At 37.4% G+C, this 57671-nt stretch carries 47 protein-coding genes (2 of these 47 running past the window's edge); 23 read left to right on the forward strand and 24 right to left on the reverse strand.

The features are described 5' to 3' along the window. On the reverse strand, positions 1–419 hold the beginning of the coding sequence (locus DHD80_RS06550; RefSeq protein WP_251740355.1) for a L,D-transpeptidase. It extends 499 nt beyond the left edge of the window; 419 of the gene's 918 nt are visible here — the first part of the coding sequence; it begins with the start codon at positions 417–419; its stop codon lies off the left edge, out of view. Positions 420–624: 205 nt separating this feature from the next. Between DHD80_RS06550 and DHD80_RS06555 the strand changes: the two genes are divergently transcribed. From DHD80_RS06555 to DHD80_RS06565, 3 genes are read left to right on the forward strand one after another with little or no spacing between them, the layout of a single operon-like run. Continuing rightward, positions 625–1707 carry a Gfo/Idh/MocA family oxidoreductase gene (locus DHD80_RS06555; protein WP_251740356.1) on the forward strand — a complete coding sequence of 361 codons (1083 nt, stop codon included), beginning with the start codon at positions 625–627 and terminating at the stop codon, positions 1705–1707. Positions 1708–1716: 9 nt separating this feature from the next. Continuing rightward, a complete protein-coding gene (locus tag DHD80_RS06560; protein WP_251740357.1) occupies positions 1717–2208 on the forward strand; it encodes a DUF892 family protein in 492 nt (163 codons plus the stop codon). A 6-nt stretch (positions 2209–2214) separates the two neighbouring features. Beyond that, a complete protein-coding gene (locus tag DHD80_RS06565; RefSeq protein ID WP_251740358.1) occupies positions 2215–3144 on the forward strand; it encodes an isoaspartyl peptidase/L-asparaginase in 930 nt (309 codons plus the stop codon). Here DHD80_RS06565 and DHD80_RS06570 read toward each other — a convergent pair. Further along, positions 3141–4007 (reverse strand): cyanophycinase, encoded by an 867-nt coding sequence (locus tag DHD80_RS06570; protein WP_251740359.1) that lies wholly within the window; start codon positions 4005–4007, stop codon positions 3141–3143. The two genes, DHD80_RS06565 and DHD80_RS06570, sit on opposite strands and share 4 nt — an antisense overlap. A 92-nt stretch (positions 4008–4099) precedes the next feature. On the opposite strand from DHD80_RS06570, the gene cphA reads away from it, so the two are divergent. Together cphA and DHD80_RS06580 are read left to right on the forward strand one after the other, a co-directional pair. Next, positions 4100–6754 (forward strand): cyanophycin synthetase, encoded by a 2655-nt coding sequence (gene cphA / locus DHD80_RS06575; protein ID WP_251740360.1) that lies wholly within the window; start codon positions 4100–4102, stop codon positions 6752–6754. Continuing rightward, positions 6751–7431 (forward strand): hypothetical protein, encoded by a 681-nt coding sequence (locus tag DHD80_RS06580; RefSeq protein ID WP_251740361.1) that lies wholly within the window; start codon positions 6751–6753, stop codon positions 7429–7431. Before cphA ends, DHD80_RS06580 begins: the two co-directional genes overlap by 4 nt. A gap of 6 nt (positions 7432–7437) precedes the next feature. Here DHD80_RS06580 and DHD80_RS06585 read toward each other — a convergent pair whose 3' ends face one another. The 7 genes from DHD80_RS06585 to DHD80_RS06615 all read right to left on the reverse strand — a co-directional run bounded on the left by DHD80_RS06585 (position 7438) and on the right by DHD80_RS06615 (position 18092). Further along, on the reverse strand, positions 7438–8079 hold the full coding sequence (locus DHD80_RS06585) for a hemolysin III family protein (RefSeq protein ID WP_347709960.1): 642 nt from the start codon (positions 8077–8079) through the stop codon (positions 7438–7440). A 73-nt stretch (positions 8080–8152) separates the two neighbouring features. Then, positions 8153–10123, reverse strand: a complete 1971-nt coding sequence (locus tag DHD80_RS06590) for a DUF3857 domain-containing protein (RefSeq protein WP_251740362.1) — start codon at positions 10121–10123, stop codon at positions 8153–8155. Positions 10124–10129: 6 nt separating this feature from the next. Then, on the reverse strand, positions 10130–12070 hold the full coding sequence (locus DHD80_RS06595) for a DUF3857 domain-containing protein (protein WP_251740363.1): 1941 nt from the start codon (positions 12068–12070) through the stop codon (positions 10130–10132). Next, entirely contained in the window at positions 12070–15357 is a 3288-nt protein-coding gene (locus DHD80_RS06600; protein WP_251740364.1) for a hypothetical protein, read from the reverse strand. Before DHD80_RS06600 ends, DHD80_RS06595 begins: the two co-directional genes overlap by 1 nt. A 155-nt stretch (positions 15358–15512) precedes the next feature. Then, the gene (locus DHD80_RS06605; protein WP_251740365.1) at positions 15513–16616 is read right to left on the reverse strand and encodes a histidine kinase; all 1104 of its coding nucleotides are present in this window, start codon (positions 16614–16616) and stop codon (positions 15513–15515) included. Then, the gene (locus DHD80_RS06610) at positions 16613–17380 is read right to left on the reverse strand and encodes a LytTR family DNA-binding domain-containing protein (RefSeq protein ID WP_251740366.1); all 768 of its coding nucleotides are present in this window, start codon (positions 17378–17380) and stop codon (positions 16613–16615) included. Before DHD80_RS06610 ends, DHD80_RS06605 begins: the two co-directional genes overlap by 4 nt. A 163-nt stretch (positions 17381–17543) precedes the next feature. Further along, on the reverse strand, positions 17544–18092 hold the full coding sequence (locus DHD80_RS06615; protein WP_251740367.1) for a hypothetical protein: 549 nt from the start codon (positions 18090–18092) through the stop codon (positions 17544–17546). Positions 18093–18215: 123 nt separating this feature from the next. On the opposite strand from DHD80_RS06615, the gene DHD80_RS06620 reads away from it, so the two are divergent. Next, positions 18216–18389, forward strand: a complete 174-nt coding sequence (locus DHD80_RS06620) for a hypothetical protein (RefSeq protein ID WP_251740368.1) — start codon at positions 18216–18218, stop codon at positions 18387–18389. A 34-nt stretch (positions 18390–18423) separates the two neighbouring features. On the opposite strand, the gene DHD80_RS06625 is transcribed toward DHD80_RS06620, so the two are convergent. The 7 genes from DHD80_RS06625 to DHD80_RS06655 all read right to left on the reverse strand — a co-directional run bounded on the left by DHD80_RS06625 (position 18424) and on the right by DHD80_RS06655 (position 27278). After that, positions 18424–18561 (reverse strand): hypothetical protein, encoded by a 138-nt coding sequence (locus DHD80_RS06625; protein ID WP_251740369.1) that lies wholly within the window; start codon positions 18559–18561, stop codon positions 18424–18426. Positions 18562–18776: 215 nt separating this feature from the next. After that, complete coding sequence (gene serA / locus DHD80_RS06630) at positions 18777–20669, reverse strand: phosphoglycerate dehydrogenase (RefSeq protein WP_251740370.1); 1893 nt, start codon at positions 20667–20669, stop codon at positions 18777–18779. A gap of 189 nt (positions 20670–20858) precedes the next feature. After that, positions 20859–22433: a Ppx/GppA phosphatase family protein gene (locus tag DHD80_RS06635; RefSeq protein ID WP_251740371.1), complete on the reverse strand. Its 1575-nt coding sequence runs from the start codon at positions 22431–22433 to the stop codon at positions 20859–20861. A 51-nt stretch (positions 22434–22484) separates the two neighbouring features. Next, positions 22485–23726 carry an FAD-dependent oxidoreductase gene (locus DHD80_RS06640; RefSeq protein WP_251740372.1) on the reverse strand — a complete coding sequence of 414 codons (1242 nt, stop codon included), beginning with the start codon at positions 23724–23726 and terminating at the stop codon, positions 22485–22487. A 10-nt stretch (positions 23727–23736) separates the two neighbouring features. Further along, positions 23737–24438 (reverse strand): gluconate 2-dehydrogenase subunit 3 family protein, encoded by a 702-nt coding sequence (locus tag DHD80_RS06645; protein ID WP_251740373.1) that lies wholly within the window; start codon positions 24436–24438, stop codon positions 23737–23739. 10 nt (positions 24439–24448) lie between these two features. Next, a complete protein-coding gene (locus tag DHD80_RS06650; protein WP_251740374.1) occupies positions 24449–26188 on the reverse strand; it encodes a GMC family oxidoreductase in 1740 nt (579 codons plus the stop codon). A 31-nt stretch (positions 26189–26219) separates the two neighbouring features. Continuing rightward, entirely contained in the window at positions 26220–27278 is a 1059-nt protein-coding gene (locus DHD80_RS06655; protein ID WP_251740375.1) for a Gfo/Idh/MocA family oxidoreductase, read from the reverse strand. A gap of 221 nt (positions 27279–27499) precedes the next feature. On the opposite strand from DHD80_RS06655, the gene DHD80_RS06660 reads away from it, so the two are divergent. Next, positions 27500–28354: a universal stress protein gene (locus DHD80_RS06660; RefSeq protein WP_251740376.1), complete on the forward strand. Its 855-nt coding sequence runs from the start codon at positions 27500–27502 to the stop codon at positions 28352–28354. Positions 28355–29118: 764 nt separating this feature from the next. Here the strand turns inward: DHD80_RS06660 and DHD80_RS06665 are convergent. Continuing rightward, the gene (locus tag DHD80_RS06665) at positions 29119–30810 is read right to left on the reverse strand and encodes a beta-N-acetylhexosaminidase (RefSeq protein WP_251740377.1); all 1692 of its coding nucleotides are present in this window, start codon (positions 30808–30810) and stop codon (positions 29119–29121) included. 158 nt (positions 30811–30968) lie between these two features. Between DHD80_RS06665 and DHD80_RS06670 the strand changes: the two genes are divergently transcribed. The 11 genes from DHD80_RS06670 (at position 30969) to DHD80_RS06720 (ending at position 41248) form a co-directional block, all read left to right on the forward strand. Beyond that, on the forward strand, positions 30969–31751 hold the full coding sequence (locus DHD80_RS06670) for a DUF1080 domain-containing protein (RefSeq protein WP_251740378.1): 783 nt from the start codon (positions 30969–30971) through the stop codon (positions 31749–31751). A gap of 32 nt (positions 31752–31783) precedes the next feature. After that, the gene (locus tag DHD80_RS06675; protein ID WP_251740379.1) at positions 31784–31951 is read left to right on the forward strand and encodes a hypothetical protein; all 168 of its coding nucleotides are present in this window, start codon (positions 31784–31786) and stop codon (positions 31949–31951) included. A gap of 10 nt (positions 31952–31961) precedes the next feature. After that, positions 31962–32171: a DinB family protein gene (locus DHD80_RS06680; protein WP_251740380.1), complete on the forward strand. Its 210-nt coding sequence runs from the start codon at positions 31962–31964 to the stop codon at positions 32169–32171. A gap of 136 nt (positions 32172–32307) precedes the next feature. After that, a complete protein-coding gene (locus DHD80_RS06685) occupies positions 32308–32898 on the forward strand; it encodes a DUF4126 domain-containing protein (RefSeq protein WP_251740381.1) in 591 nt (196 codons plus the stop codon). Between the two features lie 156 nt (positions 32899–33054). Then, a complete protein-coding gene (locus tag DHD80_RS06690; protein WP_251740382.1) occupies positions 33055–33732 on the forward strand; it encodes a DUF481 domain-containing protein in 678 nt (225 codons plus the stop codon). Positions 33733–33834: 102 nt separating this feature from the next. After that, positions 33835–34329 (forward strand): DUF2306 domain-containing protein, encoded by a 495-nt coding sequence (locus DHD80_RS06695; RefSeq protein ID WP_251740383.1) that lies wholly within the window; start codon positions 33835–33837, stop codon positions 34327–34329. A 430-nt stretch (positions 34330–34759) separates the two neighbouring features. After that, on the forward strand, positions 34760–35134 hold the full coding sequence (locus DHD80_RS06700) for a hypothetical protein (protein WP_251740384.1): 375 nt from the start codon (positions 34760–34762) through the stop codon (positions 35132–35134). Continuing rightward, positions 35127–37427 carry an FdhF/YdeP family oxidoreductase gene (locus DHD80_RS06705; protein WP_251740385.1) on the forward strand — a complete coding sequence of 767 codons (2301 nt, stop codon included), beginning with the start codon at positions 35127–35129 and terminating at the stop codon, positions 37425–37427. Before DHD80_RS06700 ends, DHD80_RS06705 begins: the two co-directional genes overlap by 8 nt. A gap of 385 nt (positions 37428–37812) precedes the next feature. Further along, on the forward strand, positions 37813–38490 hold the full coding sequence (locus DHD80_RS06710; protein ID WP_251740386.1) for a type 1 glutamine amidotransferase domain-containing protein: 678 nt from the start codon (positions 37813–37815) through the stop codon (positions 38488–38490). 607 nt (positions 38491–39097) lie between these two features. Continuing rightward, positions 39098–40183: a PAS domain-containing sensor histidine kinase gene (locus tag DHD80_RS06715; protein WP_251740387.1), complete on the forward strand. Its 1086-nt coding sequence runs from the start codon at positions 39098–39100 to the stop codon at positions 40181–40183. Between the two features lie 399 nt (positions 40184–40582). Continuing rightward, positions 40583–41248 carry a GDSL-type esterase/lipase family protein gene (locus DHD80_RS06720; RefSeq protein ID WP_251740388.1) on the forward strand — a complete coding sequence of 222 codons (666 nt, stop codon included), beginning with the start codon at positions 40583–40585 and terminating at the stop codon, positions 41246–41248. A 3-nt stretch (positions 41249–41251) separates the two neighbouring features. Here the strand turns inward: DHD80_RS06720 and DHD80_RS06725 are convergent, their stop codons facing one another. From DHD80_RS06725 to DHD80_RS06750, 6 genes are read right to left on the reverse strand one after another with little or no spacing between them, the layout of a single operon-like run. Continuing rightward, positions 41252–42187 carry a haloacid dehalogenase-like hydrolase gene (locus DHD80_RS06725; protein ID WP_251740389.1) on the reverse strand — a complete coding sequence of 312 codons (936 nt, stop codon included), beginning with the start codon at positions 42185–42187 and terminating at the stop codon, positions 41252–41254. After that, positions 42177–42956, reverse strand: a complete 780-nt coding sequence (locus DHD80_RS06730; RefSeq protein ID WP_251740390.1) for a glycerophosphodiester phosphodiesterase family protein — start codon at positions 42954–42956, stop codon at positions 42177–42179. Before DHD80_RS06730 ends, DHD80_RS06725 begins: the two co-directional genes overlap by 11 nt. A 27-nt stretch (positions 42957–42983) precedes the next feature. Further along, positions 42984–44948 (reverse strand): glycoside hydrolase family 97 protein, encoded by a 1965-nt coding sequence (locus DHD80_RS06735; protein WP_251740391.1) that lies wholly within the window; start codon positions 44946–44948, stop codon positions 42984–42986. A gap of 23 nt (positions 44949–44971) precedes the next feature. After that, on the reverse strand, positions 44972–46552 hold the full coding sequence (locus DHD80_RS06740; RefSeq protein ID WP_347709959.1) for a calcineurin-like phosphoesterase C-terminal domain-containing protein: 1581 nt from the start codon (positions 46550–46552) through the stop codon (positions 44972–44974). Further along, complete coding sequence (locus tag DHD80_RS06745; RefSeq protein ID WP_251740392.1) at positions 46545–47978, reverse strand: SusD/RagB family nutrient-binding outer membrane lipoprotein; 1434 nt, start codon at positions 47976–47978, stop codon at positions 46545–46547. Before DHD80_RS06745 ends, DHD80_RS06740 begins: the two co-directional genes overlap by 8 nt. A gap of 10 nt (positions 47979–47988) precedes the next feature. Then, positions 47989–51144: a SusC/RagA family TonB-linked outer membrane protein gene (locus DHD80_RS06750; RefSeq protein WP_251740393.1), complete on the reverse strand. Its 3156-nt coding sequence runs from the start codon at positions 51142–51144 to the stop codon at positions 47989–47991. 248 nt (positions 51145–51392) lie between these two features. Between DHD80_RS06750 and DHD80_RS06755 the strand changes: the two genes are divergently transcribed. The 3 genes from DHD80_RS06755 to DHD80_RS06765 are packed head-to-tail and all read left to right on the forward strand — an operon-like array spanning position 51393 to position 55266. After that, a complete protein-coding gene (locus DHD80_RS06755; protein WP_251740394.1) occupies positions 51393–53027 on the forward strand; it encodes a glycerol-3-phosphate dehydrogenase/oxidase in 1635 nt (544 codons plus the stop codon). A 10-nt stretch (positions 53028–53037) separates the two neighbouring features. Next, positions 53038–54525 carry a glycerol kinase GlpK gene (gene glpK / locus DHD80_RS06760; protein WP_251740395.1) on the forward strand — a complete coding sequence of 496 codons (1488 nt, stop codon included), beginning with the start codon at positions 53038–53040 and terminating at the stop codon, positions 54523–54525. A gap of 6 nt (positions 54526–54531) precedes the next feature. Beyond that, the gene (locus tag DHD80_RS06765) at positions 54532–55266 is read left to right on the forward strand and encodes an MIP/aquaporin family protein (protein ID WP_251740396.1); all 735 of its coding nucleotides are present in this window, start codon (positions 54532–54534) and stop codon (positions 55264–55266) included. On the opposite strand, the gene DHD80_RS06770 is transcribed toward DHD80_RS06765, so the two are convergent. After that, complete coding sequence (locus tag DHD80_RS06770) at positions 55263–56024, reverse strand: DeoR/GlpR family DNA-binding transcription regulator (RefSeq protein WP_251740397.1); 762 nt, start codon at positions 56022–56024, stop codon at positions 55263–55265. The genes DHD80_RS06765 and DHD80_RS06770 overlap by 4 nt on opposite strands. 643 nt (positions 56025–56667) lie before the next feature. Here DHD80_RS06770 and DHD80_RS06775 point away from each other — a divergent pair. Together DHD80_RS06775 and DHD80_RS06780 are read left to right on the forward strand one after the other, a co-directional pair. Then, positions 56668–57198, forward strand: coding sequence for a DUF488 domain-containing protein (locus DHD80_RS06775; RefSeq protein ID WP_251740398.1), 531 nt, complete (start codon positions 56668–56670; stop codon positions 57196–57198). Positions 57199–57399: 201 nt separating this feature from the next. After that, positions 57400–57671, forward strand: partial view of a universal stress protein gene (locus tag DHD80_RS06780; protein WP_251740399.1) — the 5' portion only. The gene runs 547 nt beyond the window's last position; the window shows 272 of its 819 coding nt (coding positions 1–272); the start codon lies at positions 57400–57402; its stop codon lies beyond the right edge, outside the window.

Raw genomic sequence — 57671 nt, forward strand, 5'->3', positions numbered from 1 at the left:
AATGCCTGGACTCTTTGAGAGATCAACACTGCTTTAGGCACACATTGAATAGTCGTTACCGTTTCGGGCAGCGGACTGTAGGCTAAAAATTCTTCTGAAGCACATTCTGGTACTATAATACTTTTTTGTCTGGACAATCTTTTTTCTTCAATCCTATTGAGGGCAAGAATATTCTTTAATTGATCTTCTGAATAGACACCTTTTAAACTATCAACTTTTCCGGCAGTTGTAAGGGAATCAATCCCATAAGAGATTTCAGTCTTGTAAATTTTAGCCTCTTTTTTAACTATAGGGCTTTTCATGACTACAACTGGTTTTTCGAATACTGATTCAGAAAGTTGTGGGTTGGAATTACAACTACTTAGAATTGCTATAGTAAAAAGCAGCACTGCCGACTTAATAAAATTGAGGGGTTTCATGTGTATTTGTATTTGTTCCCTATAAAAGTAGGAGCAAGACTCCTAAAGCCTTGCCAAATAAGAGTTAAGGCTTTGTTGAAAAATTAATTTTTAACGCTAATTATGAAAATTCAAGAGTATGTTAGCTTAAAGTTTTCAAAAATTTTAAGTAAGTATTTAGAAAGTGCCGCCGATTTAATTCCTACTTTATTCTGAAATTAATAATATGAGCAACAGAAGGACATTCTTAAAACATTCTGGATTAATGGTGGCCGCTTCCCTCCTGCCTTTCTCCTCGTGCCTGGGAAATAATCGGAAAGAGAAACTGGGGGTCGCTTTGGTAGGCCTGGGCTATTATAGTACAGATTTATTGGCTCCAGCCTTACAACAAACTGAAAATTGTGAATTACGAGGCATTGTAACCGGGAGTCCCGAAAAAATTCCTGTCTGGCAAAAGAGATATGGAATAAAAGATGCTAATGTCTATAATTATGAGAATATGGATCAAATTTCCAATAATCCGGACATTGATGTGATTTATATTGTCCTCCCCACCGGCCTTCATGCTGAATATGCTATCAAAGCTGCCCATACCGGAAAACACGTTTGGTGTGAAAAACCCATGGCCAGAACAGCTGAAGAATGCCAGGCTATTATAGACGCTTGCAACAAGAATAAGGTGAAACTTTCCATTGGTTATAGAATGCAGCATGAAACTAATACCCAGTTAATTTCCAAATGGGCGAAATCAAAACCTTATGGTGAAATTGAGCATGTTATTTCGGAAGCCGGGTATAATGGGGGAACTATTAATCCCTGGAAACTTGAAAAAGAAATGGGTGGCGGCGCGATTTATGACATGGGCGTTTACGCCATTAATGCGGCCAGGTATAGTACGGGCATGGAACCCATTGCAGTAACTGCGAATCGATCTACCAACAGGCCGGAAATTTTTACTGAAGTTGATGAAACCACATCTTTCATACTTGAATTTCCAGAAGGAGTACGAGTTGACGGTAAAACAAGTTTCGGCGAAAACCTGAATAATTTGCAAGTCACCTGTAAAGAAGGCTCCTATTACCTAAGGCCTATGCAGGCCTATTCCGGGGTTTCCGGAAGGACAAGCGATGGAAAAATTTTGGAACCTATGCGAAGAAATCAGCAGGCCAAACAAATGGATGATGATGCTTTGGCCATTTTAAATAATAGTAAGGTGCTCGTCCCCGGGATGGAAGGCCTTAAAGATATTGGCATTGTTGAAAAAATAAATGAATCGGCCTTGGCTGATGGAAAGAGAATCACGTTTTAAATAAAAAAAATGAAAAATTTAAATGACTTACTCGCAAGCGAGATCAAAGATATCTATGCTGCGGAAAAGCTACTTTTGGAAGCTATTCCTACAATCCAGGAAGCTGCCACGCATAAAAAACTTAAAAAACAACTTGCCAATCTTTTAAATAAAACTGAAAAACAATATTCCAGAATTCAGAAAATATGTACTACCCTTGAGATTAACCCGGGTAGTACTAAGTGCAAGCCCATAGAAGAAATGTTGAACGAATGTAATGCGGTACTTGATTCAAATTCTTCTGAAGAAATTCGTGATACTTTAATCGTTTCTTACGCTAGAAAAATAGAGCATTACTTAATTTCAGTTTATGAAACCTCGTATAGATATGCAAAAGAGCTTAAGCTGAAAAAAATCAAGAAAAAGTTAAAGAAGAGCCGAGATGAAAAAATACTATCAGAACAAAAATTCCTGAAAATTTTCAAAAAAAAGCTATTAGCTAAAGCAAACACTTCCAAATAGTAAGATATGCAGAAATATGCCATTGCCATTCACGGTGGCGCAGGAACACTCCTTCGCGGCCAAATGACCAGTGAAAAAGAAAAAAAATACATCAATGCCCTACGAGAAAGTTTAAGAAAAGGATTTCAGGTACTAGAAGAGGGTAAAAGTGCTGTGGACGCTGTAGAATTAGCCGTTAAAATATTAGAAGACTCACCATTATTCAATGCGGGAAAAGGAAGTGTTTTCACAGCAACCGGTGATCATGAAATGGATGCAGCCATCATGGATGGATCCAATTTAGAAGCCGGTGCTGTTTCTTTGATTAGCGGTATAAAAAATCCTGTAAGCCTCGCCCGGAAAGTGATGGAAGATAGTCCGCATGTGTTCCTTGCCGGGAGCGGCGCGATGAAATTTGCGAAAGAAAAGAATTTGGAACGTAAAGATGACACCTATTTTTTTGATCAATTTCGATATGATCAGTGGCAGGAAGTAAAAGGAACCACGAATGTTCAATTAGATCATACCACGTCAAAGAATTCAAAATTTGGAACCGTGGGCGCTGTTGCCTGTGACAAGAATGGAAATATAGCTGCGGCAACTTCCACCGGGGGAATGACCAATAAGAATTATGGCCGGATTGGAGATTCACCGCTTATAGGAATAGGGAATTATGCGAATAATAAAACCTGTGCAGTAAGTTGTACGGGGAACGGTGAGTTCTTTATCCGTAGTGTGACGGCTTATGATGTCTCCTGCTTGATGGAGTATAAAAATCTAAGTTTAGCAGAAGCTTCCAATGAAGTAGTGATGAAAAAACTTGTAGCTATTAAAGGTGAAGGCGGTTTGATCGCGATTGATGCCCAGGGAAATATCAGCATGCCTTTTAATTCAGACGGAATGTATCGTGGCTTTAAAAATTCAGAAGAAGAAAATATATCGATCTATGAAGATTAACGATACATTACAGGCGTTTGCATATGCTGAAACTGAAACTTATTTTCGCTGTCCATTCTAAACATGTCCCGGCGGGCCAAAATATGGGTTTTTAAATTTGTTAAGGAAATAGGTTCCCCTGCTTTTAGAATAGTGTGGTTGTTATTTCTAAGTTCCGTTGCATCAAAAAGAATAACCATCCCCGAACCAATTACCTCAAAAGTATGGGCATTTTTAATGACCAGCCCTGTGTTCTCTGCAAGCCCAATTCCAAGTAATTCGGGATAACGGGCACATGCTTCTGCCGTTCTGCCAAAACGTCCTCTTTGGATAAAATGGGAATCGATAATAACACCTTGGATAAAACCCATTCCAGAACCCATCTTTACGGCACCTTTAATAAATGATTCTTTACTGCTACCGCCTTTGATCATTCTTTGGGACATACACATAGCTCCCGCGCTGGTCCCGGCGATCACCAGTTTATTTTCATTATTTCTGGCCTCAATGATTTGATGGAATTTAGTATCCTTTATCTTTCTAATAATTTCTGATTGATTTCCTCCTGAAAACCATACACAATCAGCTTCCGAAACCAATTTTAAATTCTCGGGATTTTCAGAATCTTCTCTGGTCCTGATATCAGCAAAACTAATATTTTCGCAACCCAACTTCGAAAAAGCAGATTTATAGTTAGCCGAAACCTCATCTGGAATACTCGATGCAGTGGGCACAACCACTATTTTAGAATCTTTGCCTCCACTTTCCATGACTACCCTGTAAAGGATGCCATCTTCAATATTTTCAGTATGATATTTTTCGCCTTTCTTAATGCCTTTATTCTCATTTCCGCCGATTGGGATAAGCGTACCTTGTAGATTCATTAACTAAACTTTAGAATGTAAAAATAAGCTTGTTCTTTAAAATAGTCTAATTTTAAAACAACCAAAAAAATAATTGCAAAGACCACTCCAATATGGAAATAAGAAAGATTGATGTGATGCGGGGACCAAATTATTGGTCTATTCGCAGGCATAAACTTATTGTTATGGTTCTGGATCTTCAGAAGATGGAAGATTATCCATCTAATAAGGTTCCGGGTTTTAATGATCGATTAAAAAAATTACTGCCCGGTTTATATGAACACCGCTGTTCCGAAGGCAAAGTAGGGGGATTTTTCTCCCGTCTGGAAGAAGGTACCTGGATGGGCCATATTATAGAACATATCGCCCTGGAGATCCAAACAATTGCGGGAATGGATACAGGCTTCGGAAGAACACGGGGTTATGGTGAAGCAGGTGTTTATCAGGTGGTTTTTTCATACTTAGAAGAAAATGCAGGCGTGTATGCTGCGAAAGCTGCCGTAAATATTTGTAAAGCTTTAATTGCGGGTGAGGAATATGACCTGGATAAGGATATTACCCAAATGCGGGAATTACGGGAAAGGGGCAGACTTGGCCCAAGTACCGAATCTATTATTAAAGAAGCTGAAAACAGGAATATTCCCTGGATTCGATTGAATAAACATTCGTTGTGTCAACTCGGTTATGGAGCCAATCAACAGCGTATACAGGCAACAGTTACCAGCAAGACCAGTAATATTGCCGTGGAAATTGCGTGCGACAAACCAGAAACAAAAGCCCTGCTTCAATCTGCTGCCGTACCTGTGCCTATGGGCGATATTATTTATGAGCTTAAATTTCTAAGGAAAGTTTGCGAAAGTGTTGGTTTTCCGCTTGTGGTTAAACCTACCCATGGAAATCATGGTCGCGGGATCACTACAGGCATTGAATCCTATAAAGAAGCGGTGAAAGCTTTCAATTTTGCCAAAGAAGTTTCCTCTGGAATTATTATTGAAAGAGAAATAAAAGGTGAAGACTACCGCTTCCTGGTGATTAATTATAAACTGGTAGCTGTAGCCAAAAGATCTCCCGCCCATATTATTGGGGATGGCAAGCATTCTATTGAAGAATTGATTAAAATTATAAATAATGACCCTCGTCGTGGTTATGGCCATGAGAATGAACTTACCATGATTGAAGTTGATGAGATCACAGAAATTCTCTTAGCTGAAAAAAATTATAATTTAAAATCCATTCCGGAAAATGGGGAAATAGTAGTCTTAAAAGATACTGCTAATTTAAGTACAGGAGGAACTGCAGAAGATGTGACGGACATTGTTCATTCCGCCAACATTATGATGGCGGAGCGTATTGCCAGAATCATAGGCCTGGATATTTGTGGCATTGATATTATGACCACAGATGTTTCCAAGCCTTTAGAAGAAACAAAAGGAGCCGTCCTGGAGGTGAATGCAGGTCCGGGATTCCGGATGCACCTTGCCCCCACCAAAGGTTTACCACGAAATGTTGCTGCCCCCGTCTTAGACCAATTATTTCCTGGGAAAACTGCACAGGCGAGAATCCCAATTATCGCCGTAACCGGTACCAATGGGAAAACAACTACCACCAGACTTATTGCCAGAATTGCCAAATTTGCAGGATATTCTGTGGGATATACCACTTCAGATGGTGTTTATATTAAAAACCGACTGGTGATGCGGGGCGATTGTACCGGACCTGTAAGCACTGAATTTGTTCTAAAAGACCCCACGGTGAATTTCGCTGTTTTGGAATGTGCCCGCGGAGGATTATTACGATCTGGCCTCGGTTTTAAAAAATGTGATATTGGTATTGTTACGAATGTTCAGGGAGACCATCTGGGCCTTGGAGGGATTAATGACATTGACCAATTAACCAGGCTAAAATCGGTTATTCCTGAAACGGTAAAAGAGGACGGTTATGCTATTTTAAATGCTGATGACGAAAGGGTTTACGGCATGCGCCACACTCTAAATTGCCAGATCGCACTGTTTTCCATGGATGAGAATAATCCCATCATTAAAAAATTTCAGGAGGACGGGGGCATAACTGCCATTTACGAAAATGGGTTCGTAACTATTACCCGTGGGATTTGGAAAATGCGGGTAATGAAAGCTAAGGCCATTCCCCTAACTTTTGATGGAAGGGCGGAATTTATGATCCAGAATATTTTACCGGCAATTCTCAGTGCCCATATTCAGGGAATTAACATGGAGGATATTAAGGCTGCCCTAGAATCTTTTTCTTCCAGCCGCTTCCAAACTCCCGGCAGGTTGAATATGTTCAATTTTAAAAATTTCAAAATCCTTTTAGATTATGCGCATAATCCTTCAGGAATGCGTGCTCTCATGAAATTTACAGATACGTTTACAGATTGTTATAAGATTGGTATCATTGCGGGAATTGGAGATAGAAAAAAAGAAGATACGGAAGAACTTGGCGCCATAAGTACCCAAATGTTTGATGAAATCGTGATTCGACAGGACAAAAACCTGAGAGGTAAAACGGCCAAAGAACTGGTAGGAATGTTAGAAAAAGGCATCCGCAGAAAAGATGATACGATTAAAGTCACCACGATCCATTCTGAACTTGAGGCGATACATTATGCCATCAAGAATGCCCCTAAAGATAGTCTTATCATATTGTGTAGCGATGTGATAACTGAAGCATTGGATTATATTTCAAATCTTAAGGAAGATGAAGAAAAAGGAGAAAATATAAATAAAGACCAGATCTCTACAGAAGCATGAATTTCAAGATCCTGATAGCCTGCTTCTTATTGTTTTCCTGCGGGGAAAAACATCCTAAGGAGCGAGTTATCGAGATTGACAAAACTGAACAAGCTGAAAAATCACCGGCGCAGTTTCAAAATGGAGTTGATAAGAGGAATGATTTTTTGCAACAGCGGATAGCATACTTTAAAAAAATCCAGCCTGTCGAAGAAAATAAACTGGACACGCTGGGCAATTTTAAACTTGGAAAACAAAGTCCGGCAGATTTTAGAAAGATGCTCGAACTCAATGAAAGGGTTCACAATCTTAGAGACTTAATCCCAGCACTGGATTCACTTTTAAAAACCGAGGTGGAAATAATCAGTTTAAATTATCAAAATGAACCTTCAGCATTCGCCGATACTATCCTGAAAAAAATTCAGCAGAAAGATTTTAAAAATTTGAATGTGCTTTGCGATCCATGGGGAGAGAATGACAGTTTATCTATGAATATTTGCTGGCTGGAATATGATTTATCTGAAAATAAGAAAAAATGGAGCAGGCATTTTGAAAAATATGATATTTCTGAAATTCCTGACGTAGATCCACAGATTAGGAAATTCTTAGTGGTTTCAGATCCTTTACAAAACCGCAATATTGAAATGCAACTGGTAAAAAGAGGTGACCACTGGTACTTGCTCAATTTTGATTATTAGCCGTTCTTATATTACATAGAAATAAATGGCAAAAAAGTGGCAGAAAGTGCCCAAGAGCACAAAAATATGAAAAATCGCATGGTTAAATTTTATCCTGCTCAAACTAAAAAGTAGTGCACCTATGGTATAAGATATTCCTCCTAAAAATAGCCACCAGAGGCCTGCAGTAGAGAAATTTTCGATTAGGGGTTTTATGGCCACTACCATTAACCAACCCATTACCACGTACATAATTGTGGAGAGATATTCGTATTTTCCTGTGTAGAAAAATTTCAAAATTATCCCTGCTAAAGCCATGATCCATACCGAAGCAAAAATGATCCAACCTGTCCTGCCGTACAAGGTTATGAGAGCAAATGGTGTATAAGTTCCTGCAATGAGCACATAAATAGCTGCATGATCAAAAATATTCAGCCTGTTCCTTAAAACTTCACTTTTTGCAGAATGATAAAGTGTGGAGGCGGCATAAAGAATCACCATACTTGACCCAAATACCAAAAAACTTATAAATATTCGATGATTCTCACCCCAACCTTTTATAACCAAAAGTACAAAACCAATAATACTAAGCAACAAACCCAGGCCATGGGTTAGAACATTTAATCGCTCTTCAGCAGGTTCGTATTTATGAAAGTTTTTAGTGATAATTTTTTATTATTGATTAATCACCTCGAAGATACTTTATCTCTCAAAAATTAAAATATAATTCTATAATTTTATATCAGCCTTTTGGTTGAAGAATTAAGGTAACTTTATTAAAGTCGGCAGCGCTGTTAATGATTTTCCTGTATTCATCAAAATTTTCAGTTTCTACCATATTTTTGGCATAAAATTCATTTGCGGTAATGGTAAGCTTATCCCCATCGAGTTTATAAAAGGAATCAAAAAGAAAAACTTCTTTACCTTCTTCAGAATAAGAATTCTTTATAGTTAAGTCTTCCAGGTTAGTAACCTCGTATCCTTCAGGAATTTCTACGATGATGGTTCTATTGTATGCTCTTGTAAACTGGTTCTCTAAAGGTAAAACCCTTTTCTTCTCCTGGTACATCTGGATTTGTTTCCCAATTAAAGCGCCTACGTTAAAGAGTAATCTTGACCCGGCTTTTTCAATAAAAGCATCGGAATTTGCTTCAATCTGAAAGGTGAGCGGTTCTGTTCCAAACAAGAAGGGATCGTCATTTACTATCTTTTTTTTAGTAACATCAATATCTTCATTCATACTTTTGGCAAAGCTTTCTACCAACTCATCACGGTTTTCTTTATTGATCATATTCATAAAAGGTTGGATGAACATAGCATAATAGCCACTCATCCTTTTTTCCATATCAATATAAACGATAGTGGGATCTTCTTCTCCAAATTTCACATGAATATCCATCTCGTCAAGCGTTTTTTCCGGTCCCAGCGGTTCTATGAATTTTACTGAACCCAGGCCAGATTTAAAATCGCCCATTTTCATCTCTTTGATGAATAAACCGTAATTATCGGTTAGGAAAGCAGGTGGAAAACCAATTCGTGATCCTTGTTCTGTAGGTGATAAATACGTGTCTAACTCTGGAAAATAAATCAATACATCGGTTAAGAAGTTCTGGGCTTCAAAATCATCATCAAATTTTAATATTGAACGGTCTGAAGTAAAAACAAGTTCATGCGGAACATTATTCTGACTGAGCAAATTCGTATACACCTTGATCATTCCGGTTTCATTAGCCACTTTATTATCCAGGATTTCTTCAAGGTTGGAAAGCTCGTCTCCAGCACCTTCGCTTATATAAAATTCACTTTTTATAAAATATTCCAGCTTCTTTAATTCATCTAATTCTCCAGATAAGTTTGCAACTGAAGCCTGTTTGGTAAGTTTTTCCAGTTGTTTGCCTACTTTTTTGGATTGTTCCCCATAATAGTATTTATACAAATTCTGAGAAATGTTACCGTAAGAGGAAATATCGTACGTGCTATTATTTAAATTCTTATCGAGTTTATAGATTAGAAATTCTCTTGAAGCATCGTACGCTGATAATTCTTCCTCTTCCAGTGCAGCGATATGTTTTGCATCGATTTCCCAGTGAAGCATTTGAGTCATCGTGGTATCCTGTGAAACTTCCGGTAAACCATTATAGGATTTAAAATCGAAAACTAAATGTTTTGGTGCATATAGATCGAATTGCACATTTTCTTTTCCAAAACTGCTTTGAAGCGTGATCTTATTCCCCATGTATTTTGGATTTCTTTGGATAGTGTAATAATATTCAATGATACTCCCCTTCTCTACTCCTTCAAAGGCAAAATATTTATACTGCCTGTTGGTTTCATCATCTACCGCAGTAAGGATATTGGAAGCATCTAAAACTTCAATTTTCCCGTTAGGATTTATGACTCTGGCTTCACTATTAAGCAACAATGATGTGGAAGAATGCGGAAGATATATTTTATTGTAGCTCTCAATCTTTTCGTCAGAATTTAACCAGATCGCATAATGCTCGATCACGTATTCAGTAAAATTATCATTTTCATCATAGCCAAATTCACTCAATATTTGATGTTTTAAGCCGTAGATTCCTTTTGATTTATCTATCTGGGAAAGATCGAAATTTGGATTTTCTTCCCAGGTATAATTCTCATGGATAGCATTTCTTTGGGCAGTGAGTAGTAACCCACTTAAAATTAAAGGGATTATTAGAAATTTTTTCATTTTACTTTATTTTACTATTTGTTTTAAAATAACCACCTCTTTATATGCATCTTCCAGTTTTTCCAATTCTTTATTGAAAAGCTTCTGCTGTTCCAAATCAAGATTTATAAAGTCCAGGCTTGCAATATGATTATAGATTATTTGATCACCCATATGCTCATATGAAATGGATGCCTCAAAAAAATGGGTTTTCAGGGTTTCATCTTCAGGTAAATATTCTACTGCGTAACCTTCAGGAATATCTAAAAAAGTTTTAAAAACATACTTGCGGGTAGACTCATATTCCACTTCAAACTTGCGGTCATCTTTCGTTTTATAATTTGTGATTTCCCGGTTTAAATTAAGGTTTACATATTTTTCACCTCCAAATTCTTTAATATAATTCTGGAGTTTATAACTGTAATCAATCTTTAAAGGCAGGTCATAACTGCCTTTGTTGAAAATTTCCAGGCTATCGATTAAAAATGTATTGTTACCTTTTTGAAAACGGTAACTAAAAAATTCTTTTAATTTCTCTTCAGAATGTAAAGATTCAAGCCCGTGGTTATAATCAATTTTACCATAGCCGGTAAGGTTTGCTGTTGAAGTTCCTATAAGATTATTCCCCTGAATTTTAATATAGGAAGTATCTGCAATCATATTTTGATCTGCGGGAATCACAGGAACTCTTTTAAGAAAAAAGTTACCCACGCCATCTTCAATCAATGCTTCTTTACCCTGTATAAAAGAAGATGGTATTTCCAAGGGGTTATACCTTCCCGTAGCATCCAAATAATAGGTTTGATTGACCGCATCTGTATACGATAAAATCATATGATTATCGACAATGGGCGTAGGCATATCGTCGTAATTATAGGGAATAGATCGTGTTCCAATCCAGGTTAAATTTCCTTTGATGCCGGCTATCTCCAACATTTCTTTCAGGATGCTGGAATTGTCTTTACAATCACCATATTTTCTCTGGAAAACCGTATTCGCCTCTCTGGGCACAAAGCCTCCAAGGGCATATTCATAAGCGATATATTTAATATTTTCCTGTGCCCAATAGTACATTGCACGCACTTTCTCCAATTCCGAAGGTTTATCTTCGATTAATTCTTTTACTACTGAAACCAATGCCGGAGCAGGTTCTTCTTCATTAATATCGTTAACAAGTGAATAATACCAGTTGTAGAGATCTTTTGTTTCGCCGGAAATAGAAATTTCTTCCCCGTTAGTTTCGTAAGACATGATCACCGGAACTACATGGGGCATTATTTTTTTGAAATTTGGGGCATTGTCTTCAAATTTAATTTTATCCAGATTGCCCGATTTCCAGCTATATATCTTTTTTCCTCGTTTTTCTTCTTCAGAATATTTTATACCGGAATTCTCCATATTGAATTTCTTAAACTGAAGTTCAATATCCTTATCGGCAATTACAGTATAGGAGGTTTTAAGAGTTGGATGCATATCGCCGAAGAAATTTGGCCCAACAAAACGTGGATTTTTAATCTTTTCGGAATATTTTAATTTAGAAACTGCACCCTTCCTTAAATTTGGATAAAGAAAAACAAGTGATTTTGAATCATCATAAAATGATCCATCCAGGTTATCCTTTTCAACAAAATTTTCAACTTTAAACTCTTTAAATTTTCCGTTCTCGTAGGCCATGGAAGAGGCTTCCACTTCTAACAATTCAAAATAATAAGAAAAATTGAGGGTTTCCCGGGAAGCATGGTTTGCCCCGTCTGTTAAAAAAAGGTTTTCTTCAAAATTCTCCTGAACAATTTCCAGCTCTCCATCTTTAATTCCAATATTCAGGACCACGTCGCGGCTTAAAATAAGCTTGTTATCCTCACTATATGTGTTGGCATATTTTGCATATTCCGGAGCGAACTGTGCTGAAGCATTTATAATCGTAAGCAAAGCGAAAAGAGCTAAAACTTTAAATTTCAAATTTTTCATTATCTAAGTATAAAGCTTTCTCCATTAAAATAAACTATAGTTGTTTCGAGTTCTCCATTTTCAGAATAATATTTTGATTCTCCTGAAAGATCGCCACTTTTATATAGCTGGTCCTTTTTTAAATTTCCATTTTCATAATAGGTTTTTGAAGCTCCCATACGCTCATCAAAATAATACTCAGTTTCAAAGTCCTTATTTCCATTGCTGAAATACTTGGTATGGGTGCCATGCAACCAGCCATCCTTATATCTGGTAATTTCTTCCAATTCTCCATTAGGGAAATAAGTTTTATAATCACCATCAAATTTACCGTACATAAGATGATATTCCCTGGAAATATTTCCGTTTTTATAATAGGAAATTACATGACCTGTTTCATTATCCAATGGAATCATGTCAACTTCATTCCCTTCTTCATCAAGGTGACCATATCCTATCAATCTTCCGTAATTATAAAATCTTATATACTGTAACTCACCCGAAGCAGCGTAGAATTTTTTCGTGCCATGGGTTTCGCCATTTTCTTTTATTGTTTCCACTCTTAAGATACCATTAGGGTAATAACTCTTCCATGTACCCTGAGGCACTCCATAGTTATAGGAATCTTCATCCTCAATCTGGCCATTTTCATAATAATCCAGATCTAAACCTGCAATTTCCCCGGCATCATAAGTTACTTCTGAACTTAAATTACCTTTCCGGTCATACCATTTCCATATTCCAGTTCTTTCATTATTTAAAAATTCCCCAGTGGTGCGAAGTTCTCCTTCCAGATCGTAATACTTGTAGACACCCATTTTTATGCCATGAACAAAATCTGTAACACTTTTCGTGCTGCCATTGGCGTGCTTTGAAGTGATTGTATACTTTGCATTCTCATTATTATACTGGATGCTATCAAAAGCTTTTTCTTCCAGATCGAAGTATACGCTTTTGTTAATATCACCAAAGTCATAATAATCTTTTGAATATATTTTACCTTCAGGTCCATAGTTCTCTACTTCTCCATTCAAATCACCTTTATGGTAGTATTTTCTGGTTTTAATGGTACCATCGATATAATAATCCTGGAACTCCCCATGTCGTTTTCCTGCCATAAAAAATCCTTCGGAATAAATTTTTCCGTTTGGATGATAAGTTTTGTAAGAACCCTCTTCTAAATTGTTTTTATAGTTTATTTCTGAAATCAAAGCTCCGTAGCTGTTAAAAGTTTTATGGACTCCCTGTGCTTCATTTTCTTTATAAGCACCAGAATTATCCAGCTTTCCATATTCATCATAAAATTTCCATTCTCCTGTCTTTCCCCCAGAAATATCGTAAAGACCTTCGGACTTTTTTTGTCCGTAAGGTGTAAAAGATTCATAAAAAAACTCACCCGATTTTTTCTTTCCTTCTTTGATCAAATCCCCATTCTTCTCATAAAATCTATAGCCTATGATTTCCTCTTTCCTGTAGTCATATTCATAAAACAATTTTCCATCTGCATCATATTCCTGATAAAGGCCATTGATCTCCCCATCTTTATATGTGGTAAGACTTTCAAGAATTCCATTTGGAAAATACGTTTTCCATTCCCCAGTTTTTCCCCCCTCTTCATTAAACTCACCCTCCAAAACAATGTTTTCACTTAAACTATACTGGTGATAACGTCCCACGGAAACCCCCTCCTTATAAATCTGTTCATAGAATTTTTTTCCATTTCTTAAGAAGCCAGTTTCCTTCCCTTCCTTGAGATCATCCTTAAAATTCATTTCCAGGTACACATCTCCATTTGCGTAATATTCAAAAGCTTTGCCCTGAAGTACGCCATCTACATAATTCCCTGTCACCTCGGGTTGCATCTCGCCAAAGGAGAAATAGGTAGAGAATTCACCATTTAATGCATTATTCTCAAAGTACTTTTTCTGCACTAGAGCTCCATCGTTATTATAATACTTGAATTCTCCTATTAAGTTGCCATTTTCAAATTCAGAATGGGATTTTAGTTTACCGTTTTCATAGTAATGTTGATTTTCGCCATTCAATTCGCCTTTTGCAAAATGTGAAATTTCTTTCAATTGCCCATTTGGGTAATACCATTTCCATTCTCCAGATTTTTCTCCGGCATCATTAAATTCTGCAATACCACTTTTTCTACCACTAACATTGTAAATATCCCATTTGCCAACATAGTGATCATCCTTTTTCATTCCAGTTCCTTCGAGCGCATATTCATTAAATGAGGTTTGCATTCCATCAACCTCCAGGAATTTTGTACTGGCGTTGATACTTAGTTCTTTCCATTTAGCCAGTGCAGTTTGAATAAACTCAGTAATTTCATCTACTTCCTTTTCTACTTTCTTTTTATATTTCTCATTTTCGACTGCATAGATAACGGTATAGATAAAGGGTTCAAAATTATCGCTCTCCCTGATCCAGTTAAAGAAAGGCAGGTAGGTTTTATTTATGAAATCCTCATTCAATTTTACAGATTTCATATTTTCCAACATGATATGATTCTGCTTCACTACAGGCAGGTCTATCCCCGCTTCAGTTTTATATCTATCGTCAAGCGCTAACCTGTTATTCATGATCAAATTAACTTCCGCTAATTGATTCTTATTGGACAAAATTGAAAATCCTGTTGTTCCTTCATTTTTATTGTTGGCCCGCAATAATTCGTCAAGATGTTTTAGTATCCTAAAAGAGTTGGTTCCATCAGGATTTATTAATAATGCCATATCGAAACACATAGTTGCCAGCGTCGTATTGTTTTGATCATAAGCCAGTTTCCCCAATTTAATATGGGCATCTGTACTAAAAGGATTGTAGATTAAGGCTTTCTTTATAGTTTCGTAAGTCTCCTCTGGCTTATCCATACTTTCCAAAATTGCAGCCTTCCCAAGAAGTAAGGAAGCATTTACGGGATAATTTTTTAAAGCGGAATCATAAAATTCAAGTGCTTCCTTATATTTCTCCATTTTTTTAAGGACAACACCTTTATTGACTAAAAAAGAAATTTGCTGTTCCCAATCCTCAAGACTCAACCCTTCCTCTAAAGTTTCAAGGGCTTCCTGATTACGATCAGAATTTAGCAGATAATAAGATTTAGTTACAAGTGAAACCGCATAAATGGAATCATTTTTATTTACCTTGTTTAGCGCGGTAAAGATTCGTTCAATATCATTCTCTTGTTTCGCATCTTCAATTTCAGCACTTAAGGTTTCGAAGTTGTAAAAAATAGTATTCCCCTGTCCGAAAGTGATGAAAACGGACATAATGGTGGTTAGCAGTAAGATTTTTTTCATACCACCAATATATAAATTTTTCTTAAATTTTAATTTTTTTTCTAATGAATTTCAATGTTATCAGCGTATTTGAGTGAAACTTAACAAGAGAGAAAATGAAAAATAATGTTAAGCAATTAAAAACTCTGGCTCTAACACTTATAGCTGAAAAAATATTAAGGAATCCGAATCACCGTTTGAACACCTGCACCAGTTTTATTATTCTTTATTTTAAAGTAGAAATTATTCCCATACAAATTCTTCAGCCGGTCACTTATATTATTTAAACCGACACCTTCTTTCATGAGTTCACCATGTTTTTTGTCTAGCGTCACACCATTATTAGATACTATAATTTCCAGTTTCCCGTCTACTTCTTTTGCTGAAACTTCTATATCTAAATTGGTGTGATCATAAGAATAACCATGCTTGATAGAGTTTTCTATAATTGGTTGTAACAACAGTGCCGGCACCTGCTTCACTTTTAAATGATCTGGAATATCAATAACAATATTTAAATGATCTGAAAATCGTATCCTCAAGATATTAAGGTAATAATCCAGAATACGTAATTCTTCATCCAGACTTATCTTACTACTATCGCTGTGATAAAGGATCTCCCGGAGAAAATCGCTAAGATCTGCAATTGTATCCTTTGCTTTGGAGGCATCAATATCGGTTAAGACAGCTATTGAATTCAGAGTATTAAAAAGAAAATGAGGCTGCAATTGCGCGCTTAGCATTTTCATTCTTGTATTTACCAGTTGCGTTTCAAGTTTAGAATGTCGCTTTTCAGCTTCCTTTATCTGTTTTAAATAATAATAGGTGTAAATAATAAACACCATGGCAAAATAGATTAGGAAATTAAGGTCCAGAACATAGATAAATGCATTGACGGTTTCCCTTAGATCATAATTAGCCACATCCACTTTTCCGGAAAGAATGGAATAAACATCAAAAATAAGCCGAATGATCAAACCTATTAAAATTGAAAAGACCACATGAATAGAAATGATCTTGCTCCAGGCATAATTCTTATTTAAAAATCTCTTGGTACTTATAGCAATAAGAGTCATATAACTAACCACGATCACATAATCAAAAAGTACGTTGTGTACTAAAAAGATACTCCAATCAAACTCTTTACCTCCCTCTGCCATATAAGTACGCATGTAAACCATTTTCACCAGCATCACTACATCAAAAAGCAGATAGAAACCGCAAAGTAAAAGCACCAGTTTCCAGTCTATATATTTTTTGCGGAGGGTTGAGAATGTCATGATATACCTAATTTTTCTAAAAATTCCTTCTTATGGGATTTACTGATCCTAAGAAGTTGACCGTCTTTCATTTTTGAATCGATTTCTGAATAATCTGAATGAAGTATCTCATCAACAAAATGAAGGTTCAGAATAGTGGATCGATGCACACGTACAAAGCTATTATTATCCAGCATTTCTTCCAAATTGCTTAAACTTTCACGTAGGACATATTTCTTTCCATTGGCAAAAATTTCAGCATAATATCCAGATGCACAGATATACTGAATATCTACAGGATCAACCAAAGCCGTTTTATTCCCGGTTTTAATGGGGATTTTGAAAATCGCAGATGGCAATTCTGACTTGCTACTATACTGATGAAAAAATTCTTCCATCCGTTTTCCAAAAGTTGTATTGGCTTCAGCTTTAGTAGTTTTTAAAACCTTTTTGATTGTTTTAAAAAACCGTTCGTCTTTAAATGGCTTTAATAAAAAGTCAAAAGCCTCTACATCAAATGCCTTTAGGGCATAGTTATCGTAAGCAGTCACAAAAATCACTATCGGTTTAGGTTCAATTTCCACATTTTTAAGAACATCAAAACCATTCATATCCTTCATATTAATATCCAGAAAGATAAGATCTGGTAATTCAGAATTAATGAAGGTTATAGCGTTTTTTCCATTGGTACATTGTCCAATCACTTCAATCTGCTCCACTTCTTCAAGTAAATTGAGTATCCTTTTTCTGGCTAATTCTTCGTCATCTATAACTAATGCTCTCATTATGTGTAGCTTTCTCTATGGCAATTTAAAATTATTTCATGACACTAATTCATTTTAAGGAAAAATGAGATCTATATTTGGCTTAATATAAAAAAAAGAGCTACCAAATTTCTTTAGCAGCTCCTGGCTTATTCAGTTAAATTTTAAATGTTTAACAACCATTTTAATTGCTGGCGACAGATGTGAGACCAACATTGTTACCGTCTAATTTAAGTGTTCGTTTTTGACCGTCTTTTTCAAGTTTGATTTTATAAAGTTCCTTTTCCAACATACTTGCAGTTCCAAAAGCAACGTATTTATTGCTAGTCATAGTCCATCCCTTGTTTTTCATATATACTTCCCTTCTAATGTCAAGTGGTAACAGGATATCTTTAAAGTTTTGATAGGTACTAAGGAGCTCTCCTTCTTTATCGTAATTTGCCATTAGTTTTCCTTTTTGACTTCTGAAAGTGATCTCATAAGAATCATATTCTTCTTCAATTTCTCTCATAAAACTATAGATATCAAAATTTGAATGCATAAAACCAATCGGGTTCTTATCAAATTCTCCAACATATTCTTCATTGATGTTGAAGGAATAGCGATTTTGATCCTGTGAAATTTTCGAATCGAAAGGTTTGTAAACCACATTGGCTTCTTCAAGTTGTGTAACCTGGGATTGTACGCTTGCGGTTGCTACTAAAAGTAGTACTGATAAAATTAAATGTTTCATGATTAATGATTTAAATGAATAAAAGATTAGTTGATGATTATGATGCTAATGTATAGGGAAAGAACCTCCTCTAAATTAATAAAGATGTATACAACCAGTATTTGTTATACGAAAGGCGTAATTATGAAAGGAAAAGATGTAATAGAAATATTAGAGCTTTTTTGGCACTATACGTTGATTAGCCAAACCAAATGGGTTATTGGTAAGCGAAAAGAAGCGATTCACATCATTTTTGAAAAAACAAGGCATAAAAAAGAACGAGTAGAAATGTTCTTATGGTCAAAAAGAAAATATTGAAAAGATCAACTTAAGCCTATATTTAAAGGAAAAATTAATTGTTCTTTAATTTTTTTTCAATGCCGGCAATCAATTTTTCTTGTTGGGCATTATTTCTGAGAGTCCTTATTAAAATCACCAACCCAACGATAATGGCGAGGCCGGTAATTAGAAAAATAATAAGATATTCCATGATTATACTACAAGGTTTGGTTAATTTCTCAAGTAGGGATGTAATAAATAATTCATGTAGGGAGGTTCAAGATAAATAAATTAATAGTGTAAATTTAAATTTCCTCCGTTAAAAGTTTACCATTTATTTTCAGATAATGGTATTTCAACGTTATTTATAACGCTTTCGTCGGTTTATTGAGTGAGGGTTATAACAAGATGTTTTTATTATAAAACTTAATAAAGTACCCTAAATTTAATGGTATCCTGTATCTCTTTTAATTCCTGGATAACCTCTGCATTATACGCTTTATCAATATCGGTAATTACGTAACCAATGGTTTCATTGGTTTTAAGATATTGTCCCACAATATTAATGTCATTTGCTGCCAAAATCCTGTTGATATTGGCAATAATTCCGGGACGGTTATGGTGAATATGGATTAAACGATGTGCATTTTCTAAAATAGGAAGTTGCAGGTTAGGGAAATTCACGCTGTTGGTGGTCCCCCCGGTATTGATGTATTCAATAATTTTACCAGGCACAAAATTTCCGATATTTTCCTGGGCTTCTTCAGTACTTCCACCTATATGCGGCGTTAAAATTAAATTTGGCAATCCTCGTAATTCGCTTTCAAATTCTTCCTTGTTCGTTTTTGGTTCCTTCGGAAAAACATCTACTCCAGCCCCGGTAATTTTACCAGATTCAATATGATTTTTTAGAGCTTCCACATCAACTACATGTCCGCGGGCTAGATTTAAGAAAACGGCGCCATGCTTCATTTTCTTGAATTCATCGTCGCCAATCATATTTTTATTTTCCTTCCTGCCATCAACATGAAGGGTAACTATATCCACTATTTCAAGAAGCTCATCTAAAGAATTACATTTGGTTGCATTTCCCATGGCCAGCTTTTCAACAAGGTCATAGTAATATACATCAAAACCAATAGCTTCCGCTACTACAGATAATTGCGCACCAATATTCCCATAACCTACGATTCCCAGCTTCTTTCCTCTAATTTCATAACTGCCAGTAGCAGATTTATTCCAAATTCCCTGGTGCATTTCTGAAATTCGATCAGGCAGATTCCTCTTCAGCAAAATAATTTCTCCAATGGCAAGTTCCACCACAGAACGTGTGTTGCTGAAAGGCGCATTAAAGACCGCTACCCCTTTTTTAAGACAGGCCTCAAGATCGATTTGATTCGTTCCAATACAAAAGGCTCCCACCGCAATGAGTCGGTTAGCGTTTTCCAATACTTTAGCCGTTAATTGGGTTTTTGAGCGAATTCCAATAACCGAAACATCTTTTATCTTTTCACACAGTTCCTCCTCATCCATGGCGCCGGAAACTGTCGAAACATTATAACCCTCATTTTTCATGATATCCACCGCATCCTGATGAATATTTTCAAGTAATAGGACCTTAATACGGTTTTTCGGGTAAGAAATCGCTTTATTCATTTTATGAAGGTATAAAAATTCATCAAGGCTCGGTGTAATATGATCGGCCTTGGCTAAAATATTGTCGCGCTCTACATTTTCAGTAAAAGCATAAAATTTGTTTGCTAATCCGGCAGCTTTGATCTCATAATCGGTGTAGCCATCTCCAATTACGTATACATCACCTTTAAGATCTAATTTCTGCAATTGTTTTACTTTTCCGTTGTTGGAGGAAAGGACATTATCGTGATCAAATCCAATAATTTTCCCATTCTCATCAAATTCAAAGGTATTGGCAAAAACATGTTCTTCTTTAATTCCAAAATCACCTACAATGGGTACAATAAATTCTTTGAATCCATTGGAAATAATATAAATCTGGTCTTTATTTTCTTCTAAAAAACCTTCATTTCTAACGAAGGAGATGGAAACTTTTTTCCTGAGTTTTTCTATGAGTGGTGGCAGGTCCTTTTTGTACGCTTCCAGTAAAATGAGCCGCTCGCGTAAAGAATCCCTAAAGGCAAGTTCACCCCCCATTCCGCGATCTGTAAGATCTTTTAATTCCTGAAGTTTCTCTTCGCGTTTTGGGTTGTTCTTCAAAGAAATCTCCCCTAAAACATCAAGGGCTTCTACCTGTGTGAACGTGCTGTCAAAGTCTATAACAAAATGCCTGTTATCCTTCATAATCCAATTAAAAACTTGCTAAAATGAATGGGTAAAACTAATCTTTTTTAAAGCAATAAAAAACAGCTAAATTCAGTAAAATGTATTGGATTATGTAATTCTCAGAATTTGATAAAATAATTCGGAAAAATAAATATTTATAAAGAAAAGAGCAGGGTTTGTAAAAAGAAGTGCAGGCTTTTAAAATAATTAATTAGGAAAAGCTTTAATCTCAATTTTTTTGTTGAGTTGTTTTTTTAACAACTTTGCTTTTCGCATACCTCCCCAAACTTCCAGTTCAGGATCACTTTCTGTGTAAATATTGAAAACTACTTTTTCAACCTGATTATCAATTTCAAGTTTTTGCACATTCTGGAAATGGCTTCGGTCCAATCCGTCGGCAACTCTTAAAATTGCTGAAAGTTTTTTAATTCTTTTCCTCACCGGCTTTGATTGGGATTTATACGCTTTATGGCGTTTTTTTGGGGTCGAATTTCGATGATACCGGGCCACGTTGGCCATGATATTCACCTCATCATCAGTAAAACCGCGCAGTTCAGAATTTTTAATAATATACAAAGCATGTTTATGGTGCCTGCTGTAAGAAATATAATAACCAATATCATGTAGGAAAGCTGAATATTCCAGCAATTCCCTATCGTTTTCATTTAATTTTAACTCACTTTTAAATTCGTCAAAAATCTGCAAGGCCATTTTTGCCACATGACGGGAATGATCCTCCAGCCAGTTGCATTTCCGCAGTAATTCGTGAATACTTCTTTTACGAGGATCTTTAAATTCAATATTGAGTTTGGAGAAGTACTTGCCTTTTTCTTTTTTGATAAAATCGATGATCATCCCATCCCTTAAAGCTCCTTCAGAAATTTTCACATTTTCGATCCCAAATTCATCGAGAAGATATTTCACCAGAATCACCCCGGGATTAATAATATCAACCCGCTTTTCCTCCAGCGTTTTTAATTCCAGCCTTTTCGATTTATCCAATTGGATAAATTTTTTGTAAAATTTCTGAAATGCCTTCGCTCCATAGGTGTATTCATTCAGGCTAATCATGGTATCGCTGGCATTTTTTCCGGCAATCATCGCGGCGATATTTTCCATCGTACCGGAAGATCCAATCACCGTCTTTACCTTATGTTTTTTAACGATTTCTGAAACTGCTGATAATTCTTTTTCAAAGTGCTGCTCAAGTTTTTTTATATTCTCTTTTGAAACAGGATCGGCATCTACAAAACGTGCGGCCATTCTGGCGACACCCAGTTTCAGGCTTTTTGAATAAACAAATTCCTTATCGTTGCCCACAATAAACTCAACGCTTCCACCGCCAATATCTACCATAAGCACCATTTCGTCGCCAATTGCTATGCTATGCCTAACCGCCAGGCCAATCATTTCCGCTTCCATTTTTCCGGAAATCACCTGCACCTTTACCCCGGCTTCATATAAACTGCGCTGGATAAAATCCCCGCCATTTTCAGCTTCCCGTATCGCACTGGTCGCATAAGCAAGTATTTCCTCCACCTGCTGACTATCACATAGAAACCTGATCCTTTTTAAGGCTTCCAGACCGCGATCCATCGCCTCTTCACTTAGGTGATTTTCCATCCCTTTTTCAGCCAGGATGACCATTTCCTTGAGTTTATCTACGGTTCTAAAACTTCCGTCCGGATAAATATCTACGATCACGGCATGAAAGGAATTCGTCCCGAGGTCGATCGCAGCAATGCGCTTATTTGGCTGATTATTGTCTATAGTTTGCTCCAAGAATAAAGTTTGAGAATGAAATTTATAATTTTTCCTCCAGCAATGGAAAGATTAAGCAAACCTTTCTGGTATAAAAGCAGAAGTTTTCATAAAAAGTGGTTTTTCAGTAATCATATCTGAAACCATTTTTCCTGTTGCCGGACCCATACTCCACCCCATCATAGAATGTCCTGAGGCAACTGTTAGATTTTTATATTTTGATGTCTTCCCGATAAAAGGAAGCCCGTCTGGGGAAACAGGTCTTAGCCCGCATTTTGCAGAACCCTTTTCCTCTGGGGTAATTTCAAGATTTTTGTAATAGCTGGACGCCGCATTGGCGATCGCTTCTACCCGGTTTTTGCGAATAATTTCGTTAGCTCCTGAAAATTCCATGGTTCCGGCAAATCTTGTAAATCCATCCATCGGGGTTACGGCAACTTTAGATTCACATAAAATTGCCGGAATGCTTATCCCTAAATCTCTAGGTACATTGATGCTGTAGCCTTTCCCGGGTTGTATGGGAATATTTAGTTGAAGTTTTCTTGCTAATCTGGTGGTCCAGCTTCCCGATGCCAGTACAAATTCATCAGCTATAATATTTTTTTCCTGTGTTTTTATGGAAACTATATTTTTCTCACTCTTTTCAAAACCAATCACTTCCTGATTCATTTCGAAGGTTACACCTCGTTTTATCAGCCATTTTTTCATATTTTCCATAAAAGTACCTGGCGTTGAATGCCTATCACAGGTGTAATGAATAGCACCTAAAACCTCCTCTGAAAATACGCTTTGCAACTTCTGAAGTTCATCCTTAGTAATTTCTTTTACATCAAGTCCCTCTTCGTGAGCCAGGGCGGCAATCTTCAATTCTGAAACCGCTGCTTTTTCAGTCTTAAAAACCGATAAAATTCCTTTATTCTGATAATGAAAATCGAAATCCAGCGAATCACGGATTTCATCAAACAAATCCCGACTTTTCAGATTAAATTCTTTTAAAACAGGAACTGCTTTTTCCACCTTTTGTTGCGTGGCAGAACCATTGAACCTCAATGCCCACTTAAAAAAATCTACATCAAAACGCGGTTTTATATAAAACGGACTATCAGTTTTCAGCATCCATTTTAATCCTTTTACAACAATGCCCGGTTCTGATAGTGGAATGATGTGGCTGGGGGTAAGATATCCGGCGTTCACAAAAGAAGCACCGGATGTAATATTTCCTTTATCGATCAAAGTTACCTCTACTCCTTCTTTTACCAGATAATAGGCTGTACATAAACCTATAATTCCACCTCCTATAACAGCAACTTTCATATAGATTCATTTAAACGATATAATCGTTCCAGTCTTCAATTTCATTTCTTTCTTCGGGCTTAATGGCGACTTTAAGCATTTTTTCGTCATAAGCGAGACCGTGTTCATCCAACACATCTTGCGGCACACCATCCCAAACATTAGGCTTATTACCCATATAACCTAAGAATTCAATCCCCGGTTTACTGGTGAAATACCCGGTAGTTACAAGATTTCGCAATCTGCTGAAAAATATAGCGGCCTGTGAAAACTGAGGTTTCACATCCATGGGATAAGCAATATCTTCCACAATTTTCAATTGCTCTTCTGAAGAAATTTCGGTGAAATCCTTATCAAATCTTTTATGAGATTCCGTTCTTAACCAGCGTAAACCTCCTCGCATAGGGGTTTGATGCTCGGGAATGTCTTTTGAAATAAATTCAATGAAATCTGTGATCCCGGTTTTTGAAGCTGGCGGATAATCTCCCTGTCCCGGAATTATAATATCTGCAAGAATAGCCATAGTAGCCAGTTCATTTTCGGTATAAAACTGCTCAGACATGAGATTTTCGTCCCATCGCTCTTCTTCGGGAGTACGGCCGTAATCAAAGTCGCTTTCAATATTTTCTGAAATCCCCACAGTATCGGGTTTATCATCAATCCTGCAACTGAGCAACATGGTGGTTCCTGCCCCACCAATAATAAGTGTTTTTAGTGATTCTCTTCTGTCCATAATACGCTTATTAAATATTTCCTTTTTTCATTTCTTCCGCGAGATAATCGCTTGCCCTCCAGGCCAGGGCCAGGATCGTCCATGTGGGATTTTTATCAGCCTGTGATACGAAAGCACCACCATCTACCACAAATAAATTGGACACATCATGCGCCTGATTGTATTCATTTAAAACCGAAGTAGTAGCATCAGCACCCATTCTGGTGGTCCCAACTTCATGAATAATCCTTCCTGGATTCTCAAGCCCATAATTGGTTTCTTTTCCAGGTTTATCCCCAAGTGGGATTGCCCCAATAGATTTGATGATCGCTTCAAAACTATCCTGCATATGGGCTGCCTGCTTCACTTCTTCTTCGCTCCACTTATAATTAAATTTCAAAACAGGAATCCCATATTTATCAACTTTTTGAGAGTCGATCTCACAGCGGTTCTCAGCTCTGGGAATACTTTCACCCCTACCTGCCATTCCTAAAGTAGAACCATAGAAACGTTTTACATCCTGCATTAAACCAACTCCATAACCCCCGGCTTTTCTATCTCCGAGAACCTGCGGGGCTAACGTATGTAGAAATTCTGTATTAAATCCAAATCCATAGGAAGGCATCCCCATACCGCCCCAATACTCAATATGATAACCTCTGGAGAACCCAAGGTTTTTATCATCATTCAGCCACCATGGGGTATACATGTGCATCCCACCAACTCCATCTTCATTATATCTCTTTCTGTCCATTAATTCCGGCATAAAAGCCATTCTGGAAGCCCCGGTAGAATCATGCAAATATTTTCCCACGACTTCGCTGGAATTTGCCAGTCCGTTGGGATGTGTGGTAGATTTTGAATTGAGCAGGATTCTTGCCGAACTACACGCACTGGCAGCAAGGATCACCACTTTTGCCTTGATCCTGTAATCCTTTCCATCTTCTTTATTGATGTAGTAAACGCCAGATGCTTTTCCATTTTCATCGGTAATCACTTCCCGCACCATGGCATTGGTGAAAAGATCTACATTTCCTGTTTCTATGGCCGGATTCACCAAAACCGAAGAAGATGAAAAATCTCCATAAACGGAACATGACCTTGAACATTGATTGCAATAAAAGCAAGCCTGTCGCTTCTTATTTACCCTTTTGGTAAGAATAGAAAGCCTGGAAGGAATCATGGGAATCCCCACTTTTGAAGTTCCTTTTTTCAAATATAATTCGTGTAACCTCGGTTTAGGGGGAGGTAGAAAAAAGCCGTCCGGTTCATTTGGAATATTTTCTTTGGTTCCAAAAACTCCAATTAATTTATCTACTTTATCGTAATATGGGCGAACATCTTCATAGCCAATAGGCCAGTTATCTCCTTTCCCGTCAAAGTCCTTTCTTTTAAAATCTAAGGGCCCAAATCTTAGGGAAATCCTACCCCAGTGATTGGTCCTTCCACCTACCATTTGAGAACGAAACCAGTCGAATTCAGTTCCCGGTGCTTTGGTATAAGGTTCCCCATCAATTTGCCATCCACCATAAGCCATGTCAAAATCACCAAATGCCCTTACTGTGGAAGCTCCTCTTCTGGGAGATTCATAAGGCCAGCGCAGTTGGGTGCGTTGTTCAGGGTTTGCAGGGTCAAAATTGGGCCCGGCTTCTACCAGGGCAATTTTAAATCCCTTATCGGCTAAAATTTTGGCGGCCATTCCTCCACCGGCACCAGATCCTACAATACACACATCATATTTTGTGGACTGTTCTATAATTTGAAAGGACATTTGTTATTTTTAATTTTGATTAATATTCAGGTTATTTTAAAAAGACGCTTTTATTCATTTCTGCAGATTTTTTTGCCGCTTCCAAAATTTCTACGACGGTTACATTAATAGGAAGGGAATATAGGCTCTTCTCATTATATTTAATATCCCCGGTCATCACTCCATAAAAATAGGAAAAAGGATCTCTATATTTCTGCTCTCTGGGTGATAATTGGATTTCTAATGCTTCAGGATCTTCTTTTAATTTTTTCTGAATTTCTTCGGAATTTTTAGCGACTATGTAACCATGGGTGCCATACACCGCCATATCTTTTCGTGAGTAGGGCCAGTTCCACGATGCCTGAATAATTCCCTGTGTTTTTGGGTATTGCAGAATAATGGTCGCTTCATCATCTACATTGGCATAAATTTCCGGTTTGTTTTGTGCGGTAACTGCAGTAACTGAAAGTGGTTTTTCTCCATTCATCAATGCCGTCATAAGGTTCGCGCCATAGCAGCCAAAATCGAATAAGGCTCCTCCCCCATTCTTTTCAGGATCCACTAATATTTCCAGGAATTCTTCACTAACCCCAATTTCCTTAGGGCCTTCATGACCATCATTTACCAGGATTTTTGTTAAATCCCCCAATCTATTTTCCCCAACCTGCTCCTGAATATATTTCGTGCTCGCATACCAGGAGGTTTCAAAATTGGTAAGGACCAAAATATGATTTTCTTCAGCTAAAGACTGAATTTCTAAAGCATCTTTATAAGTAGTAGCCAAGGGTTTCTCTACCATCACATCGATCTTTTTAGGAGCACAGGCTTTTACAATGCTTAGATGTTCACTGGTTGCCCCAAAAGCTGAAACTGCATCGGGTTTTGTTTCATTGAGCATGGTTTCAAGATCATCATAGAAAATTCCCTGATCAAGATCATATCGTTCCATATATTTTTTAACCAGATCCTCGTTAGTTTCATAAATTCCCACCAATTCAAAATCCTGTGCCTCTCGATTAAAAAACCAATCCACATGACCGTGGCTTAAACCGGCAAGGGCAAACTTTTTCGAAGTTTGTGCAAAAATAGATTGACTAATAAATATTGTCAAAAGAACGAATTTGATGATTTTCATAATACGTGACAAAGCCTATATTAGGAACCTAAGATAAACTTTTTAGGATTTATATTAACGAAATTTTAGGATTTCATGAAGGAGTTTTAGAAATTACCTGAAAATTGAGTAGAAAATTTAAGTTTCACCATTTCTTATTCAGTTAGACCCCTTTAAAATGAACGCTTTCGTACCTTTAATTGCCAACTAATACTTTTATGGAAAAAAAGATTTTAATCCCTACTAATTTTTCAAAACATTCCTGGAATTCACTGGTATTTGCCCTGAAATTGTATAAAAAATTTCCCTGTACCTTTTACCTGATCAATTCTTATTCGTCTCAAAAGTTTTTTAATGAAACCCTTCCTTTAGCAAAGGCAGACGAAGATGAACAAACTGAAAAGGAAAAATCTGAAAATGGCCTGGAACGAATGATGAAAGGATTGATTTTTAGAAAAGAGAACCCTAAACATCAATTTGAAAAAATATCTACGGAAGGAAATCTGGTGGAAAATGTACAGGATGCTGTCAATAAATTTGGTATCGATCTAATTATCCTGGGGTCCCAGGGTGACACCGCAGGAATTAGCACTTCCTATGATAATCAAATATCCAAATTAACTGAAAAAATACAGGAATGCCCGGTTTTGGTAATTCCGGAAACACATGAAATGTCCAATGAAGGGGGGATGGAAATTGTTTTTCCAACAAATTTTAAAATACCTTTTAAACAACGTGAACTTAGAGCTTTAATTGAACTTGCCGAAAGTTTAAAAGCATCTGTACGCGTTCTATATATTAATTCTGAAAGTAAACCTCTAGCTGAAAAGCGCGAGACCAACAAAATGGAACTGGCAAAGCACCTGTCTGATGTTCATACCACTTTTCATGTGCTTACGCAAACTACACCCACCACAGGGGTACACTTATTTATAGAAGCTCGGGACAGCAATTTTCTGGCGCTCTATCAAAGAAAGAAAGGATTTTTCTCCAGACTCTTTTCAAACCCTATGACTGAAACCATCAATTTTGATCCTAAAGTTCCGGTTTTGATTTTAAAGGAATACAATTAATTTTTTTTGGGTAATCCTGAAGAGAATCAGGGCAGGTTCAAAGCGATCCATTAGAAAAGGTAAAAAATTAATTTCAGCTTTCTTTTAGACTAACTCAAGGCTTAAAAATTTTTTATTGTCTGTAAGGTGTCATATTGATAATGGGCAAAATAACGTCATCCTCTTTTGAGTTATCTGGATGTTTCAGCATCTTATTAGAGATACTAAAAAATATGCCAATTTTCTACGCTAGATAAATTTTTTCAGGGGTCTGGCAATGAAGAAAGCTTTGTCACATTGAGCGGAGTCGAAATGTGCAAGCAGGATTTCGCTAAATTGGTTATTGCTAAACCTGCCGAAACACATATAATAAACACCTTAACAAACTCGATTTAAGCTAAAATGAAAAGGGCGCCTCGACAGGCTCGGTGTGACAATTAAGAAACATTTTAATATAGAATAAAAGTGATCTTGTCCTGCTGAGCCTGCCGAAGCACATCCTATAAATACTTTAACTAACTCGATTTAACCGAAAGTGCAAAAGCATCTCGACAGGCTACCATTAACGTATTTATTTGCGTATTATAGACCCTAAAACCAGTTCAGGGTGACGATACTAGAACTGCCGTCATGCTGAACTTGTTTCAGCATCTTATTAGAGATACTAAAAAAAAAAGTCAATTTCCTGCGCTAGTTAAAACTTTTTATCAATTGCCTCAAGGTGACGAAATATAACAAAATGGATATCCTTTAATTACCGGAAACTACAGAACCCGAAAAAATAGCTATTTTTTCACCAGAGGCTCATCCACTCTTTTGGCGTAATTATAATTATTCGCTTCGTAAACCTTTGTGATCCCCGGAAGCCTTTTTTTGAAATCCTCCCAATTTCTTTGCGATTCCTGGGTCCAGCCAACCTCTGCAAGTGCAGCCATTCTGGGTAAGGTCATGTATTCCAGTTTTTCAAATTCTTCTATATATTCAGTCCATACATTGGCCTGCACCCCTAAAATATAAGCTGTCTCCTGTGAAGTTAAAGCTTCAGGTTCGGGATTATAAGAATAGACTTTCTCCAGCGGAAGGTAACCGCCAATCCCCAAAGGTTCTTTAGAAATATCCTGTGCCTGATGATAATCAAAATAGAAATAACCCGTGGGAGTCATAATCACATCATGTTTCTGTTTGGCCGCTTCAATCCCTCCTTCTTCCCCGCGCCATGACATCACCGTGGCATTTGGAGCCAGACCCCCTTCAAGGATTTCATCCCAACCAATGATTTTTTTTCCTTTGGAATTGATATATTTTTCCATTCGCTGAATGAAATAACTTTGTAGTTCATGCTCGTCTTTTAATCCAAGATCTGCCATACGCTGCTGGCATTTAGGACAGCGTTCCCAATTTGCCTTTGGGCATTCGTCGCCCCCAATATGTATATATTCTGAAGGAAATAATGCTGCCACCTCATCGATCACATTTTCGAGAAAGGTAAATGTGGAATCGCTACCCGCGCAAAAAACATCTTCATAAACACCCCAGGATTCCTGAACAATTTTTGGCTGCCCATTGGCTTGTTTTTCCTTTCCGCCTTTAGACATCATATTTTCTGGCACCACTGTTTTTTCTTCGGGAAAACAACTCAAATATGGGTAAGCAGCTATAGCAGCAATTCCATGACCGGGCATTTCAATTTCCGGAATTACCGTTATATGTCTCTTTTCTGCGTAAGCTAAAACATCCTTGATCTCTTCCTGAGTATAAAATCCTCCGTAGCGTTTGTTATCATTACTATCCCCTGGATACTTACCATTGATGGTCCCGTTTCTGAAAGCTCCAATTTCCGTAAGTTTTGGGTATTGTTTAATCTCTATCCTCCATCCCTGATCTTCAGTTAAATGCCAATGAAAAGTATTAATTTTGTGAAGCGCTAAAATGTCCAGATATTTTTTTACATCACCTACATCAAAGAAATGTCTGGCAACATCCAAATGCATCCCTCTATAAGCAAGCCTTGGGGAATCTGTGATGTTTACTGAAGGGAACATAACCAGTCCATCCTCTTCCATGCGCAATTGTTTTAGAGACTGAAGCGCATAAAAAATACCCTTAGCAGTTGCACCGGAAATTTTTATTTCATCAGGTGAAATTAAAAGATTATAGGCTTCTTCATTTCCTAAAGCCGCATCTATATCCATACGGATCATTTTTCTCGATCCAGATCCAAATTTAAGTCCGGGATTGGAAGTGGTTAGGTATTCTTTAAAATATTCCACCTCATTCTGTAAACCATCCTTAGCTTCAATTTTCACATTTTCATCAAGTACAAACCTTCCATTAGCTGGGATCAGTTTTTCAGGTTTTGGAATTATATTATAATCTGAAACCACGTTTTCAGAAGTGTCATACTTGTTTCCGCAGGAAAAAAATAAAACTGGAATAAAAATTAGAAGGGAAATTTTTAAAGCAAATTTTTTAATCATAATGAATCGAACTTTAGAATTTAGAAAGTTACTTTATTATTTTAAATCTACCCAAATTTTCTAATCTTGAGGAAACAACAGCTTTCAGTTACTATACCTGAAATTTCTGAATAGATTTTATATGAAATTTTGTAATTTTCCTAGCTAAATAATATACTATGAACGTTCCCAAGATTTCACTTTTATTTTTCTCCTTAATTGGTCTCACCGCTTTTGCCCAGGATACATATCCCAGTACCCCGCCAGAAGAATCTCCCATGCCTATGAAACCCGAAATGACGGAAATCTGGGAGCCGCAAGTTGAGAAAATCACTCCGGGAGAAAATTATGGGGATGCCCCTTCTGATGCGATTGTACTTTTTGATGGAAATAATCTTGAGCAATGGGTGAGCCAAAAAGATTCTACCAGTTCTGCTCCATGGGCAATTAAAGAAGGATATTTTGAAGTAGTCCCGGGAAGTGGGGGGATCCAGACTAAAATGAAATTTGGGGATTGCCAGATCCATTTAGAATGGAGTGCACCAGATGTTGTGGAAAATTCTGGCCAGGGTCGCGGCAATAGCGGACTTTTCTTACAAAATCGCTACGAGTTACAAATCCTGGATTCTTATAATAACCGAACCTATAGCAACGGGCAGGCAGGAAGTATTTATAAAGATCACCCGCCTTTGGTCAATGCGATGCGAACTGCAGACAAATGGAATTCTTATGATGTGATTTATACAGCTCCAGGATTTAAGGAAAATGGTTTAATAGACAATCCTGCGAAAATCACTGTTCTTCACAATGGTATTGTCGTTCAGAATGATGCTACCATCCACGGTTTAACGCTTTATATCGGTTTACACAACTATCCTGAACCGCATGGTGAAGATGTGATCGCTTTACAGGATCATGGAACCAAAGTTCAATTTAGAAATATCTGGTTGAGGAGGTTATAGTCTACCAAAAAAATGGAATATATCTATTTAACATGTACAAAGAGATAGATAAAAGATTTGCCCTGGAGGTGGTAGAACACATTATTTTAGCGGAAGGCACGATGTTCCAAAATATTCGGGGAAACTTTGAAGGGCCGGAAGCTGGTGACCAGCAGGGAGAAAAAGGTAAAAACCTTTCCTGCCTTAGAACCCACAGATAAATATGCGAGTTTGGAGGAAGTATGGGAATCTTTTGAAGATCAACGTGAAGACATCACTGATTTTATTAAGGATTCTGATTTAAATTTTAGAAATTATATTTTCGAGATGCCCTTTGGTAAATTAGATGGTTTCCAGATGTTGGAATTTACCGCCGGCCATACGGCCAGGCACACTGCCCAAATCGACGAATTAAAGATATCAGAAAATTTTCCGCAGTAAAGATCCTGAAAAAAAATTTAGGGCAACGGCGTAAAATTTGAAACTTTCGCTTCAAATTTTACGCCGTTCTTATTTCTCATGAATTATTTAGAATAAAATACTTGTTGTATTTTCATAACTCAAATTTGTTATTTAGATGGGAGGAGAATTAGTATCAAATTATTTTATTCCATTTTGTTTGGGGATAGGATTGGCGGCTTCTGCTGGTTTTCGGGTATTTGTGCCTTTGTTTGCCTTAAGTCTTGCCGCACATTTTGGTTTTGACTTAAGTGATAAATGGGAATGGGTGGGCAACTGGCCGGCCTTAATTACTCTGGGTATTGCTACAATTATTGAAATTGGCGCCTATTTTATCCCATGGATCGATAATTTATTAGATTCCATTGCAGTTCCCCTCGCCACAATTGCCGGGACTTTACTCATGGGAATTACCCTTACGGGCGTTGATTCAGAAATAATTCAATGGGTTTTGGCCATTATCACCGGAGGGGGAACCGCCGCGATCATCTCGGGAACAACTGCATCTGGAAGGGCAGCTTCTACGGCAACAACCGGTGGAATTGGCAATTTTCTGGTGAGTGGTGGTGAAACTGTTGCTGCTTCTGTCTTAACCATCACTTCTTTTATCTGGGCGCCTCTTGCCCTTGTTTTTGTCTTAATTATCATCTTTCTTTTCTATAAACTGTGGAAAAAGATCAGCGGTAGAAGGAAAAAAGTCCGCACTTAAATATCTTTTCTCCAGGCTTCAGAAATTTTTAGGTATCAAAAGCTTTTATAACTTTACCGCTTTATAAAGACTATGTCCAGAAAGCAGCTTTTTTTTCTTCTGATTTTTATACCATTTTTTGCAAAATCCCAACTGGTAAATATTGAATCCAGACGTATGCAAACCGATTCTCTTCGGTTCGTGCTCAATGCTGATTTTTCTTTTAATTATACCAATAATGATGGGTCAAAGGTGAATCAAATTAGTGGCTCACTAACCACGCAATTGAAATCTAAAGATTATAAGAAGATCTATTTATTTCTGGGAAATTATAAATTGATTGATACCGATGACAAAAACCTGCAGAACACCTGGTTCTTGCATGGTAGGTTCAATTACAAATTCAATCAGCTTCTAAGGTTTGAAACTTTTATTCAGGGCCAATATAATCAACTCTTAGTGGTAGAACAACGCAATCTTATTGGAGCGGGATTAAGGCTAAAATGGGTAGATAAAGATAATTTCACGGGGTATGCCGGGAATTCCTACATGTATGAAGTGGAATATAGCGATGAAGCAGGAACCACCGATTATAACCATAGAAACAGCACGTATGTTACCCTTTCTTACACCCCTAAATCGGAAAGATTTTCAGTTGCAAATACTTTGTATTTTCAGCCATTATATGAAGACATCAGCGATCACCGGGTTTTAGAACAATTCCGTTTGGATATTCCGCTTTCCAACTGGTTCAAGGTCTTTACACTTTATAACTATTATTTTGATAGCAAAACACCTTTGAATACTGAAGAATATACCTCAAACCTTAATCTGGGAATTGGAATTTCTTTATAAGGATTTAAAAAAATTTCGGTTCAGTCGGTTTAAACTACAAGTCAGCAATTTTTTATTTTATATAGATTGCTTCAGCGTTATGTTAGCTGAAAATTATCCAGAATGTTTTCAGGAAATACCGGAATTATTCATTTTGTCGCATCTATTATAGCGCTTATATGTGGCAGCATTGTCCTCTCAGGAAACAAAGGCACTTACAAACATAAAATAATAGGTCGCTTTTACGGTCTTTCCATGCTTATTTTACTGGTCACGTCATTTCTCTTACATAACCTGGCAGGTTTTGGAATTTTGCACTGGTTAGCAGTGGTGAGTACTTTGAGTCTTTTATGCGGAATGCTTCCTTTGTATTTTAAATATCCTAAGCATAATTATATGGTTTTTCATTTCAGTTTTATGTATTGGAGTGTTATTGGTTTATATGCTGCTTTTTTTGCTGAAATATTTACCCGAATACCTATAGTATTTGATATGGACACGTATAACATTCGTCTTTTCTATATCCTTTTAGTGATTGCCACGGTTTTAACCGGAGGGATTGGTTCTATCTATTTCCGAAGATTAAAAGAGAAATGGCACCAGAAATATGCTTCCTGAAGGTCAAATTTAAAGTCCTCAGGAAAAAGCAAAGGCCACCCTAACAATCCTTAATACCGATTTCCTGTAAATCTAACTTCTAAACTGTATGGCCTTATTTCAGGTTTCAGTACTTAAAATTACCTTAAGCTTTAGAACGAAAAGAATGAGATTTCTCACTTGGTTTGAAATGACATTTTTATAGTGAAAAGATGAACAGTACCGTCACTGCGAGTGAAACGAAGCAGTCTCCATAATAGATTGCTTCACTGCGCCTGCCTACCGCAGGCAGGTTCGCAATAACAACCAAGAGGGAAAGCTATTATCTCAAAATCCATAAATCAATAATTCCCCACTCCTTAAATTTTTTAGAAAAATCAGTGCAATTGGTTAACTCATCTTTCTCCTTCCCCACATTTAGTTTATCTTTAAGAATCATAAAAATTAAGTTATGAAAATAAGGATCAGGGGAAATTCGGTACGCTTCAGGCTTACCAAAAATGAAGTGGACAGGTTATGTCATGAAGGATCAATTTTCGAGGAAACCAATTTTGGCACTGACAGTTTCAGGTATGCGGTGAAAATTGCTGAAATTGAAGATTTAAGTATCGACTTCGAGAATGGTCAAATTCAGCTATTGATTTCCAAAGAAATGCTGGGTGACTGGAATGTGAACAATCGCGTTGGTTTCGCTCATTCTGTAAGCTCCAAAACCGGTAATACTATAGATGTTTTACTGGAAAAAGATTTTACCTGTCTCGATGAACGCGGCGAAGATGAATCTGATAATTACCCCAATCCAAAGGCTAATATAAATCATGGATAAAAACCATAGAAATGTTAACCACCGCGGTCCTGCAGCATTTACCGATCTTCAATTTAAAGATCCCGTTACCCACGCCGCCGGGAAACTGGCTATAAGGGACACAATTAAACATACATTTAAAGAAATGGGCGTGGTAGACTCCATGCGCGGGCTTTTTACAATCAATCAACAGGATGGCTTTGATTGTCCCAGCTGTGCCTGGCCAGATCCCGAACATCCTTCCAAAATTGGCGAATATTGTGAGAGTGGTGCGAAAGCGCTGGCTGATGAAGCTACACATAGTCATATCGATGCGCAATTTTTCAAAAAATATTCCGTAGAAGAACTTTCAAATCTTACCGATTTTCAACTGAATAAATTCGGAAGATTAATAGAGCCTCTGGTTTTACGTGAGGGCAGCATCCATTACGAGGCGATTTCCTGGCAGGATGCTTTTGATTTAATTGCCGAACAACTCCATGAACTGGATTCACCAAACGAGGCGATTTTTTATACTTCGGGACGCTCCAGTAACGAGGCTGCTTTTTTATATGGAATGTTTGTACGCGCGTATGGTACCAACAACATGCCCGATTGCAGCAATATGTGCCATGAATCCAGCGGAGTAGCGCTGACTGAAACTGTGGGAATTGGTAAAGGAAGTACAAAACTGGAGGATTTTTATGAGGCTGAAGTCATTATGATCGCGGGACAAAATCCCGGTACCAATCATCCTCGAATGATGACTGCCCTGGAGAAATGTAAAGAGAATGGTGGGTATATTATTTCAATCAATCCGCTGGAAGAAACAGGGCTGGTTAATTTTAAAAATCCGCAGAATTTAAAAGGATTGATTGGCGGTGGCGAAGATATCGCAGATCTGCACCTGGCAGTAAACATCAATCAGGATGTGCCTTTGGTAAAATTAATCCTGAAACGTCTCGTGGAAAAAGATGCCCTGGATCAATCGGTTTTTGACCATCAATTTCTCGAAAAATATACGGAAGGTTATTCGGCATTAATCGAAGATCTAAAATCCTTTGATGAGGCGCAATTGCTTAAAATGACCGGAGTACCCAAAGAAAAAATAAATAAGGCGGTTGAAGTCCTCTCCAAAAAATCGAAAATTATAGTTTGCTGGGCTATGGGCCTCACCCAGCATAAAAATGCGGTGGAGACCATCCGTGAATATGTGAATTTGTTGCTTTTAAAAGGTGCTATAGGTAAACCACATACAGGAACCTGCCCTATTCGCGGCCATAGTAATGTACAGGGTGATCGCAGCGTTGGGATCCAGCATTATGTGGAAGAAGATTTGAATGAGCGTATTAGGGAACATATGCATTTTGAGCCGCCTACGGAAAAAGGGATAGATGTGGTTGAATCTATGGAAGCGATGCATACGGGAAAAGCCAAATTTTTTATGGCCCTGGGCGGCAATTTTTTAATGGCCGCTTCAGATACAGATTATACGGCTACGGCTCTCAATAATTGCGAGATGACCGTACAGGTAAGCACAAAGCTGAACCGTTCCCATTTGGTGACAGGAAAAACCGCGCTTATCCTTCCAACTTTTGGCAGGTCTGAAAAAGACGAAAAAAATGGTAAGCCCAGATTCCTCACTATGGAAAGCAGTATGGGACGTATAAGACAGTCTAAAGGAATTTTAAAGCCTGCTTCAGAAAAAATTATGAGTGAACCCGAAATTATTGGCGGGTTGGCAGATATTTATTTTAACGGAGAGCACCCGGTTGCGTTTAAAGAGATGGGTGAAGATTATGAACTCATTCGGGAAAAAATCGATCTGGTGGCCAAGGGTTTTGAAAAAACTTCGGAACGTTCTAAAGGTTTTGGCTATTATCTCCCTAATAATTCCCGGGAACTTGATTTTAGCATGCTTCCAAATGGAAAAGCGCAAATCACCCTTAATAATCTGCCTGACCATCAGCTTACTACAGACGAACTTATGCTAATGACCATAAGAAGTCATGATCAGTTTAATACTACTATTTATGGCCTGGATGATCGTTATCGCGGCGTTTATAATGAACGTAGGGTGATCTTTATGCATGAAGCGGATATTAAGGCAAGAAATTTAAAGAAGTATGAGGTAGTTGATTTAACTACTACGTACGATGGAAAAAAAAGGACCGCGCATAAATTTAAAGTTTTGCCCTACAATATTCCAAAAGGCAACGCGGCGGCATATTTCCCGGAAACAAATCCTTTAGTGCCTTATAATCATTTTGCGGATAGAAGTAATACGCCAATAAGCAAATCCTTAAAAATAAGAATTGAGAAAACAGAAAATTAATGTATTCCCAGAACTACAGATTATCAGACAGGATAGCTTTTCGTTTGCACTTTCCAAAGATTTTTCATTACAAATTTTAGCCTTGCTTTTGGAAACAGGTTAGAAGATGATTCAGCTTCAGGCAAAATTTTCTATTGAACCTTTTTTATAAACTTTAAACCAAATAATATAAAGCATTCTTCTGAAATTGGAATAGATGTCTAATTATATACAGAAGACCTTATTAAAAACAGCCGTTTTTACGGTGCTTCAGAAGCATTTAAAAAAGGGAATGCACAATGCATTCCCCCCATTCTAAATATTTCGCTACCTTTCAGAAGCGATCATTAGAGCTATTAAGTTAACGAAAATATCGCAAAGATTATTAATGCAAAAAAAATAAGTTATGAAAGTATTATTCGTATTAACCTCCCATGATAAACTGGGAGATACAGGAAAAAAGACGGGATTTTGGATTGAAGAATTCGCCAGCCCCTATTACACTTTATTAGATAAAGGTGTAGCTATTACCCTGGCCACTCCAAAAGGCGGGAAAGCGCCTATAGATCCTTCTAGTGATACAGAAGACAATCAAACTAAAGACACAAAAAGATACAAAGAAGATGAAGAGGCACAAAAACTGATCAATAATACCAAAGTTCTTTCAGAAATAGATCCAGGAGATTTTGACGCTGTATTTTATCCAGGCGGACATGGCCCGTTATGGGATCTTTCCGAAGATAAAGATTCCATCGCGCTTATTGAAAAATTCAATACTGCCGGGAAGCCCATAAGTTTTGTATGCCATGCACCTGCAGCTCTTAAGCATGTAAAAGGAAAAGATGGGGAATCTCTGGTAAAAGGCAAAAAAGTTACAGGTTTTACCAATTCTGAAGAAAAAGCGGTAGAATTAACCGATGTGGTTCCGTTTTTAGTGGAAGAAATGCTGAAAGAAAATGGTGGAAATTATTCTAAAGCGGGCGACTGGGAAGAATATGTTTTGGTTGAGGGCAACCTTATTACCGGACAAAATCCGGCATCTTCAGGGCTTGTCGCTGAAAAATTATTTAAAATGCTGAATTAAATTTCAGCTAATAACAGAAAAAGCATCGCACAACGCGATGCTTTTTTGCTTGAATAGATATGTCTCCCTACTTTCGAAATGAAATTTTATAATGAAAAGATGAACCTTACCGTCACTGCGAGTGAAACGAAGCAGTCTCCATAATAGATTGTTTCACTGCGCCTGCCTACCGCAGGCAGGTTCGCAATGATAACCCGCAGGGAAACGTCCTCAGTTTTGGATTCGGGATCCAAAGGTGTAACACGACCCTGAACTGGTTGCAGGATTTGTATTGTGGGCGAAAATGTCATTCAGCATGATGAATGAATTATATCCAAATTAACTGATGCCAACTTTTTCTCTCTAATATAATTCTTTATGAATTTCCAACGCAATAAAGAATATGGCCATTCGAAGAAGTGAAATGACTGAGAAGTCTAATAACCTGAGGGATTTTCTTCCCGTTGGATTTTCTTGGTATGGAAAAATTTTCAGTCTATTGTTTTCAAATACGCCTGAAAACTTGAAAATAGATGGATAACTTGAAAAACAGAAATCATCCCAAGTTTATTCAGAAAAGGCCAGGGGCAGTCATTTTTTCAGAAATTTTTCATAAATTTAACATTCTATGAATGAACCTACTATTCCGGCTAGAACCGAAGAAATTCTTTCGGCCTTCTTTGAATTGTCCCACGATTACCTTTGTATTGCAGGGTATGATGGGTATTTCCGGAAAGTCAATCCGGCATTCATTAATTTAATAGGTTATACCGAACAAGAATTGCTTTCGTTCCCCATTTGTGATTTAATATATGAACCAGACAGGGTTCGTACGGCAGAGATACGAGAAGGCCTTAAAATTGGATCACCGCTTCTAAACTTTGAAAATAGGTATGTAACAAAATCGGGAGAAATTATATGGCTAACCTGGACTTCCATTCCAGAACAATCTAACGGACTTGTTTATGCAATTGCAAAAAATATAAACCATATTAAAAATCAGGCGGAAGAAAGAAATGCCCTAATTGCCGATCTCACCAGTTTAAATAAAGAACTAACCCATTTATCTTACACCGCCACGCACGATCTCAAATCCCCCGTGAATAATTTAATTTCTTTATTCAGCCTTTTGGATTATTCAGAAATAAAGAATGAAGATAATTTACTCTACATGGATTTGCTGAAACAATCTACAGAGAGCCTTCGGGATATATTAAACAATTACATCGATAATATCAAGGAAAAGAACAAATCGCTGGTTAAACCAGAAAAAATAAATCTGCACGAAGTAGTAAAAGATACGCTTGAACCAATTAAATATTTAATTAAGGATACAAAAACCAGCTTTAATATAAATTTCTCTGAAGTGGAATTTTTAAACTTCAATTCATTTTACCTGCATAGTATTTTTCTGAATTTAGTTTCAAATTCAATAAAATATGCGCGATCAGGAGTTCCTCCAATAATCAGCATTACCTCCAAAAAAACCCCCGATTCTATTCAGGTTATTTTTGGCGATAACGGTCTTGGGTTTGATATGGAAAAAATTGGCGGGAGGATTTTTGGCTTAAACGAAACCTTTCATGGCCATTCTGAAAGCAAAGGGGTGGGATTATATCTTGTAAATGATTATATGAGAGCATTGGGGGGAAGTGTCGCTGTAACTAGTGAGGTCAATAAGGGTTCCGCTTTTACCTTAAATTTTAGGCATTAAATTGAAATTTTCCTTTTTTGGGAAAATAAAAATTTTTTGAAATCCACTATCCTCGATTAGATTAGCCAATGTATATCCCTAAAAACAGAGAAGCTTAAAAAATAATATTTACGGGCTTTTTAAGAATTCGGTAAATTCTCGGAAAAGAAAAGGGACTATCTATCTCAAAACTGTTAGTCTCAAGAGAGGTTTCAGGCTAAATTGTTTCAAATTTAGCCCCTTCTGATATTATATCAACAGCGCTTTTCTCTCTATCAAATTAATAGACTCTGTGATCTATTAAAGTTTCATATTATTTTCATAAATTCCCTTTCTATATTAAAAACAAATAATAGTATACTATATTGAAACTCTTTTAAGTTTCTTTTTATTGAAAACCTTTTAAATATAAAATTTTAAATGAAAAATTTTATTGCACTATTAATGATAGTAAGCTGTTTATCTAGCTATGCTCAAAATTCCATTGAAACGACCTATAGACCAAAAACCTATCCTGTTCAGGTCAAACAGTTCAGAACGTATCCAGATAGCAAAAATGATATCATTTTTCTTGGAAACAGTATTACCGCACGAGCTCAGTGGAATGAACTCTTACAATTGCCGATGGCAAGAAACAGGGGGATTTCTGGCGATACAACATTTGGGATTTTAGAAAGACTGGATGAAGTAACCGAAGGACAACCTTCAAAAATATTCCTTTTGATCGGTATTAATGATATTTCAAGGGGCTTTCCCGATGATTTGATTCTCAAAAATTTTAAAGAGATTATTTCACGTATTCAGAAAGAATCACCAGAAACCAAAATTTATATTGAAACAATCCTGCCGGTAAATAAATCTTTTAATGTTTACAAAAGACATTACGATAAGGATGGTCACATTCTTTATATCAATGATCAATTGAGGAAAATCGCTCCAAAAATGGGAATTACTCTAATCGATATTTATCCGGAATTTCTGGATGATCAAAATCGCCTCAACGCCGAATTCACCGACGAGGGTTTACATCTCAACGAAAAAGGTTATTTAAAATGGGCCAAAATACTAAAACCTTATCTGGAATAAACTTTATTCGACTTTTTGGTGTTCCGTATTTCGCTTTATTTCCAATTCTTCTGAAACATATTCATAATCACCTTCCGAAATATCCTTACAGGTTACGATGATCGCTTCGTGGTCCTGCCAGTATTGCTTCAGGGTATGACCATTTAGAGATTCGTCTTTTTCACTGTTCATCTTATTAGAATCATCTGGATTAACGATCATTTTTAAACCTACAGATTCATTCATCATTTCAAGGTCACCCCGACTGTTCCCGGCAACGAATAAAGGTTTAGCTTTAATAAAGGTCTGGATTGCATTGGCTTTTCCTTCGTCCTGTGGCACGGGCTGAACAAGCATTCCTGTAATCTTACCCTCATGAATTACAGATTTCACCCCAATGATTCGGTTCATAGGAATTCCCATATTATTACTTACAAATTGCTGATAAAGAATTTCTGGAGAAGCCGTCACCACCCAAATCTCGAAACCATAATCTTCAAGATTTGCCAGTAATTGTTTCATTTCAGGATAAAACTTTTTCTCGTATTTTTCATGAAACATTTCTTCCCCAATGTTTTCCACCGCCGTAGTTGAAAGTCCCGATAAAAAGCTTATTCGGCGTTGAACATAATCCATCCCCACATTATTACCATGAAGAAGCGAATCAATTACTGCCATTTTCGCCAGAGAAATACTGTCTTTTTTTTCTGAAAATTCCTCTTTAGCATAATTATATAGCGCTTCATCGGCCAGGTAATAGGGTGATTGTCCAAGCAGCGTCCCATCACAGTCGAAAACTGCCACTTTTCGTTCTTTTATAATCCTTGTTCCTTCCAAGAAACTTTCCAGCCGATTATTCACCGATTCATCCCAGGCAGAAATTTGATTAAATTCCTGAGCAGTAAGACTACCTGTTAATGTAATTATCAGAAATGAGAAAAAGAAAAACCTATTTTTCATCAGTCAGAAGTTGAAGTAGTAATTCCGGTTCATTGGTAGTGATATATTCCGCATTTTGACCCATCATATATTTCATATCCTCTTCAGAATTTACCGTCCACGCATTGATAGACATTCCCAATGCATGGGCTTCTGGAATCCACTCAGGATTTTCCCTGTACTTACTGAAATGGTAATCAAGGCCGGTATATCCATCTTTTTTTGCCTGCGCCGGGCTAACATCACCGCTCAAATAGGCAATTTCCGCATTTGGATCCAGTTCATGAACCAGTTTTCCAGCTTCATAATCGAAAGTGATATAATCTACCCACTTTTCAGCCTTCATTTTCTTAACAAGAGCTACACACCTTCTGGTAAGTTCCAGTGTTCTTTCCTGATCTGTTGTTTTTTTGATCTCCAGAATAAGTTTAGTGGTTTTCTGTTTCATTCCTTCCTCGAGATATTCCCTCAAGGTGGGTAGTTTTTCACCATTCGAAAGCTTTTTGGAAATCAGCTCGTTATATCGAGTATCTTCAATGAGCATTCCTTTAAAATCATCATCGTGATTCACCACTATGCTGTCGTCTGCGCTAATATGCACATCAAATTCAGATCCATGAGCTCCAATTGCCACCGCCTGCTTTAACGAGGCGATGGAGTTTTCTGGCAGCGAATTCGCTTTCCATGCGCCACGGTGTGCCACTACGATATTGTCATGAAATTTTGGTTTTGGGCCACTTCCGCAGGAAACAATCAGTAATCCAAGGAATATTAATACAAGCTTTTTCATTTTAAAGTATTCTGATTAAATATTATTCTAATTGACAGGTTCTAATTTAATGACCAAACCTCCGCCGGAAGCCATTTCAAACTGAAATTTATCTCCTTTCTGAAATGTTTTCTCTTCGATTTTGATATGGTTAGGATTGGAATCTGTTTCCGCATCATCTCCATAAATTGTAGCCTTGTAAGTTTGACCCTCTTTCAGAAAATCGAAAGAAAATGAAACTGATTTTTTCTCGGAGTTATTGATGGATCCAATATACCAATTATCGTCTTTTCTCCTTGCGATGACCACATGGCTCTGAAGTTTAGCCTCGGGAACCACCGTTTCATCCCAGATGGTTGGAACTTCGCTCACAAAATCGAAACCTGGTTCTCCTTCATAAGCTTCAGGATAATCGGCTACCATGCTCAAATAACTTTCCAATACTACATACATAGCCATCATATGGCTTCTGGTTCCGATAGTCAAGGGCCTGGTGTATTGAATTTTAAAATTTTCTGGCAACACTGCACGGAATCCGCCTAGGTGATAATCGCTGGCTCCCGCAAGCATCCTTGTAAATACCACATTCAGGTCATGCTCAGGCGTAATTGGCTTTTTTTGCCATTTATTCTGTTCATAATTATAAGTTCCTTCCCGCGTCAATTCATTAGGATAGGTTCTGTGCAGTCCTGTAGGCTTAAAAGAGCCATGAAACTGAATATACAGCTTGTGTCTTGCAGCACTCTCCAATATCTCTTCCATGATATTCACCATTTCCTGATCGTCACGATTTATAAAATCGACCATCATGCCTTTGATTCCCCATTCTTCAAACTGGGCAAAAGCTTCTTCCAATTGTGGATATAGCGCCTGCCAGTGAACCCACACGTTGATGAAAACGCCTTTTTCTTTGGCGTAATCGCAGATTTTCTGCATTTCCAGACTTGCAACCGGTTGGGTTAGATCGGTGGCCGGGCCCACTACACTATACCCAGATGCATCACTTTTATACCAGGCCATTCCGCCATAGCCAATTACGGCGTGATAGGGTATATTATTCTTCGCACAAAAATCGATGTAATATTTATTGGTTTTGAAATTGATTCCGGGAGCAAAGGTGGTATCAGGAACAATATCACCGTTCCACCAGTGAAAAGAGGTCTTTCCCGGTTTGATCCACGAAGTATCATCAATTTTTGAAGGTTCATTTAAACTGGTGATGATATTGCTTTCAATCAATTTACCCGGTCGGTCACCAATTAAAATGACTCTCCATGGGGTATGGTGCGGAAGTTTAGCTTTCACCTTTACCTCCTCCTGACCGGGTAGCGGAGAAAGTTGTGTTTCCAGATAACCTTCTTTCTTTTTAAGATACATACCGGCATAATCCCGCAAATTCGCTTCGGTAATACTCAGGTAGGCTTTATCAGAAAAATTGAACATTCCCGGCATATCCATCAAGGTGTCCTTCGGGATTTCATTAAAAGGCATGATATGATACAAGGCTTCGTGCGAGCTGTCATACGATCCCCAGAACATGGAATATACAGTTGGATTTCCTGAAATATTAAAAGAAGTCTTTTCATCTGTAAGTTCATAAGATTTCCAGTCCTGCTCGGGAAATTCATACCTAAAACCAACCCCATCATTAAAAACACGAACCACGATATTGACCATTTTTCGGTCCTTCACCGTCAAGGGCAGAGTCACTTCTTTATAATGATTTCGCGCTTCGCTGGTCTTTCCCACCACCAGTTTATAGGTTGTATCCACTTCCTGATATTCCGGTTTTCCCAGTTGTAGATTTTTCTGAAGTTCGGCATCTTTAAATATTAACCCTAAGGCTGAATCATCTATAAGAAGCTGATTTCCAAACATAATTCTGTAATAAGGCGCATCCTTTTTAAGTTCAAACTGAAACTGGATTTTTCCATCGGGTGAATTCAGGTTGATTTTCTTTTGCGAAAAAGAGAAGAAAGAAAACAGGAATACCAGGTAGCATATTTTTTTCATAAATCAATTCAATCTAAATAATTTCATTCAAGGCGATAACTGCCCTTTGCGGTATGAACCTGGCCAAACATATCGGTCGCTTTTACTTCCACTTCATGAGTACCTGCTTCCAGGGTTGTTGGTAAATTTGCATACCATAAATGCTTACTATCTATTGGATTTGAAGGCCTTCGTCCATTAATTAGTGTATCAGAAAGGTCCCAGTCATACACCCTGTTGGCATAAGAAGGATCATAATCTTCCACATATTGCATCGGTTTCCAATCACTACTATCAATCCGGTAAAGCAGCTCATCTTTTTGAGAACCTATAAAGAAATTTGCATACATCCCGGCTTTAGAATTGACTCCCTGAGCCATCACTTTGGGAACAAATAAACGAACCTGATAATCATCAGGTTGCCCAGCAACTTTATAATCTACAGAATATTGATTGCCTTCAATTTTTAAAAAAGCGTAGCCTCTTGGGGTTCCGTCACGCATTTCAGCATCTGGAACACCATTGATAATTTCTCCCGAATTCCAATCACCACAAGTTGTTCCAACATTAAAGTGGTGATGAATGCCCTTTCCTTTCCAGCCATTTTCAGCAGCAAAGAAATCCTGTCGTTGAATATGTGTATGGGCGGAAAGGGATAAGGTATGCGGAAAATCTTTAAGTAAATCAAATAGCTTTTCGCGGTCTTTATCCCTGAAGGAATCCCCGTAAGGCTCGCTGATAGGAATATGAAAGGCCAGGACAACCAAATAATCCCTGGGCACATATTTTAGATCATTTTCGATGAACTTCATTTGCTTTGGAGTGAAACCTCCCCAGTATCCTTTGGAATCGCGAGGATCTGGAAATAACATATCATCCAGAATGATAAAATGGGTTTTCGCGTAGTTATAAGAATAAGTTGAAGGCCCAAAATGCGCTTCAAAAGTTTCGTCTGAAAGTTCATCTTCCTTTGCATCCAGGTTCATATCATGGTTTCCCATGACATCGTACCACCTGAACCCAAGTTTGGAAATTGCTTTTTTATACGGCTCGAACAAATCCAGGTCGTTCCATACCAGATCACCCAGGCTTATTCCGAAGGCGAAATTCTTATTTTTATCAATATCCTTTATAACACTTTCTTCAAAATACCGGAGCTCTTCTAGATCTCTTGGTTGTGGGTCGCCGAATATCAAGGCTGTATAATCTTCGCTTTCTTCCTGTTGAACCAGCCCAAAATCGATCGTTTTCGGCAATTTTCCGGTAGGTTTAACACCGCTATATTTAGCATCCGGCGAACCATTGGGCTTATATATGTAATAGAATTTTGAATTATTATTTCCTTCAGAAATTCGATACCCCGTTGGTTTGATCACAAAAATAATGTCATCATCAGAAATTGATAAGTTATATCTACCGGAATTATCTGTTAACACAACGTTTTCACCGTTAGTCACAGCTATTTTTGAAATTCCTTTTTCTGATTCGTCCTTCTTTCCATTTTCATTTTTGTCCAGATAAACGGTTCCTTTAGCAACAATTTGGGTATTCCCTGAAAAGGAAATACCCATAAATAATGAAACTAAAAATAAATTAGAAAAAAGGCTAATTCCCATTCTACTCATCCCACCACACTTTTGTATTGATATCATCTGGCCCTCCTAAAAGATCCAGTGCTTTTTGATAATTTTCAGAATTATTTATTTGAACATCTGAAGGGTAGTAAAACCTGGAAGGCATTATTCCATCGTTTTCCATTGCTTCGGTAGTGGGCAATTCCGGCAGGCCGGTTCTTCTGTATTCAAACCATTGCTGATAATCCACAAAATAAAGCGCATAGTATTTTTGAAGCATGATTTGCTCCAAAGTTCCGTCATATGCGACATCGGGATTATCAAAATATCCTGCAGGCACTTCGGCTCCAAGTTGTTCAATAGCTGCTTCAACACCATTCCTATAATGCTCTTCTGCCCCTGAAGTAAATCCCCTTTGGGCAACTTCAGCCTTGATAAATTCAACTTCAGAATAAGGCAATATGAAAATCTCCATAGGATTTGTTACCTGTTCTATATTAAAGGTGGAGGCATTATACTCGAATTGTGATTCGGCCCCGGCATAGGCGCTTGGGATTCCTTTATAACCAATACTATTTCCATCAGCATCCTGAGCCATGGTTTCGATAATTGGTCTTCGTGGATCTTCCCATTGATTCAAATTATCAACAAAGAATTCCGCAATTTTCACACTTAGCCTGAAATCCTGTGGCCTTCCCCATGGAGAAACATTTGGTGTTTCGCCCGTAACTTCCAAAATAGCCGATTCTTCAGTATTTTCAAATACAGGATACATCTCGGGATTGTTGATCATTGCAGATAATTTCTGAAAAGCATTGGTTTCTGAACGGTTTGAAATTCTTAATAACAATCTCATATGAAGAGAGTTCGTGAACTTTTGCCATTTTGCAACGTCATTATGAAAGAGGATATCATCCGCATACACCATCGACTCATCCAGATTGTAAATTTCATTCGCTCTTTCCAAATCGGCAAGAATCGACTCGTAGACAAATTCCTGCGAATCAAAAGCCGGATAGAAATTCCCTTCTTCCCCCATAGTGGCTTCAGTAAAGGGAATGGGCCCAAAAAGGTCAGTAAGGTTTGCAAAAACCATAGCCCTCCAAGTTAAAGCGATCGCTTCATAATTTTCATCTTCAGCTGCAATGGAGGCTTCCAGCATTTCATCAATATTATTGAGCCACCTATAATACCAGTACCAGGACGAGTTCCCTATATTCTGACTCACATCATACCTGTGCAAACCTCCGGAAATACTTGGAAATGGAAGGGATACCTGCATAAGGTCAAAAGTAATACTGGCACTTCTATCCGCATTATGACTGGCTAATCCATAAATTATTGGATTGATTAAAGTTCCTGGACTAATTTGAGCGATCCTATTTGGATCTTCATTTACTTCTTCGAAATCACTGGTACAAGCATAGAGAATCAAAGAACCAATTATACCTGTAATTAAATATTTAATATTTTTCATCGTTGATCGATTATAAATTTACTTTAAGATTAAATCCATAAGTTGCCGGAGAAGGCATCTGTCCTAACTCCACACCAGGTAAAATAGTATCACCATTAAGGGCTGCGGTTTCAGGATCATAAATAGGAAAATCGGAAATTGTCGCGAGGTTTCTTCCAAAGAGAGAGACATTCAAACCTAAGATGGGTGTATTCTTCAATAATTTTTTTGAAAAATTATATTGGATACTCAATTCCCTTAATTTCAAATAGGAAGCATCAAATGAGTTTGACTCTACATTTGCCCTGCGATAATAGCGGTTATACCAGTCTGGGGGCAGCACCTCCTTGGTATTTTCTGAATATGTCCCGTCATCATTTAGAACCACTCCATCCCCAATGATAAATCCTTCTTCACGGCCCATAAAATTTGAGCGAAGTTTTCCCTGTTGGGTTAATTTGTGGTGCGTCTGCGAATAGATGATCCCACCATATTTTCCATCCAACATCGCATTCAGCGTGAAATTCCCAATTTGGAAACTATTATAAAAACCAGCTTCCCAATCTGGGCTTGCATCACCAATATACTCAATTTCAGATGGATATGCAGGTAAGCCACCTTTGTCATAAACAATGCGGCCATCTGGAGATCGAACAAATCCATATCCATAAATTGCCGTGGTAGTCCCTCCTACCTTTGCCAGCAAAGTTGCCTGTCCACCAGAACCAATTTCCTGTTGGTTATCAATCCCATCAGCTAGCTCCAAAACTTCATTCCAGTTCTTAGACCATGTTAATGTGGATGTCCACCTCAATTTGTCTGTGTTGATGACTTTTCCGGTAAAAGTTAATTCCATACCCCTGTTTCGAACTTCTCCTGAATTCAAGACCCCTGAACTATACCCTGTAGTAATATCCAGCGGTACTGAAATAATCTGGTTCTTGGTGATAGTTTGGTAAACAGTTCCGTCAAATTTCAGACGATTACCAAAAAATCTTGTTTCCACACCGGTTTCATAACTAGTAGTGATTTCAGGTTTAAAATTTGGATTATAAAGGGTAGTTGGAACAGTTGCTGAACTTGGGAATGCATTCTGACTGTAATATTTACTTGTCTTATAAGGATCAGTATCATTACCCACCTGAGCAAACGAAAATCTATATTTTAGGTAATTGAAATCTCCTTCAAAATTGAACATATCAGAAAGTATAAAACTGGTATTTACTGATGGGTAAAAGAACGAATTATTCGCTTTAGGCAGTGTACTAGACCAATCATTTCGTCCAGTAATGTCTACAAAAATGAAATCTTTAAAAGAGAATGAAGCAAGTCCATATAAGCTATTGACCTTTTTATTTCTATCGTAGGTATTAATGATAGGAGCATTAATCCCATTAGCAAGTTTATATACGCCAGGGACTACCAATCCTTCTACAGAGGCATCAGTTCTACGGTATTGGTAATCTCTAAGATTTCCCCCCGCAGAAACGCTTAATGAAAAATCTTTAGAAATCTCCTTATCATATGTCAAAAGAAAATCGGAGTTCACTTCTTGTTTCCAGATATCCTGGGCTTCAAAATATCCTCTTGCAAATCGATTAATGCTATAAGGCCTGTGTTGTTCACGATCCTGATTATATGTGTTCAACGAAGTTCTCAATAATAAATTAAGATTTGGATTCAATTCTATAGTAGCGGAAAGATTACCCACAATCTGACTGCTCGCCAAAGAATTAGTCGCTTCATAAGCAATCAAATAAGGGTTATCGATAAAAGAACTAAAGGGTTGAATTTGCTGAATTTGCTCCTGACCCTCCTCCCAGATAGGGCGATACCAGTCAAGATCAACATTCGGATTTTGAAAAATCATAAAATATGCAATTGATCCGTTATTGTATCCTGTACTTGGTAAATTATCACTATTCCTGTTGTTATAATTAATTACTGAATTAATCTTGATCTTATCTGAGATTTGGTAATTAGCATTTACTGACGCCGTCATGCGGTCATAACCGGTATTCGGCATAATCCATTCGTTATCAGTATAGCCAACAGAAGCTCTCATACTTCCTTTCTCATTCCCACCCTGCAACGAAATATTATTAATGGAGGTAACCCCTGTTCTCCAAAAGGCTTTTCGATTATCTTTATAAGGCCTCCATAAGGTTCTTTCAGCACCCTGGCCTTCAACCGCAGGATCATATTGAAAGTATTGCTGTCCGTCAAATCTTGGACCCCAGGCGCTACTAGTGCTACCTGTGTTATTTCCATCTTCAGAAGAGCCATACGAATAATAAGGATCACCGTTTTCATCAAAAGATTTTCCCGTACCCTGCCCGTATTCATATTGCCAGTCTGGCCACCTTTGAATTACATCCAGGCTTACACTTGAAGTGTAAGTTACTCCGAGACCTTTAGATTGTTTACCAGATTTTGTGGTAATGATAAGCGCTCCGTTGGCAGCCCGGCTACCATAAAGGGCAGTTGCACCAGGTCCTTTTAGAACAGTTACACTTTCAATATCATCTGTATTCAAATCGGAAATAGCATTTCCATAATCAATAGGAGAATCACTCCCACCATAAGCACTGCCAGATCCCGATGTGGTCATTTCCGAACTTACCGGCACTCCATCTACTACTATTAAAGCATTGTTCCCATTAGGATTTAAAGAGTTATTACCTCGCAAAGTAATCTGCTGAGAATTTAAGGGTCCCGAACCGGACGATATTATATTAAGACCTGCGACCTTACCTTTTAGACCGGAAGACCAGTTGGTGGGCACGGCTTGCGAAAGCTTTTCTGAGCCAACTGTGGCCTGGGAAAAACCAAGCTTTTTTTCTTCCCTTTTTATACCCAGCGCAGTTACTACAACCTCATTTAAGGCATTTTCATCTTCCGCTAAATTCACTTCAGATAAATCTGGATCGTTTGCAGAAATTTCAATAGTTTCAAAACCTAAAAACGAAATTTCTAGGATTGCGTCCTGACTTGCCACGTCTATATTGAAATCACCGTTAAAGTCGGTTACTACACCATTACTGGTGCCCTTTTCTAAAATGGTAGCTCCAGGCAATGGTAATCCTGCCTGATCTACCACTTTTCCTTTCGCATTAAACTGCTGTGCAAAAGCATTTGATACACAACATAATAGAATGAAATTTAATAAAAGGATCTTTTTTTTCATTGAGTTTGAATTTGGTTTGTAGAATTCATTACAAATCTTCTTAATTTCTAGCAATTATGGTTTAAGAGTATATTAACAAAAGGTTTCGATTTTGAATTAATCCTTTTCTTCAGTTTATAATATGATAAATTATATACCCTAGAGATGCGAATATAATAAAAAATAACAATACAGAATAACAATTTACTTTCGAAAAGTTTTTTTTTATTATTTTTAATTATACTTTTGTTTCGATAATTGTATGAAATATGAATAAATTTTCTACTTCCCATTATTTAAATAGGCACAACTCGTTAAGAAAACTTAAAGAAAATGCTCATTGGGACATTATAATAATAGGTGGGGGTGCTACAGGTTTAGGAGTTGCACTTGATGCAAGCAGTAGGGGATTTAAAACTTTATTGCTAGAAAGGGATGATTTCGCCAGTGGAACATCCAGTAGGAGCACTAAACTGGCGCATGGCGGTGTTAGATATCTTGCACAGGGAAATTTAGGCCTGGTGAAGGAAGCTTTAAAAGAAAGAGGTTTATTGCTTCAAAATGCACCTCATCTGGTAAAAATGCTCCCTTTCGTTATTCCTAGCTACAAATGGTGGGAAAAATTTTATTATGGTATTGGGCTGAAAGTTTACGACTGGATGGCAAAAGGACTTCGAATTGGTAAAACTGAAATTATTAATACAAAAAAAGTCAAAAGCCTATTTCATAATTTAAATTTAATAGGCCTTAGTGGTGGAGTGATCTATTACGATGGTCAATTTGATGACGCAAGACTGGCATTGAATATAGCCCAGACTGCCGCTGAAAATGATGCTACTTTACTAAATTATTTCGAAGTCAACAACCTTCTCAAAAAGGAAGGAAAAGTTTCTGGAGTATTTGCCAAAGATCTGGAAACAGGTGAAAGCTTTGAGGTAAATTCGAAAATAGTCATAAACGCTACTGGTGTGTTTGCCGATAGTATTTTGTCGCTAAATCGTAAAAATGCAACACCTATCATCAAAGTGAGTCAGGGAATTCATCTTGTCTTAAAAAGGGAATTTTTGCAAAGTGAAGAAGCATTGATGATCCCAAAAACTTCGGATGGGCGTGTGCTTTTTGCCGTTCCCTGGAAGGATCACCTTCTAGTAGGAACTACCGATACCCCAATGAAAGCTCCAAGTAAAGAACCAAAACCTCTTGAAGAAGAAATTAATTTTATTCTTAAAACCCTTCAAAATTATCTGGTTAAAAAACCAACCATAAATGACGTATTAAGCGTTTATGCAGGCCTTAGGCCTTTGGTAGTCCCTCAAGATGAAGAGAAAGGAACTAAAGAGATCTCAAGAGACCACAAACTTATTACAGATAAATCGAAATTAATTACCATCACCGGCGGAAAATGGACCACCTATAGGAAAATGGCTGAGGATACAGTAGATGAAGCCATCAAAGTTGGAGGACTTAAAGATATTTCGTGCATCACCGAAAATTTAAAAATCCATGGATTTTCAGAAAAAATGGTCCCACAGAGTGATCCTTTTTACATTTACGGAAGTGACGCAAAGAAAATAAAAAAATTAAGTAACGAGAAGCCTGGATATAAAGAACAACTCCATCCATCCTTTCCTCATATTGTAGCCGAAGTAATCTGGTTTATTCGTTTTGAAATGGGTCGAACAGTAGAAGATGTATTGGCCAGGAGATTCAGGATCTTATTCCTGGATGCCCAGGCAGCTGTTGATATGGCTCCTAAAATTGCATCTTTATTAAAAAACGAATTGAACAAAGATGATAATTGGGAAAAAGAACAGATCGCCCATTTCAAAAAAATTGCTGGAAATTATTTTCCAAAGCCCTTCAAAAAAGTAAAATCCAATAAAAAGAAAGAAATTAATATTTAACCCACCTATCATGTCTAAATTCATACTTGCTTTTGATCAGGGAACCACAAGTTCGAGAGCGATCGTTTTCAATAAGGAAGGAAAAGCTATTTCCATAACACAGCGCGAATTCAAACAGATATTTCCCAAACCAGGCTGGGTTGAACATGATCCCAACGAAATTTTGTCTACTCAAATTGGTGTAGCTGCAGAAGCGGTGTCGAAAAGCAAATTGAAATCTGACGATATTGAGGCAATAGGGATCACCAACCAGCGGGAAACCACAGTGGTTTGGGATAAAGAAACCGGGGAACCGGTTTATAATGCAATTGTATGGCAGGACCGAAGAACTTCTGATTATTGTGACGAGCTAAGAGCGCAGGGATATGAAGATATGATAAGAGAAAAAACAGGTTTGGTGATCGATTCTTATTTTGTAGCCACTAAAGTTAAATGGATTCTTGATAATGTTGATGGGGCGAAAGAGAAAGCGGAAAAAGGAAAATTATTATTAGGCACCATCGATTCCTGGTTAGTATGGAACCTTTCCGGAGGTGAAAGTCATATTACTGATATCACCAATGCCTCTCGCACCATGTTGTATAACATTAAAGATTTAGATTGGGATGATGAACTCCTAAAATTATTCGAAATTCCATCTTCCATGCTTCCCGTGGTTGTTGAGTCCAGTGGTAATTTGGCCATAACATCTGGTGCTATTTTTTCAAAAAAAATACCGATCACCGGAATTGCGGGAGACCAACATGCCGCTTTATTTGGCCAGATGTGCCTTAATCCGGGGATGGTAAAAAATACTTATGGGACGGGCTGTTTTATGTTGATGAATATAGGCGATAAACCGATTGTTTCAGAACACCGCCTCGTAACTACCATTGCCTGGAAAATAAACGGGAAAGTAACTTATGCCCTGGAAGGTAGTATTTTTATAGCCGGAGCAGTCGTGCAGTGGTTAAGAGATGGCCTTCAGATAATCACTTCGGCGAGCGAAATAGAAGACCTGGCCGCCAAAGTTGAAGATACCGGTGGTGTTTATTTTGTTCCGGCGTTTACCGGCCTGGGAGCCCCATACTGGAACCAGCATGCACGGGGAACGATGACCGGTATTACACGAGGTACTACTAAAAATCATATTGCCAGGGCAGCTTTGGAGAGTATTGCATACCAGACTTATGATGTTTTAAAAGCGATGGAGGCTGATTCCAATCTTGAAATAAAAGAATTGCGCGTTGATGGAGGTGCTACTGAAAACGATTTATTGATGCAATTTCAATCGGATATTCTCAATACAAAAATCCTGAAATCTCAAATGTCAGAAGTTACAGCCTTAGGTGCTGCATATCTGGCTGGTCTAGGTTCAGGATTCTGGAAAAATATTGAAGAGGTTGAAAGAAAATGGGAACAAAGTAAGGTATATACTCCTGAAGTTTTCAATACAGAAGAACTTATAAATGGCTGGAAAAAAGCCATTGAAGCTACTAATTCATGGTCATCAAAATAATCTGATATGTCACAATTTGTTGCAGAGTTTATGGGAACGTTTTTCCTAATATTAATTGGTAATGGAGTTGTTGCCAATGTAGTTTTAAAAGATACTAAAGGATTTAATAGTGGGTGGATAGTTATAACTGCCGGATGGGCCTTTGCGGTTTTTACCGGTGTAGTTATATCCGCCCCCTACAGCGGCGCCCACATAAATCCTGCTGTCACGATTGGCCTTGCTATTGCAGGCGAATTCTCCTGGGCTCTTGTGCCTAAATTTATACTTGCCCAGATGCTTGGTGCAATGGCTGGTAGTTTTCTCGTCTGGATCATGTATAAAGATCATTTTAACAGGACTGAAGATCCATTACTGAAAAGAGCCGCCTTCTGCACTACTCCTGCAATAAAGAGTCCTTTCTCAAATATTATAAGTGAAGTGATTGGAACATTCACACTGATATTTGTAATATTTTATGTGACTGATCCTGTAATGGGTGGTGATACTGAAACACCCATAGGAATGGGTTCACTGGGGGCTATCCCGGTAACATTTCTGGTATGGGCTATCGGTCTTGCTTTAGGTGGAACCACGGGATATGCTATAAATCCTGCCAGGGATCTTGGCCCGAGAATTATCTATTCTTTGATTCCGCAGAAGAAAAAAGGAAGCAGTGATTGGAGCTATGCCTGGATTCCGGTAGTCGCCCCTCTCGCCGGAGCAGGATTGGCCGCATTGGTATTTTTATACCTCAGCAGCTAAACTATAGTAACTTTAATACCGAATTCTTCCAATTCACTTTTGGTAAAATCGGAGATCTTATCATCTGTAATGATTTCATCTATATTATCAAAACCGCAAATTCTACCAAAACCTCTTTTCCCGAATTTTGAAGAATCTGCCAGTACGATAGTTTTCTGGGAAACTTTGATCATTTCCCGGTTAAGTCTTGCTTCCATCACATTAGTGGTGGTAAGGCCAAACTCCAGATCAATTCCATCTACTCCTAAAAAAAGCTTGGTGCACGAAAAATCATGGAGATTCCCTTCCGCATACATTCCAGTAACTGATGAAGACCGTTTTCTTAAAATTCCCGCCAACTGAATTACTTCAATTTCCAGGTGTTTATTAAGCTCCAGAGCGACATTTAGTGCACTAGTAATAACCGTAAGGTTTTCTTGTGGCCTAATACTTTTTGCCAATGCTAATACGGTAGTTCCGGAAGCGATTAAAATAGAATCATTGGCAGTCACCATTTTAGCCGCAGCACTTCCAATAATCATCTTCTCCGATAAATGCATTTTTTCCTTTTCATTCACATGAAGATCTGTCGCGTAGGGATTATTAAGCGTAGCACCACCGTGCATGCGGTATAGCATACCTTTTTCTTCTAAAAACTTGAGATCTTTCCTAATGGTTACTGAAGACACATCGAGCTCATCGCATAATAGCTGGCTTTTAACCTGCCCCTCCTGATTAATTTTATCAATGATCTTTTTATGTCTTTCTATGGTATTCATTTATATTTTTTTAATAAAGTTATTACAACTGATGTTATTACAAAAAAAAATCCTGCTACTATCTGACTCAAAATTGTTACTTAGAAAGACTCCAAATTTATGCCTTCTACTCCACTCTATACATTTCAAATGCATCCCAAAACCCAACAATTCTGAAATTTACTGGGGGCCTTCGTATTGTATTATCATTTTAATGTATCCTAATACTAATAAAAGGGATCAATTTCGGGAACCCATTTAGGAAAGCCTTCAGGAATTAATAATGGTCAAAGTGTGCAAACAGTTTTGGGAAAAAGAAAATTAAACCTGTTTTCTTAAAGTAGGGAAGAAATCAGCTAAATAATTTAAATTTTCACTATCAGAAATCAACTTATGGAACAGCATCTTTAACAAACGATCCTGAATATAATGAAAAACATCCTAATATCAAGGTATTATTGAATACTGACACCAGTAAAGCTTGAAAGAGGGATAACTATCTGCTTTGGAAGAAGATGCTCCTCATGAATTAAAAGCTTTATCGTTAAAATCTATCACCTATAATTGACATGGTTCAAGAACATTTGATGAAATTTGATTGTATCAGGTAAAAACATTCGTGCCTTAAAAATACGTACCACAGCATTCAATAATAAACAATTTTATGAAACTCGAAAAAAATAAGAAAGTCTGGACCATTGGCCATTCCACTCGTAGTTTTGAAGAATTTATAGAAATATTGAGATCTTTTCAAATTGAACAGGTCATAGATATAAGAAGATATCCCGGCTCACGCAAGTTTCCTCAATTTAATAAAGAAGATCTGAAAAAAAGTTTAGCGATAGATATGATTTCTTATACCCATTTAGAAATTCTGGGAGGAAGACGAAAACCAGATCCCAAATCCAAAAATAGCATCTGGCGCCACCCTTCTTTTAGGGGCTATGCAGATTATATGGGAACCGAAAATTTTAAAGCCGGTTTTAGGGAACTAAAAGAGCTGGTACAACAAAAAAGTTCGGCCATCATGTGTTCTGAGGCGGTTTGGTGGAGTTGTCATCGTTCTATGATTTCTGATGCCCTAAAAGTGGAAGGCTGGAAAGTGATGCATATTATGGGCTTAAACAAAGAAAATGAGCATCCTTATACCCAACCGGTAAAAATAATAGATGGAAAGTTAAGCTATGGTGAATAGAGAAATTATGCTACTAAAAAAAATCCTCCCCTTAGTATTGGAGAGAAAAATGATATTTAATCATATGGAAACATTATCTTAATATAACGTATAAAGAAAGTCTCTTGCATGGAAAGACTGAGAGTCCAATAGAAAAAATCATCAATGATCAAAGTCTTCAGTTTATTACTAATAAAATTAATAATCTAAAAAATTTACAAGATGAAACATATTATTATACCGGTTGATTTTTCAAAACAATCTGAGTTTGCTTTAAAAGCAGGAGCAATTTTAGCAAGGAAGCACGATGCCACACTTCACATATTGCATATGTTAGAGTTATCTGAATCGTTAATTTCACAATCAGATACAGAAAATAAAAATGAAATGCTGTTTATGTTCGCCCTTGCAAAGAAAAAATTCGAAACATTTCTTGAGAAAGAATATTTAAAGGATGTTAAGGTTGAACCTATGATTAAGCATCATAAGGTGTA

It is taken from the genome of Gramella sp. AN32 (genome assembly GCF_023718305.1).
In the GTDB taxonomy this organism is placed as follows: domain Bacteria; phylum Bacteroidota; class Bacteroidia; order Flavobacteriales; family Flavobacteriaceae; genus Christiangramia; species Christiangramia antarctica.

Bases quoted from the DNA above. Each gene is read 5' to 3' on its own strand.
- DHD80_RS06555 (WP_251740356.1), top strand. From the start codon at position 625: ATGAGCAACAGAAGGACATTCTTAAAACATTCTGGATTAATGGTGGCC.
- DHD80_RS06560 (WP_251740357.1), top strand. From the start codon at position 1,717: ATGAAAAATTTAAATGACTTACTCGCAAGCGAGATCAAAGATATCTAT.
- DHD80_RS06565 (WP_251740358.1), top strand. From the start codon at position 2,215: ATGCAGAAATATGCCATTGCCATTCACGGTGGCGCAGGAACACTCCTT.
- DHD80_RS06570 (WP_251740359.1), bottom strand. From the start codon at position 4,007: ATGAATCTACAAGGTACGCTTATCCCAATCGGCGGAAATGAGAATAAA.
- cphA (WP_251740360.1), top strand. From the start codon at position 4,100: ATGGAAATAAGAAAGATTGATGTGATGCGGGGACCAAATTATTGGTCT.
- DHD80_RS06580 (WP_251740361.1), top strand. From the start codon at position 6,751: ATGAATTTCAAGATCCTGATAGCCTGCTTCTTATTGTTTTCCTGCGGG.
- DHD80_RS06590 (WP_251740362.1), bottom strand. From the start codon at position 10,123: ATGAAAAAATTTCTAATAATCCCTTTAATTTTAAGTGGGTTACTACTC.
- DHD80_RS06595 (WP_251740363.1), bottom strand. From the start codon at position 12,070: ATGAAAAATTTGAAATTTAAAGTTTTAGCTCTTTTCGCTTTGCTTACG.
- DHD80_RS06600 (WP_251740364.1), bottom strand. From the start codon at position 15,357: ATGAAAAAAATCTTACTGCTAACCACCATTATGTCCGTTTTCATCACT.
- DHD80_RS06605 (WP_251740365.1), bottom strand. From the start codon at position 16,616: ATGACATTCTCAACCCTCCGCAAAAAATATATAGACTGGAAACTGGTG.
- DHD80_RS06610 (WP_251740366.1), bottom strand. From the start codon at position 17,380: ATGAGAGCATTAGTTATAGATGACGAAGAATTAGCCAGAAAAAGGATA.
- DHD80_RS06615 (WP_251740367.1), bottom strand. From the start codon at position 18,092: ATGAAACATTTAATTTTATCAGTACTACTTTTAGTAGCAACCGCAAGC.
- DHD80_RS06620 (WP_251740368.1), top strand. From the start codon at position 18,216: ATGAAAGGAAAAGATGTAATAGAAATATTAGAGCTTTTTTGGCACTAT.
- DHD80_RS06625 (WP_251740369.1), bottom strand. From the start codon at position 18,561: ATGGAATATCTTATTATTTTTCTAATTACCGGCCTCGCCATTATCGTT.
- serA (WP_251740370.1), bottom strand. From the start codon at position 20,669: ATGAAGGATAACAGGCATTTTGTTATAGACTTTGACAGCACGTTCACA.
- DHD80_RS06640 (WP_251740372.1), bottom strand. From the start codon at position 23,726: ATGAAAGTTGCTGTTATAGGAGGTGGAATTATAGGTTTATGTACAGCC.
- DHD80_RS06645 (WP_251740373.1), bottom strand. From the start codon at position 24,438: ATGGACAGAAGAGAATCACTAAAAACACTTATTATTGGTGGGGCAGGA.
- DHD80_RS06650 (WP_251740374.1), bottom strand. From the start codon at position 26,188: ATGTCCTTTCAAATTATAGAACAGTCCACAAAATATGATGTGTGTATT.
- DHD80_RS06660 (WP_251740376.1), top strand. From the start codon at position 27,500: ATGGAAAAAAAGATTTTAATCCCTACTAATTTTTCAAAACATTCCTGG.
- DHD80_RS06665 (WP_251740377.1), bottom strand. From the start codon at position 30,810: ATGATTAAAAAATTTGCTTTAAAAATTTCCCTTCTAATTTTTATTCCA.
- DHD80_RS06670 (WP_251740378.1), top strand. From the start codon at position 30,969: ATGAACGTTCCCAAGATTTCACTTTTATTTTTCTCCTTAATTGGTCTC.
- DHD80_RS06675 (WP_251740379.1), top strand. From the start codon at position 31,784: ATGTACAAAGAGATAGATAAAAGATTTGCCCTGGAGGTGGTAGAACAC.
- DHD80_RS06685 (WP_251740381.1), top strand. From the start codon at position 32,308: ATGGGAGGAGAATTAGTATCAAATTATTTTATTCCATTTTGTTTGGGG.
- DHD80_RS06690 (WP_251740382.1), top strand. From the start codon at position 33,055: ATGCAAACCGATTCTCTTCGGTTCGTGCTCAATGCTGATTTTTCTTTT.
- DHD80_RS06695 (WP_251740383.1), top strand. From the start codon at position 33,835: ATGTTTTCAGGAAATACCGGAATTATTCATTTTGTCGCATCTATTATA.
- DHD80_RS06700 (WP_251740384.1), top strand. From the start codon at position 34,760: ATGAAAATAAGGATCAGGGGAAATTCGGTACGCTTCAGGCTTACCAAA.
- DHD80_RS06705 (WP_251740385.1), top strand. From the start codon at position 35,127: ATGGATAAAAACCATAGAAATGTTAACCACCGCGGTCCTGCAGCATTT.
- DHD80_RS06710 (WP_251740386.1), top strand. From the start codon at position 37,813: ATGAAAGTATTATTCGTATTAACCTCCCATGATAAACTGGGAGATACA.
- DHD80_RS06715 (WP_251740387.1), top strand. From the start codon at position 39,098: ATGAATGAACCTACTATTCCGGCTAGAACCGAAGAAATTCTTTCGGCC.
- DHD80_RS06720 (WP_251740388.1), top strand. From the start codon at position 40,583: ATGAAAAATTTTATTGCACTATTAATGATAGTAAGCTGTTTATCTAGC.
- DHD80_RS06725 (WP_251740389.1), bottom strand. From the start codon at position 42,187: ATGAAAAATAGGTTTTTCTTTTTCTCATTTCTGATAATTACATTAACA.
- DHD80_RS06730 (WP_251740390.1), bottom strand. From the start codon at position 42,956: ATGAAAAAGCTTGTATTAATATTCCTTGGATTACTGATTGTTTCCTGC.
- DHD80_RS06735 (WP_251740391.1), bottom strand. From the start codon at position 44,948: ATGAAAAAAATATGCTACCTGGTATTCCTGTTTTCTTTCTTCTCTTTT.
- DHD80_RS06740 (WP_347709959.1), bottom strand. From the start codon at position 46,552: ATGAGTAGAATGGGAATTAGCCTTTTTTCTAATTTATTTTTAGTTTCA.
- DHD80_RS06745 (WP_251740392.1), bottom strand. From the start codon at position 47,978: ATGAAAAATATTAAATATTTAATTACAGGTATAATTGGTTCTTTGATT.
- DHD80_RS06750 (WP_251740393.1), bottom strand. From the start codon at position 51,144: ATGAAAAAAAAGATCCTTTTATTAAATTTCATTCTATTATGTTGTGTA.
- DHD80_RS06755 (WP_251740394.1), top strand. From the start codon at position 51,393: ATGAATAAATTTTCTACTTCCCATTATTTAAATAGGCACAACTCGTTA.
- glpK (WP_251740395.1), top strand. From the start codon at position 53,038: ATGTCTAAATTCATACTTGCTTTTGATCAGGGAACCACAAGTTCGAGA.
- DHD80_RS06765 (WP_251740396.1), top strand. From the start codon at position 54,532: ATGTCACAATTTGTTGCAGAGTTTATGGGAACGTTTTTCCTAATATTA.
- DHD80_RS06770 (WP_251740397.1), bottom strand. From the start codon at position 56,024: ATGAATACCATAGAAAGACATAAAAAGATCATTGATAAAATTAATCAG.
- DHD80_RS06775 (WP_251740398.1), top strand. From the start codon at position 56,668: ATGAAACTCGAAAAAAATAAGAAAGTCTGGACCATTGGCCATTCCACT.